The 40965-nt window shown below is 64.0% G+C and carries 49 protein-coding genes, 1 tRNA gene and 1 pseudogene (1 of these 51 running past the window's edge); 27 read left to right on the plus strand and 24 right to left on the minus strand.

All coding sequences use genetic code 11. The annotated features are described in order from the left end of the window. Positions 1-30, plus strand: partial view of an acyltransferase family protein gene (locus NKH97_RS26385; protein ID WP_352799078.1) — the final stretch only. Its footprint begins 813 nt before the window's first position; 30 of the gene's 843 nt are visible here — the last part of the coding sequence; its start codon lies beyond the left edge, outside the window; the stop codon is at positions 28-30. On the opposite strand, the gene NKH97_RS26390 is transcribed toward NKH97_RS26385, so the two are convergent. The 5 genes from NKH97_RS26390 to NKH97_RS26410 all read right to left on the minus strand — a co-directional run bounded on the left by NKH97_RS26390 (position 17) and on the right by NKH97_RS26410 (position 6346). Further along, positions 17-1996, minus strand: coding sequence for a glycoside hydrolase family 127 protein (locus NKH97_RS26390; protein ID WP_352799079.1), 1980 nt, complete (start codon positions 1994-1996; stop codon positions 17-19). The genes NKH97_RS26385 and NKH97_RS26390 overlap by 14 nt on opposite strands. Positions 1997-2010: 14 nt before the next feature. Next, entirely contained in the window at positions 2011-2868 is an 858-nt protein-coding gene (locus NKH97_RS26395) for a carbohydrate ABC transporter permease (RefSeq protein WP_352799080.1), read from the minus strand. Then, the gene (locus NKH97_RS26400) at positions 2868-3794 is read right to left on the minus strand and encodes a carbohydrate ABC transporter permease (RefSeq protein ID WP_352773576.1); all 927 of its coding nucleotides are present in this window, start codon (positions 3792-3794) and stop codon (positions 2868-2870) included. Before NKH97_RS26400 ends, NKH97_RS26395 begins: the two co-directional genes overlap by 1 nt. Before the next feature lie 198 nt (positions 3795-3992). After that, positions 3993-5240 carry an ABC transporter substrate-binding protein gene (locus tag NKH97_RS26405; RefSeq protein WP_023809345.1) on the minus strand — a complete coding sequence of 416 codons (1248 nt, stop codon included), beginning with the start codon at positions 5238-5240 and terminating at the stop codon, positions 3993-3995. A 62-nt stretch (positions 5241-5302) separates the two neighbouring features. After that, positions 5303-6346: a LacI family DNA-binding transcriptional regulator gene (locus tag NKH97_RS26410; RefSeq protein ID WP_352773570.1), complete on the minus strand. Its 1044-nt coding sequence runs from the start codon at positions 6344-6346 to the stop codon at positions 5303-5305. Between the two features lie 423 nt (positions 6347-6769). On the opposite strand from NKH97_RS26410, the gene NKH97_RS26415 reads away from it, so the two are divergent. From NKH97_RS26415 to NKH97_RS26425, 3 genes are all read left to right on the plus strand, one after another. After that, a tRNA-Cys gene (locus NKH97_RS26415) sits at positions 6770-6845 on the plus strand. A 190-nt stretch (positions 6846-7035) separates the two neighbouring features. Further along, on the plus strand, positions 7036-7239 hold the full coding sequence (locus tag NKH97_RS26420; protein WP_023809343.1) for a hypothetical protein: 204 nt from the start codon (positions 7036-7038) through the stop codon (positions 7237-7239). A 5-nt stretch (positions 7240-7244) separates the two neighbouring features. Further along, the gene (locus NKH97_RS26425) at positions 7245-7436 is read left to right on the plus strand and encodes a hypothetical protein (protein ID WP_023809342.1); all 192 of its coding nucleotides are present in this window, start codon (positions 7245-7247) and stop codon (positions 7434-7436) included. A 28-nt stretch (positions 7437-7464) separates the two neighbouring features. Here NKH97_RS26425 and NKH97_RS26430 read toward each other — a convergent pair whose 3' ends face one another. Both NKH97_RS26430 and NKH97_RS26435 read right to left on the minus strand, forming a co-directional pair. Further along, positions 7465-7731 (minus strand): DUF1488 family protein, encoded by a 267-nt coding sequence (locus NKH97_RS26430; RefSeq protein WP_023809341.1) that lies wholly within the window; start codon positions 7729-7731, stop codon positions 7465-7467. Further along, positions 7728-7976, minus strand: coding sequence for a hypothetical protein (locus NKH97_RS26435; protein WP_352799081.1), 249 nt, complete (start codon positions 7974-7976; stop codon positions 7728-7730). Before NKH97_RS26435 ends, NKH97_RS26430 begins: the two co-directional genes overlap by 4 nt. A gap of 250 nt (positions 7977-8226) precedes the next feature. Between NKH97_RS26435 and NKH97_RS26440 the strand changes: the two genes are divergently transcribed. From NKH97_RS26440 to msrC, 3 genes are all read left to right on the plus strand, one after another. Next, on the plus strand, positions 8227-8589 hold the full coding sequence (locus NKH97_RS26440) for a co-chaperone GroES (protein WP_023809340.1): 363 nt from the start codon (positions 8227-8229) through the stop codon (positions 8587-8589). 33 nt (positions 8590-8622) lie between these two features. Then, complete coding sequence (groL, locus tag NKH97_RS26445) at positions 8623-10251, plus strand: chaperonin GroEL (protein WP_128305588.1); 1629 nt, start codon at positions 8623-8625, stop codon at positions 10249-10251. A gap of 259 nt (positions 10252-10510) precedes the next feature. Beyond that, complete coding sequence (gene msrC / locus NKH97_RS26450) at positions 10511-11008, plus strand: free L-methionine (R)-S-oxide reductase MsrC (RefSeq protein WP_127271638.1); 498 nt, start codon at positions 10511-10513, stop codon at positions 11006-11008. Positions 11009-11020: 12 nt separating this feature from the next. Here the strand turns inward: msrC and NKH97_RS26455 are convergent, their stop codons facing one another. From NKH97_RS26455 to NKH97_RS26465, 3 genes and pseudogenes are all read right to left on the minus strand, one after another. Beyond that, positions 11021-12076 (minus strand): YeiH family protein, encoded by a 1056-nt coding sequence (locus NKH97_RS26455; protein ID WP_128305589.1) that lies wholly within the window; start codon positions 12074-12076, stop codon positions 11021-11023. A gap of 139 nt (positions 12077-12215) precedes the next feature. Next, positions 12216-12593, minus strand: coding sequence for an ester cyclase (locus NKH97_RS26460; protein WP_352610836.1), 378 nt, complete (start codon positions 12591-12593; stop codon positions 12216-12218). Between the two features lie 394 nt (positions 12594-12987). After that, positions 12988-13104: pseudogene (locus tag NKH97_RS26465) on the minus strand (cation transporter); the annotation flags it as partial. Between the two features lie 312 nt (positions 13105-13416). On the opposite strand from NKH97_RS26465, the gene NKH97_RS26470 reads away from it, so the two are divergent. The 12 genes from NKH97_RS26470 to NKH97_RS26525 all read left to right on the plus strand — a co-directional run bounded on the left by NKH97_RS26470 (position 13417) and on the right by NKH97_RS26525 (position 23079). Beyond that, a complete protein-coding gene (locus NKH97_RS26470; RefSeq protein ID WP_352610835.1) occupies positions 13417-13896 on the plus strand; it encodes a GNAT family N-acetyltransferase in 480 nt (159 codons plus the stop codon). A 15-nt stretch (positions 13897-13911) separates the two neighbouring features. Then, on the plus strand, positions 13912-14295 hold the full coding sequence (locus NKH97_RS26475; protein WP_023809332.1) for an ACT domain-containing protein: 384 nt from the start codon (positions 13912-13914) through the stop codon (positions 14293-14295). Positions 14296-14454: 159 nt separating this feature from the next. Continuing rightward, positions 14455-15888 (plus strand): aldehyde dehydrogenase family protein, encoded by a 1434-nt coding sequence (locus NKH97_RS26480; RefSeq protein WP_352610834.1) that lies wholly within the window; start codon positions 14455-14457, stop codon positions 15886-15888. 300 nt (positions 15889-16188) lie between these two features. Beyond that, the gene (locus NKH97_RS26485) at positions 16189-16611 is read left to right on the plus strand and encodes an antitoxin Xre/MbcA/ParS toxin-binding domain-containing protein (RefSeq protein ID WP_352610833.1); all 423 of its coding nucleotides are present in this window, start codon (positions 16189-16191) and stop codon (positions 16609-16611) included. Next, the gene (locus NKH97_RS26490) at positions 16605-17303 is read left to right on the plus strand and encodes an RES family NAD+ phosphorylase (protein WP_352610832.1); all 699 of its coding nucleotides are present in this window, start codon (positions 16605-16607) and stop codon (positions 17301-17303) included. The genes NKH97_RS26485 and NKH97_RS26490 overlap by 7 nt, the downstream gene beginning before the upstream one ends. A 71-nt stretch (positions 17304-17374) precedes the next feature. After that, positions 17375-17707, plus strand: a complete 333-nt coding sequence (locus NKH97_RS26495) for an ArsR/SmtB family transcription factor (protein ID WP_352610831.1) — start codon at positions 17375-17377, stop codon at positions 17705-17707. Between the two features lie 48 nt (positions 17708-17755). After that, the gene (gene arsB / locus NKH97_RS26500) at positions 17756-18865 is read left to right on the plus strand and encodes an ACR3 family arsenite efflux transporter (protein ID WP_502895837.1); all 1110 of its coding nucleotides are present in this window, start codon (positions 17756-17758) and stop codon (positions 18863-18865) included. Continuing rightward, positions 18862-19284, plus strand: a complete 423-nt coding sequence (gene arsC, locus NKH97_RS26505) for an arsenate reductase (glutaredoxin) (RefSeq protein ID WP_023809326.1) — start codon at positions 18862-18864, stop codon at positions 19282-19284. The genes arsB and arsC overlap by 4 nt, the downstream gene beginning before the upstream one ends. A gap of 63 nt (positions 19285-19347) precedes the next feature. Continuing rightward, positions 19348-19668 carry an ArsR/SmtB family transcription factor gene (locus NKH97_RS26510; RefSeq protein WP_127294920.1) on the plus strand — a complete coding sequence of 107 codons (321 nt, stop codon included), beginning with the start codon at positions 19348-19350 and terminating at the stop codon, positions 19666-19668. A 50-nt stretch (positions 19669-19718) separates the two neighbouring features. Further along, positions 19719-21140: an NAD(P)-binding domain-containing protein gene (locus NKH97_RS26515; RefSeq protein WP_502897094.1), complete on the plus strand. Its 1422-nt coding sequence runs from the start codon at positions 19719-19721 to the stop codon at positions 21138-21140. Then, entirely contained in the window at positions 21133-22362 is a 1230-nt protein-coding gene (arsK, locus tag NKH97_RS26520; RefSeq protein ID WP_128305597.1) for an arsenite efflux MFS transporter ArsK, read from the plus strand. The genes NKH97_RS26515 and arsK overlap by 8 nt, the downstream gene beginning before the upstream one ends. A 204-nt stretch (positions 22363-22566) precedes the next feature. Then, positions 22567-23079 (plus strand): hypothetical protein, encoded by a 513-nt coding sequence (locus tag NKH97_RS26525; protein WP_352551425.1) that lies wholly within the window; start codon positions 22567-22569, stop codon positions 23077-23079. A 9-nt stretch (positions 23080-23088) separates the two neighbouring features. Here the strand turns inward: NKH97_RS26525 and NKH97_RS26530 are convergent, their stop codons facing one another. The 7 genes from NKH97_RS26530 to NKH97_RS26560 all read right to left on the minus strand — a co-directional run bounded on the left by NKH97_RS26530 (position 23089) and on the right by NKH97_RS26560 (position 28876). Beyond that, positions 23089-23847: an amino acid ABC transporter ATP-binding protein gene (locus tag NKH97_RS26530; protein ID WP_023813258.1), complete on the minus strand. Its 759-nt coding sequence runs from the start codon at positions 23845-23847 to the stop codon at positions 23089-23091. A 26-nt stretch (positions 23848-23873) separates the two neighbouring features. After that, entirely contained in the window at positions 23874-24548 is a 675-nt protein-coding gene (locus NKH97_RS26535; RefSeq protein ID WP_023813259.1) for an amino acid ABC transporter permease, read from the minus strand. Further along, a complete protein-coding gene (locus NKH97_RS26540) occupies positions 24545-25216 on the minus strand; it encodes an amino acid ABC transporter permease (RefSeq protein WP_023813260.1) in 672 nt (223 codons plus the stop codon). The genes NKH97_RS26535 and NKH97_RS26540 overlap by 4 nt, the downstream gene beginning before the upstream one ends. 105 nt (positions 25217-25321) lie before the next feature. Further along, entirely contained in the window at positions 25322-26110 is a 789-nt protein-coding gene (locus tag NKH97_RS26545) for an ABC transporter substrate-binding protein (protein WP_352799083.1), read from the minus strand. A gap of 109 nt (positions 26111-26219) precedes the next feature. Next, positions 26220-27383: a saccharopine dehydrogenase family protein gene (locus tag NKH97_RS26550; protein ID WP_352610828.1), complete on the minus strand. Its 1164-nt coding sequence runs from the start codon at positions 27381-27383 to the stop codon at positions 26220-26222. Beyond that, positions 27380-27880: an Lrp/AsnC family transcriptional regulator gene (locus NKH97_RS26555; protein WP_023813263.1), complete on the minus strand. Its 501-nt coding sequence runs from the start codon at positions 27878-27880 to the stop codon at positions 27380-27382. Before NKH97_RS26555 ends, NKH97_RS26550 begins: the two co-directional genes overlap by 4 nt. Before the next feature lie 132 nt (positions 27881-28012). Beyond that, a complete protein-coding gene (locus NKH97_RS26560; protein WP_352551420.1) occupies positions 28013-28876 on the minus strand; it encodes a LysR substrate-binding domain-containing protein in 864 nt (287 codons plus the stop codon). 138 nt (positions 28877-29014) lie between these two features. Here NKH97_RS26560 and NKH97_RS26565 point away from each other — a divergent pair, with 138 nt between their 5' ends. Both NKH97_RS26565 and NKH97_RS26570 read left to right on the plus strand, forming a co-directional pair. Continuing rightward, the gene (locus NKH97_RS26565) at positions 29015-29221 is read left to right on the plus strand and encodes a hypothetical protein (RefSeq protein WP_023813266.1); all 207 of its coding nucleotides are present in this window, start codon (positions 29015-29017) and stop codon (positions 29219-29221) included. Positions 29222-29242: 21 nt separating this feature from the next. Beyond that, complete coding sequence (locus NKH97_RS26570) at positions 29243-29992, plus strand: sulfite exporter TauE/SafE family protein (RefSeq protein ID WP_352799084.1); 750 nt, start codon at positions 29243-29245, stop codon at positions 29990-29992. A 43-nt stretch (positions 29993-30035) separates the two neighbouring features. Here the strand turns inward: NKH97_RS26570 and NKH97_RS26575 are convergent, their stop codons facing one another. The 3 genes from NKH97_RS26575 to NKH97_RS26585 all read right to left on the minus strand — a co-directional run bounded on the left by NKH97_RS26575 (position 30036) and on the right by NKH97_RS26585 (position 31358). Next, positions 30036-30530, minus strand: a complete 495-nt coding sequence (locus tag NKH97_RS26575; RefSeq protein ID WP_352799085.1) for a GNAT family N-acetyltransferase — start codon at positions 30528-30530, stop codon at positions 30036-30038. Then, entirely contained in the window at positions 30527-30817 is a 291-nt protein-coding gene (locus NKH97_RS26580) for a type II toxin-antitoxin system TacA family antitoxin (RefSeq protein WP_352799086.1), read from the minus strand. Before NKH97_RS26580 ends, NKH97_RS26575 begins: the two co-directional genes overlap by 4 nt. Positions 30818-30908: 91 nt before the next feature. Continuing rightward, positions 30909-31358 (minus strand): universal stress protein, encoded by a 450-nt coding sequence (locus NKH97_RS26585; RefSeq protein WP_352799087.1) that lies wholly within the window; start codon positions 31356-31358, stop codon positions 30909-30911. Between the two features lie 208 nt (positions 31359-31566). Between NKH97_RS26585 and NKH97_RS26590 the strand changes: the two genes are divergently transcribed. Next, positions 31567-32148 (plus strand): histidine phosphatase family protein, encoded by a 582-nt coding sequence (locus NKH97_RS26590; protein WP_352799088.1) that lies wholly within the window; start codon positions 31567-31569, stop codon positions 32146-32148. A 30-nt stretch (positions 32149-32178) separates the two neighbouring features. Here NKH97_RS26590 and NKH97_RS26595 read toward each other — a convergent pair whose 3' ends face one another. After that, the gene (locus tag NKH97_RS26595; RefSeq protein ID WP_352799089.1) at positions 32179-32580 is read right to left on the minus strand and encodes a VOC family protein; all 402 of its coding nucleotides are present in this window, start codon (positions 32578-32580) and stop codon (positions 32179-32181) included. 127 nt (positions 32581-32707) lie between these two features. Beyond that, positions 32708-33460, minus strand: coding sequence for a pseudouridine synthase (locus tag NKH97_RS26600; protein WP_352799090.1), 753 nt, complete (start codon positions 33458-33460; stop codon positions 32708-32710). Positions 33461-33621: 161 nt separating this feature from the next. On the opposite strand from NKH97_RS26600, the gene NKH97_RS26605 reads away from it, so the two are divergent. After that, a complete protein-coding gene (locus NKH97_RS26605) occupies positions 33622-34074 on the plus strand; it encodes an SRPBCC family protein (protein WP_352799091.1) in 453 nt (150 codons plus the stop codon). Between the two features lie 41 nt (positions 34075-34115). Here the strand turns inward: NKH97_RS26605 and NKH97_RS26610 are convergent, their stop codons facing one another. After that, a complete protein-coding gene (locus tag NKH97_RS26610) occupies positions 34116-34949 on the minus strand; it encodes a helix-turn-helix transcriptional regulator (RefSeq protein ID WP_352799092.1) in 834 nt (277 codons plus the stop codon). A gap of 92 nt (positions 34950-35041) precedes the next feature. On the opposite strand from NKH97_RS26610, the gene NKH97_RS26615 reads away from it, so the two are divergent. Beyond that, entirely contained in the window at positions 35042-35932 is an 891-nt protein-coding gene (locus tag NKH97_RS26615) for an SDR family oxidoreductase (RefSeq protein ID WP_352799093.1), read from the plus strand. Between the two features lie 90 nt (positions 35933-36022). Here the strand turns inward: NKH97_RS26615 and NKH97_RS26620 are convergent, their stop codons facing one another. Further along, positions 36023-36721, minus strand: a complete 699-nt coding sequence (locus tag NKH97_RS26620) for a RibD family protein (protein WP_352799094.1) — start codon at positions 36719-36721, stop codon at positions 36023-36025. 344 nt (positions 36722-37065) lie between these two features. On the opposite strand from NKH97_RS26620, the gene NKH97_RS26625 reads away from it, so the two are divergent. The 3 genes from NKH97_RS26625 (at position 37066) to NKH97_RS26635 (ending at position 40700) form a co-directional block, all read left to right on the plus strand. Continuing rightward, the gene (locus NKH97_RS26625) at positions 37066-38013 is read left to right on the plus strand and encodes a substrate-binding domain-containing protein (protein ID WP_013530574.1); all 948 of its coding nucleotides are present in this window, start codon (positions 37066-37068) and stop codon (positions 38011-38013) included. Positions 38014-38121: 108 nt separating this feature from the next. Continuing rightward, positions 38122-39687: a sugar ABC transporter ATP-binding protein gene (locus tag NKH97_RS26630; RefSeq protein WP_352799095.1), complete on the plus strand. Its 1566-nt coding sequence runs from the start codon at positions 38122-38124 to the stop codon at positions 39685-39687. Beyond that, positions 39684-40700, plus strand: a complete 1017-nt coding sequence (locus NKH97_RS26635) for an ABC transporter permease (protein WP_352443288.1) — start codon at positions 39684-39686, stop codon at positions 40698-40700. The genes NKH97_RS26630 and NKH97_RS26635 overlap by 4 nt, the downstream gene beginning before the upstream one ends. Positions 40701-40965 lie beyond the last annotated feature (265 nt).

The following is a 40965-nucleotide window of genomic DNA, read 5'->3' on the forward strand; positions in this document are numbered from 1 at the left end:
CATAGACCGACCTCGTTCAGCCGTCCCTGAGCCACACCAGCATTTCGCCGGGCTCGCGGTTGTCCCAGGCGAAATAGGGAATGGCGGTCAGGCGCGTCTCGGTGGTGGTCGGCGGCTCGGGCCTGTAGAGCCCGTCCTGCCAGCCGTCGGGGACATCGGCAAGTGCCGCGGTCGACAGCGTCACCACGCCGCCGAGAAGTTCCGGCCGCTGCTGCGCTTCGATGGTGGCCGTCCGCGGCAGCGTCAGGCGATGCGGCTGGCTGTCATTGTCTGATGCCTCGACGCAATAGATCAGCGGGCCGCGTGACAGCGCGACGCGGCCGGCATCCTGGCGCACCTGCGGGTTGGCATAGAGCCGCTCGATCGGCATTTCGAGATCGAGCCGGACATCATCGCCCTTCGTCCATGTTCGCTTGATCGCGGCGTAGCCGTCGCTGGTGATCTCAGCCGGCTTGATGGCCTCGCCGTTCACCTTCAACTGGGCACTGGCGCTCCAGGCGGGAATGCGCAGGTGCAAGGTAAATTCGACCGGCGCCTGCGGCTCGAGCGTGATCTCGACGGCGCCGTCCCAGGGATAGCGGCTTGCCTGCGTCAAGCTCACCGGTGTGCCTGATATGTCGAAGCGAGCTGTCGAGTCGCCATAGAGGTGGATGGCCAACGCATCGTCGGCCAGGCTGTAGAAATAGCTGCCGATCGAGGCGACCATGCGCCCGATATTGGGTGGGCAGCACGGGCAGCGGTGCCATTTCCACCTGTTGTGCTTGCCCCGGCTTTCCAATGGATTCTCGTAGAAAAACAGCGAGCCGTCGAGCGACAGGCCCGAGATCGAACCGTTGTAGAGGGCGCGTTCCATCATGTCGGCGTAGCGCGCGTTCGGCCCCATGCCGAGCATGCGGCTGGCCCAGAACACCAGGCCCACCGCTGCACAGGTCTCGGCATAGGCGCTCTCGTTGGGCAGGTCGTAGTCGCTGGTGAACCCCTCATTGTGCGCCGATGGTCCCAGTCCGCCGGTGATATAGAGGCTCTTGGTGGTGAGATCGTCCCACAGAAGGTCGAGTGCCGACCGCAGCGTGTCGTCGCCATATTCAGTGGCGATGTCGGCCATGCCCGAATAGAGGTACATCGCTCTGACCGCATGGCCGACGACCTTGTGCTGTTCGCGCACCGGGATGTGCGACTGGCTGTATTCATAGGTCTTGAAATGATAGGCCTTCGGGTCGCCGCCGCGGGCGCGGGCCTCCTCGTCGAAATAATGTGGCTGCTGCCCGCGCTGGTCGATGAAGTATTTGGCCAGCTCCATGTATTTCCGCTCGCCGGTCACCCGCGCCAGCTTGACCAGTGCCAGCTCGATCTCCTCATGACCGCAATAGCCCTTCTTCTTGCCGGGCTCGGGGCCGAGCACCGACGCGATATGGTCGGCATAGCGGCACATGATATCGAGCAGCTTGCGTTTTCCCGTCGCCTGGTAATAGGCGACCGCGCCCTCGATCAGGTGGCCGGCGCAATAGAGCTCGTGGCAGTCGCGCAGATTGGTCCAGCGCTTGCCGGGCTGGATGCGCTGATACCAGCTCGAGAGATAGCCGTCCTCCTGCTGCAGCTTGCCATACATGTCGATGACGGCATCGATCTTCTTCTCCAGTTCGGGGTTTTTGCGCCGGTAAAGCGAATAGGCCGCGGTCTCGATCGTCTTGCCGAGATCGGAATCCCAGAACATCTGCGTGGTCACCGTCGATCCGGTGAATTCCGCGCCCTGGCGATCGGCTTCGTCGGGAGAGGGCGAGTGAAAGGGGATGACTATGCCGGGCGAGGGGCGGTCCGGATCGATCTGCTCCAGCATGCGGGCCTCGACGCAGCGCTCGTAGAGGATGTCGGCGGTGCGTGTGGCGACAGCGTCGGCGCGGTCGCCCCAGAAGCCGTGCACGTCGACCTGCGGCACCGGCAGAGGGCGGAAGGCGAGCTTGGGGTTTCCGGTTTTTGCGGATGGCGATGCGGTCATGAACTCACTCCATTCTATTTGACGGCCCCGGCCATCAGGCCGCGGATGTAGAAGCGCTGCAGCGCCAGGAAGAGGATGAGGCACGGGACCATCATCACGGTGACGCCCGCCTGCACCGCGCCCCAGTCGATGGCGCCGAAGCGGCCCGACTGCAGTGCGGTCATCATCACCGGCAGCGTGAACTTGGATTGGTCGGTCATCAGCACGAGGGCGGCGAGGAATTCGTTCCAGGCGCCGAGGAAGGCAAACAGGGCGATGGTGACGACGCCCGGCCAGACCAGCGGCAGCATCACCTTCAAAAGCATTGTGAGATTGCTGGCACCGTCCATGCGGGCGGCCTCCTCGATTTCGCGCGGCACGGCGTCGAAGGCGTTGCGCATCATGAAGATCGAGAACGGCAGTTGCAGCGTCACATAGACGCCGACCAGGCCGGTCAGGGTGTTGTGCAGGCCAAGCTTGGTCAGCACCAGGAAGATCGGCGTCAGGATCGACTGGAACGGGATCATGATCGTCGACAGGATGAGGATAAAGAACAGGTCCTTGAACGGAAACCGAAACCGCGAAAAGCCGTAGCCGGCCAGCACGCTGACGGCGACCGACAGCACGACCGTCATCACCGAGACATAGATGCTGTTTTGCGCAGAGGCCCACAGCCCGTCGCCGAAGCTGTTGAGCGTGGCATAGTTCTCCAGCGAGAACCCCGACGTCGGCCAGGGCGGCAGCGGCGGCAGGCGTGCTTCGGCCGCCGGCTTGAACGCCGACAGCACCGCCCAGACGATCGGCGCCGCAAACAACACCGAGGCGATGATGCCTGTCGAATGCTCGCCGATGCGGGTCAGGAGCCGGCGGTTGCGGGAGGCGGCCTGCGCCATCAGTCGAGCCCCTCGGGTTTGCGCAGCAGCCACAGCTGGACGAGGCTGAGCGCCACCAGGATAACCAGCAGCACCATGGAAAGTGCCGCGCCATAGCCGAGCTTGAACGACACGAAGGACTGGTTGAAGATCCAGTAGACCGCCGTCAGCGTCTGGTTGCGCGGGCCGCCGCGCAGGATGATGTAGAATTGGTCGAAGGCGAGGATCGAGCCGGCGACTGACAGGATCAGCGCCAGCGCCAGCGTGCGGCGCATCAGCGGCAAGGTGATCGCCCTGAACCTGGCGAAAGGCCCGGCACCGTCGATGACGGCCGCCTCCTGCAGGTCCTGCGGGATCGATTGCAGGCCGGCCATCAGGATGATCATGGTGAAGCCGGCGACCTTCCAGACGACCATGGCGATGATCGACCAGAAGGCCGGCTGGAAGGTGGCCAGAAGGTTGAACTTCCTGTCGATCAGTCCGAGGTCGTAAGCGGCCGGGCTGAACAGGCCGGAATCGACATTCAGCAACCACGACCAGAGCAGGCTGGCCGAGGCGAAACCGACAACCGCCGGCATGAAGAACATGGTGCGGTAGAGATTGGTCAGCGGCCGCGGCCGTTCGACGAACAGCGCCAGCGGAAAGGCCACCACGAAGATCGCGATGGTGACGATCACCGTGTAGAAGGCGGTGAAGCGCAGCGCGTTCCAGAACCTGGTGTCGCGCAGGATGGCGACGTAATTGCCGAGGCCGATAAAGCTGTGCTCGCCCATCAGCGGCCAGTTGTGCAGCGACATCCACGCCGTCATGCCGAGCGGGATCAGGAAGAAGACGACGACCAGCGCGACAGCCGGCGCGACATAGAGCAGGCCGATCCATTGTTGGCGGCTGGCGACCCTGCGGGCGCGGGGCGGGGCAGGGGTTGCTGCGGTTGTGATAGAGCTCATGCCGTGCCTGTTCTTCCGTCGGATACAGTTGGCCGCCCCACCTCCCCCTTGTGGGGAGGTCGGACCGAAGGTCCGGGTGGGGGTACTGGCGCTGCCCCCACCCCGCTGCTTTGCAGCGACCCTCGCCACAAGAGGGAGGGTAAAGAACGCGCCGGCCACCCGCCCAGGGAGACGGGCGGGTGGCCGGGTAGGCCGCCGCTATTTTTGCGGCGCCTGGTCGATGATCGACTGCATCGTCTCCTGCGCATTGGCGATGGCGCCATCGACATCGTCGCCGAAGAAGACCTCGTTGATCATCTGCGTCCACGGCCCGTTGGCGGAGTTGATCAGGTCGTTGAACACCACCGAATAGGGCGTCTTGCCCTTGGCCATGGCCTCGGCGGCGATCTGATAGCGTGGATCGAGGTCCTTCAGTGCCTCCTTGGCGATGTCGCCGCGCACCGGCAGGCTGCCGTATTTGGCGAGGATGGTCTGGCCCTCGAGCGAATAGGCGAAATCGAGGAACTCCTTCACCACGGGCAGTTTCGTGGTGCCCTTGGTGACGACGAAATTGTCGCCGCCGGCAAAGGACGACCAGCCGCTGTCCTTGCCCGGCAGGAAGGTGACGCCGTAGTCGACATCGGGATACTGGGTGTTGAGCGCGCCGATGGCGAAGGCGCCGGACGGCGAGATGCCGATATTGCCGGCGGCGAAGGCGGCAAAGAAGTTGGCGCCGGTGTCGGTCTGCGCACCTGCCGGGACCAGGTCTTTCTTGACCATCGAGCGGTAGAGATCGATGGCGCCGCGCAGCTGCGGGCTGTCCAGCGTCGCTTTCGAGCCGTCCTCCGAGAGGATGTCGCCACCCGACGCCCAGATCAGCGGCGTGAAGGTGAAGATGTTGCAGCCGCCGCAATTGCCGGAGAAGTAGAAGCCCTTGATGTTGCCGCCGAGCGCGTTGACTTTCTCGGCGTCGGTCGCGATCTCGGCCCAGTTGGCAGGGCCTTTTTCAGGGTCGAGGCCAGCCTGCTTGAACAGTTTCTTGTTCCAGATCAGCACCGAGGCGTCGGCGGAGAACGGCAGCCCGTAAATGTGGTCCTTGTAGGTGCCGGTCTTCACATGCGCAGGCGACAGGCTCGAGAAATAGGGCAGGGACTTGGCCCAGTCGGTGATGTCCTCCAGCTGGCCGGCGGCGGCGAAGGAGGGCGTGTAGATCAGGTCGAGCGACAGCGCGTCGGGCGCGGTGCCGCCGGCCGCGGAGGCACCATATTTCGGGATGATCTCGGCATTGGGGATGATGTCGAGCTTGACCTGGTTGGTGTGCGCTTTGTTGTAGGCGTCGACGATCCTCGGCATGAAATTCGAGCCGTCGGCGCGCACCCAGATGTTGGCCGTCTCGGCGGCCGCGGCACCGATGCCGCCACCCAGAACGGCAGCGGCCAGGGCCAGTTTGGCAATAAGGTTCCTCATGTTCTCCTCCTCCAGGGTTGGCCGCGCTCCGCGGCTTGGCGCCGATTGCGCGGCGCTTGGTTTCAGCCATCCAGCGGATGGCCGCATGACTGCCGCACCACCAGCCGGCACGGCAGTTTTCGAATGCCCGGCGCGGCGGGCTTGCCGCCGACCAGCGAAAGCAGGGTCAGCCCGGCCTCGCGCCCGAGAGCAACCAGGTTCATGTCGATGGAGGTCAGCGGCGGACGCGTCGCCTCGGCCACGATCTCCCAATTGTCGAAACCGATGACGCCGACATCGCCGGGTACGTCGAGGCCGCGTTCGCGCAGAGCATCAATGACGCCGCGCGCGATCTGGTCGTTGCCGCAGAAGACCGCGTCCGGCCTTTCGCTTTTGCCGTCGAACAGTTGCGCAACCGCCTGGTGACCCCAGGCTTCCGACCAGGAGCCGAGCAGCGGCTCGCTGACCGTCAGGCCGTTTTCGACGAGCACGTCGCGGTAAGCCTGGACGCGCGCGTGCACCACGGCAAAGCTCGCCGGCCCGGTGACGTGAGCGATGCGCTTGCGGCCCAGCCGGCAGAAATGCTCGACGGCCAGCCGGGCGCCGCCAACATCGTCCGAGACGAAGGCGACGGCGTCGGGATCTGGCTGCGTGAAGGCATAGATCACCGGGACGCGCAGATTGGAGAGGTCGACGGGGAGATGGCGATCGATGCGCTTGCCGGTGGCGATGATGCCGTCCACGCGCTTGTCGAGCATGGCGTCGACATGCATCTGGCCCAGCCGCGGATCCTCCTCGACATTGCACAGGAACACCGAGACGCCATTGTCGACCAGCGCGTCCGAAATGCCCGACATCAGCGGCAGCGAGAAGCGGCCATAGGTATCGTTGGTGAGCAGGCCGACGGTGAAGCTACGGCGCCGGAGCAGGCTTTGCGCCAGGCTGTTGGGCCGGAAGCCAAGCCGCCGGGCGGTCTCGCGAATGCGTTCGCGCGTCTCGGCTGTCATTCGGCCCTGGCTGTTGAGCGCCTTGGATGCGGTGGCGACGCTGACTCCGGCCTGCGCGGCCACGTCACGCAAGGTGACTGGCTTGGAAAAGACCGGAACAGGCAGATCGTCCGATGGCATCGCGCCGAGATCCTTGGTTGGGAAAAGGTTTTCTCTTACCGAGCCGGATAAGGCCCGGCAGGTGGCCGAGCCCGACGACGATTGTTTGAGAAAACCTTTTCTCAGATGAAGCTAAGCCAGATCGAATCGCTGTTCAAGGGGAAAAGTTGGTTGGCCTCCGCTCCTCTCCTCCGAAATGCAACGCGGGGTAAAAGCAGCCTCGGAAGCGCGTAGCTCAGGGGAAGAACGTCAGTCGCAGTGCTGGAGGCCCTCGGTCGAGACGGGGCGGGCTGCCGCTTGGGGCGTGAAGGATCTCAACTCTGCGCCGGAAGCGAGACCCGGCAAGGTTGGCTGGCGAACGCTCTGAAACTCGACCCCGAAAATTCTGAACAATCCCTCGGGATTAACCTTTCCGTAAATATTTGGCCGCTACTTCACAGCCATGGCCTCGTGGCGGAGCGGCTACGCTGGAGACGGCAAATCTCTGAAGCCTCGGTTCGATCCCGAGGCGAGGCCTCCAAAATTTGGCGTCCCAATCTGCCCCGGGCGCAGTCAATTCCCACGAATAGATTGTGTGTTGCGAAGGCAGTACGGACTGGCCGTCAAAGCAGTCCTGTCTTGAATTTGGCATGCAGGCGCTCGCGAAAAGAGTGCTATGGAAGGGGTGCGAGCGTAATTGCTTCGCTTTTCCCTGACATTCGAGGCCTTTCGTGCGTGAACCGTCGCTGCTGCCCGTCTTTGGAAAACTTGGCCTCAAGGCCCCTGTCGCCTTGGCGGCGGCACCGGTCTCGTCGGCAGGTGTGCCGCACCTGCGGAAGCTTCTGGCCGTGCATGGCGGCATGGTGCTGAAACTGTCGGTCGTCGCCTGGACGGTGCTGATCCTGGGCGCCGTGTTTTTCACGATGCAAGGCTGACCGCCATGGCCAACCGCTACACGCTGCGCATGGAGCTTCCCCAGAGCTGGAGCATCATCGATGTCTTCACCGGCCAGCCTGCGGTTGTCCGGCAAAAGGTGATGGTCGGGATGGGGCCGCGCGAGGCCGAGGACATGGTCGTGCAGATGAATGTCCGCGACGTCAGACGCCGCGAAAGGGCCGAGCGCAAGACCTGATCGCGGTCAGCGCCAACTCGCCGCCATTTCAGCCGAAATCGGCCGCCGTCAGCACATACATGCTCTTGCGGGTGCGGTCATAGGCCTTCGACGCCACCTCGCGGATGGCGCTGCTCTCGGTGTCGAATGTCTGGAGATAACCGGCTTCGTCGGCAGCTGTGCCCGGCCGCATCTTGGCCATGGCGTCGGCAGCGACGGAAAACGAGATCTGGAACATGCCGTCATGGCCAACGAAACGAATGCGCTGGCCCGCTTCGTCATAGCTGCGGCTGCGGTTGGGAAAGGTGAGGCTCATGTCTTGGCCTCCGTGGCTTTCTTGGTCACCCGCTTCTTCTTCGGCGTCGGATTGAGGGCCTCGGCGACACGATCGGCCTCTTCCTTGGCCAGCCGAAGCTCCCTCAGCCTTGCCGTCTTGATTTCCCTGGCTCTTGCCTCGGACATATATTCGGCGGTCGCCTTGTTTTTCTCCGCTGTCTTCTTCTGCTTGTCGACAAAGCGGGCTTCAGCTTTTTCCATGATCGTCTGATTGCTTTCGGCCATCGAAGAAATCTCCCTTGTGCCTGAAATCGTGAAAGTGAACTTGTCCGATAAATAGGCACTCGATCGGCAAAATTCAATCTTTTGAATTATTTGACATTCTGCGGATATCACGAAACGGCCAGCTGAAATAATACTTTTAAATATTTAATATGGTCCGCGAATAATTTTTGGCACTCCTATCTATCGAGTGCCAGCGCGTCTATAGAGGAGGGGCGTGGCCGCCTGTGCCGGCCCCAGAAAGAAAGTTCCCATGAAATTTCGGCCACTCCACGACCGCGTCGTCATTCGTCGCGCCGAAGGCGATATCAAATCCAAGGGCGGGATCATCATCCCCGACACTGCCAAGGAAAAGCCGCAGGAGGGCGAAGTCATCGCCGTCGGGCCTGGCGCACGCGACGAAAACGGCGCGCTTGTTCCGCTCGACGTCAAAGCCGGCGACTTCATCCTGTTCGGCAAATGGTCGGGCACCGAGGTCAAGATCGACGGCGAGGACCTTCTGATCATGAAGGAAGCCGACATCATGGGCGTCATCGACAAGAGCGAGACCGGGATCATCGACAAGGGCGAGACGGCTGCAACCGACAAGACCGTGGCCGCCAAGAAAGCTGCCTGACCTCATTTTCTCCGAACGAACTGGATAAAAATCATGTCTGCCAAGGAAATCAAATTCTCCACCGATGCGCGCGACCGCATGCTACGCGGCGTCGAGATCCTCACCAATGCGGTGAAGGTCACGCTCGGCCCCAAGGGCCGCAACGTCATCATCGACAAGGCCTATGGCGCGCCGCGCATCACCAAGGACGGCGTCACCGTCGCCAAGGAAATCGAGCTTGCCGACAAGTTCGAGAACATGGGCGCCCAGATGGTGCGCGAAGTGGCCTCGAAGACCAACGACCTCGCCGGTGACGGCACCACCACCGCCACGGTGCTGGCCGCCTCGATCCTGCGCGAAGGCGCCAAGCTGGTCGCCGCCGGCATGAACCCCATGGATTTGAAGCGCGGCATCGACCAGGCGGTTTCCGCCGTGGTCAAGGAAATCCAGGCGCGCGCCAAGAAGGTCAAGTCGTCGGCCGAGATCGCACAGGTCGGCACCATCGCCGCCAATGGCGATGCCAGCGTCGGCGAGATGATCGCCAAGGCGATGGACAAGGTCGGCAATGACGGCGTCATCACAGTCGAGGAAGCCAAGACCGCAGAGACCGAACTCGACGTCGTCGAAGGCATGCAGTTCGACCGCGGCTATCTCTCGCCCTATTTCGTCACCAATGCCGACAAGATGCGCGTCGAGCTGGAAGAGCCCTACATCCTCATCCACGAGAAGAAGCTCGGCAATCTGCAGGCGATGCTGCCGATCCTCGAAGCGGTGGTGCAGAGCGGCAGGCCGCTGCTGATCATCTCCGAGGACGTCGAGGGCGAGGCTCTGGCGACGCTGGTCGTCAACAAGCTGCGCGGCGGCCTCAAGGTCGCGGCCGTCAAGGCGCCGGGCTTCGGCGATCGCCGCAAGGCGATGCTGGAAGACATCGCCGTGCTGACATCAGGCCAGATGATCTCCGAGGACCTCGGCATCAAGCTTGAAAACGTCACCATCGAGATGCTCGGCCGCGCCAAGCGTGTGCTGATCGAGAAAGACACCACCACGATCATCGACGGTGCCGGCACCAAGGCGACGATCCAGGCGCGCGTCGCCCAGATCAAGGGCCAGATCGAGGAGACGACCTCCGACTACGACAAGGAGAAGCTGCAGGAGCGGCTGGCCAAGCTCGCCGGCGGCGTAGCCGTCATCCGCGTCGGCGGCGTCACCGAGTCGGAAGTCAAGGAAAAGAAGGACCGCATCGACGATGCGCTGAACGCCACCCGCGCGGCGGTCGAGGAAGGCATCGTGCCCGGCGGCGGCGTGGCTCTGCTGCGTGCCCGCTCGGTACTTGGCGGCCTGACCGGCGCCAATGCCGATGTCACGGCCGGCATCACGATCGTGCTGCGGGCGCTCGAAGCGCCGATCCGCCAGATCGCCGAGAATTCCGGCGTCGAGGGCTCGATCGTCGTCGGCAAGCTCACCGACAGCAAGGACCACAATCAGGGTTTTGACGCCCAGAACGAGGTCTATGTCGACATGATCAAGGCAGGCATCGTCGATCCGGCGAAAGTGGTGCGCACCGCACTGCAGGATGCCGGTTCGATCGCGGCCCTTCTGATCACCGCCGAAGCGATGATCACCGACGTTCCGCCGAAAGACGCTGCCCCGGCGGGCGGCGGTGGCGGTATGGGCGGCTACTAAAACCCGGGACTTGTCCGATCTGTTTGAGAGGTGAATGACGGCCCCGATCGGGGCCGTCATGATTCTCAAGATGATCGCAAAGTTTACGCATAGCTGCCTTGCCGTCCGGCTCAGCGCCGGGAGGCACCCCTGATCTTGCGGCTTTCGGAGGGGACGCAATCCACGCTAGACTGTGCAGGCGGCCGTCCTGGTTGCGGAGCTCGCCGGGACTTTGTGAAGCGATCGGACGAACCGCTATCCTCGATACGGAGACACGTTCATGTTTGCGGCCAAGGCCATCGATACCTCAGACAAGGCCGCGTTCTACCGCGACCTCGCCACTCAGCTTAAGGCGCTGCTCGACGGCGAGCGCGATTCGATCGCCAACGCCGCCAACACCGCAGCACTCATCTTCCAGATGGTGCCGGACCTCAACTGGGCCGGGTTCTATTTCCTGCAGTCGGACGAGGAAATGGTGCTCGGGCCGTTCCAGGGCAAGCCGGCCTGTGTGCGCATCGCCGTCGGCAAGGGCGTGTGCGGAACGGCGGTCGAACTCGGCACCTCGATGCTGATCAAGGACGTGCATGATTTTCCCGGCCACATCGCCTGCGATGCCGACTCGCGCTCGGAACTGGTGGTGCTGCTCGAGGACGATGAAGGCGTCTTCGGCGTGCTCGATCTCGACAGTCCGCTGCCCGGCCGCTTCGACAAGGCCGACCAGGCCGGCATCGAGACGCTGGCGGCGATCTATGCCGCGTCGAGTTCGTTCGAGGACTAGGCCCGGTTTAGACTAGGCGAATTTCACCAGCAGCAGGCTGAAGCAGCCGATGAACAGGAAGGCCGAGAAGGCGAGCGCCAAGGGGCGCAGGCCGCGTGAGCGCAACTGCGAGATGTCGGCCTGCAGGCCCATGGCGGCCAGCCCCATGGTCAGCATGATGGTGGTGGCGAGCGCCATTGCCGATTTCACCTCGGCCGGCACGGTGACGAGGCTGTTCAGCGCCACGATGGCGACGAAGGCGGCGACGAACCACGGCATGGGCGGCCGCGCCGCCACCTCACTGCTGCTCCTGCGGCGCGCCATCAGGCCGAGCGCGACGACCATCGGCGCCAGCATGGCGACGCGGGTCAGCTTGGCGACGGTGGCGATCTCGCCGGACTGGGTGCCGTTCTGGAAGCCGGCGCCGATGACTTGCGCCACTTCATGGATCGAGGCGCCGGCCCACAGGCCGAAAGCGTGCTGGTCGAGGCCGAGCATGGGCGCCATGAGCGGGAAGCCGAGCATGGCGACGGTGCCGAACAAGGTGATCGAGGCGACGGCGTAGGTGACGTCCTCGTCGCGCGCATCGGTGACGATGTTGGTGGCGACGATAGCCGAGGCGCCGCAGATCGAGGTGCCGGCGGCGATCAGCTGCGCCAGCTTGGCGTCGACGCCGATCAGCCGACCGAGCGTGATGGTGAAAACGAAGGTGGCACCAAGCGTGGCCGCGACAATGCCGACGCCGCCGGCGCCGATCGAGACGACTTGGCCGAGCGTCAGCTGGAAGCCGAGCAGCACGATGGCGAAGCGCAACAGGCGCCTTTGCGAGAATGCGATACCGGCTTTGGCGTGCACCGGTGTGCCCAGCACGTTGGAGTAGATCATGCCGGCAACGACGGCCAGGATCATCGGGCTGAACAAGGCGAAGCCGGAGACATTGCGGGCCGAGAAGGCGACCGCAGTGATCATCGTGACCAAGACGATGCCGGGGACGATGCCATTCCAGTTGAGGGATTTCCGTCCTGGTGTCAGATCGGCAGGAAAAGCGCTTTTCGGAATATCGTTCGCGAAGTGGGAAATGGAAGACAATGCAATGCTCCGGACGGGTGTGCCGGAGGAATGCCATTCCTCAAATAATCTTTCCAACGAATTATTTTCGTCATAATGATCGGTTTTTACGAACGATCGGTCGGGCATTGGCTGTGCGTCATCTTCTGGCCGACCTGGATTAAAGCTGCGCTTCGATCGCCGCCTTGTCGATCACCGACCAGACGTTCCTGATTGTGTCGTCGCGGAATTCATAGAAGACGTTCTCACTGAAGGAGATCTTCCGGCCGTTGATGGGCAGGCCGAAGAAGGTTCCCTTCGGCGTGCAGTTGAACTGGAGCCGGCTGGCTATGAACGGCGGTTCGGCGATTTGCAGTTGGATGTCGAAATAGAGGTCTGGGATCTCCCGAAAATCGCGCTCCAGCATTTCGCGGTACCCCGCCAGCCTGACGCGGTCGCCATTGTAGTGGACCTCGTCATGGACGAAGCGATGCAGATTTTGCCAATCCTGATTGTTGAGGCAGGCGATGTAGCCTCGATAGAGGTCGGTAACGGTCACGGCGATGGCTCCGGTGCTTGGTCTGGGTCGAGCAAAAAGATAGAACGACTGCGGGTGCAGTCCAGATGCGACATCGCCTGCCGGCGCGCCGCCTAGAACATGCCGCGGTCGTTGCTCCGCTGGTCGTCGTCCACCAGATGCGGCTGATAGATTCCCGTCCGCGCCGTCCGCCGCCAAGGCCGGGCCGGGTCCGCCGGATTTGTGTGGATATCGGCGACGGCGATGGAGGGTGTTCCATCGGCCGGGCATTGCGCCGCCCACCGGCCGCCGGGGGCAACGATTCCCGAAGGCGCGGTCAGGCTGTGTTGCGCGGGGAGGGAGAAACCGGCCCAGTAATTGTTGCTTGCCGCGTCCCTGCATCTCGACGGCGAAAGCCGGGCCGTCGGCGGCGGTGATTGTCGGATGCGTCCTCCAGAAAATCGATGCTGTCCGCGAACAGCGATGCCGATCCGATCCAGACGGCTACGGCAAACTCGATCCCGAAATAGGCCAGGTTCAGGATGGCAACCATCCGCACCCTTGTTCAGCGTTCCGGTCCTATTTTGTCCATCGATCAATTGCCGTTTATCGCAAGGCCCGCAGCGATTCATGACATGAGACATTACCGATCGAGCAGCCGCCTTGACAGCGCCACGCATCATGTTCCAGCTTGGCGCCATGTTCGTCCTCGCGCCCGCCAACACCAAGCGACGCCGCACCTGCACAGGGCGGAGCGGCAGACTGATTGCGCGACGACAAAGACCGGCAGGATAGATCCGGTTCGTTCGTTTCCAGCCCCGCCCGCGACACCGCCGGCGGGGTTTTTCATATCTGGAGCACTTTGATGACCAACAATTCTTCTATCCGGCTTCGGCCCGCCGAGCCCGCTGACGCCATCGCGATCCGGGATATCGTTCGTGCCGCCTATGTCAAATGGGTGCCGGTGATCGGCCGCGAGCCGCTGCCTATGCGCGCCGACTACGACAAGGCTGTTGCCGAGCATCCGTTCGATCTCGCCGTCGAGGATGGCGGCATTGTCGGGATGATCGAAACCATCCTGGCCGCAGATCACCTCTGGATCGAGAATGTCTGCGTGGCACCGGATGCGCAGGGGAGAGGGATTGGCCGGCTGTTGCTGGAGCTGGCCGAGCGCAAGGCAATCGAAGCAGGACGTGCCGAGCTTCGCCTGCTGACCAATGGCGCCTTCGAGGCGAATGTGTCGCTCTACAAGAGGCAGGGCTATGTCATCGATCGGGAAGAGCCGTTCATGGGCGGCATGACGGTCTATATGAGCAAGAGGCTCGCGGGATTACCGGCAATCTGACGAAGGAGTTCGATAATGGCTGCCAGGGTCAGGCTTAAGCAACTTCTAGGGCTTTACGCGGTTTCCCGGCTGGAGGCGGGCGAGATCATTCCCGGTTGGGCGGACGGGCCAGGCTTCGTCAGCATCACAAGGACTGACGACGAGCTTTCGATCGTTTGCTTGCAGGACCGCGTGCCGCATGCCGTCAAGCAGGATATCGACTGGGTGGCCTTCAAACTCGAGGGCCCGTTTGCCTTCGATGAAACCGGTATCGTGCTGTCGGTTATCAGGCCGTTGTCGGAAAACGGGTTGGGCATCTTCCTGGTGTCCACTTTCGATGGTGACCATCTGTTGGTGAAAGCGACGGATCAGGCCGCCGCGAGGCGGTTTCTGGTCGAGGCCGGGCATATCTTGCTGTAGTCCATCCTCACCACTACTCGCTGGCCCAACCGCTCTGGCTCAATCACTGCCGCACTGGCTCAACGACTTCGGGGGTTGCGTTTGACAGCGGCGTTTGTGCATCGTTATCTCCAGCCAGATATGACGGCCCGGCGCGGCCATGCGGCCAAGGAGAAAACCATGTCACACAATCTGCAATTCTATATCGATGGCGCGTGGGTCGATCCTGTTGTGCCCAACACATTGGACGTCATAGATCCCTCGAATGAGGACGCCTTTGCGCAGATTTCGCTAGGCTCCAAGGCCGATGTCGACAAGGCGGTGGCTGCCGCCAAGCGCGCCTTCAACAGCTTTGGTTTTACAGAGGTTGGTGAGCGGCTCGACCTGCTGAACCGCATCATCGCGGTCTACAAGAAGCGCAGTGGCGATCTTGCCGTCGCTGTGTCCCGCGAGATGGGTGCGCCGCGCCAGATGGCGTTGGACAGCCAGGTCGGCATCGGTCTTGCGCATCTGCAGAAGATGGCCGACGTGCTGAAGAGTTTCGAATTCCGCAACGTCAAGGGCAACCATCTGGTGGTCAAGGAGCCGATCGGCGTCGTCGGGCTGATCACGCCGTGGAACTGGCCGCTCAACCAGATCACCTGCAAGGTCGGTCCGGCGCTTGCTGCTGGCTGCACCATGGTGCTGAAGCCCTCCGAGATCGCGCCGCTCGACGCCATCATCTTCGCCGAAATCCTGGACGAGGCCGGCGTGCCGAAGGGCGTCTTCAACCTCGTCAATGGCGACGGTCCCGGCGTCGGCCAGGCGCTGTCCAGCCATCCCGACATCGACATGATGTCATTCACCGGCTCGACCCGCGCCGGCATCCTGGTGGCCAAGGCCGCCGCCGATACGGTCAAGCGCGTGCACCAGGAGCTTGGCGGCAAGTCGGCCAACATCCTGTTCGGGGATGTCGACCTCGCAAGCGCCGTCAGCAAGGGCGTCGCCGGCTGCTTCAGCAACAGCGGCCAGTCCTGCAATGCGCCGACGCGCATGTTCGTGCCGCGCGACCGCCATGAAGAGGCGGCCGGCTATGCCAAGGCCGCGGCGGAAAAGTTCACCGTCGGCCCCGCTGACGCCGCCGGCACCAAGCTTGGCCCGGTCGTCAGCCAGGTTCAGTTCGACAAGATCCAGGACCTGATCCAGGCCGGCATCGATGAAGGTGCGACGCTGGTGGCGGGCGGCCCAGGCCGGCCGGCCGAGCTTAACCGCGGCTACTATGTCAGGCCGACGGTGTTCGCCGACGTCACCCACGACATGCGCATCGCGCGCGAGGAGATCTTTGGGCCGGTGCTGGCGATCATGCCCTACGACAGCGTCGACGAGGTGGTCGAGACCGCCAACGACACCGTCTATGGCCTTGCCTCCTACATCCAGGCCAAGGACATGAAGAAGGCGCGCGAAGTCGCGGCGCGCATGCGCACCGGCAATGTCTACATCAACTATCCCCAATGGGACGCCGGCCTGCCGTTCGGCGGCTACAAGCAGTCGGGCAATGGCCGCGAGTATGCCGAATACGGGCTCGAGGATTTCCTCGAGATCAAGGGCATCGCAGGGTATGAGGCGGCAGAGTAGGCGGGGTACTGGCGGCGACTTTCAGGACTTGGGTTCCTCGCCCTCGCAAAGCGGGGGAGAGGTGGCCGCGAAGCGGTCGGAGAGGGGGCTGCGACGCTGGCAAGTTCCCTCTAAATCACCTAAGGCCGCGCCGCCCCCGCTCCGTCTCGGCTTCGCCGAGCCACCTCTCCCCCACTTCCGTGGGGGCGAGGAACCCAAGCCCTGCCTCGTCCCGCCATCCTCTTCCCATCAAGATGCGGTTGGACTTATCTTGCCAATTGGCAAATACATGCTATATGTCTGCCAATAGCGAGGCACAAAATGCAGCTTCAGTCCATCGTCACCACGCCGGCCACGGTCGGAGCCGCTATCTCGGATGAAGAAGCTGGCGCGCTGGCGCGCACCACGGTCAACCTGTTCAAGGCCTGGAATCTCACCGACCTGGAGGCCTGCATCCTGCTCGGCGGCATGTCGGCGCGGACCTGGGCGCGTTGGAAGACTGGGGCGAAGGAAGGCGGCGTCGGCAGGATCGACCGCGATCTTCGCACACGCATGGCGCACCTGATGGGCATCCACAAGGGCCTGCGCTATCTGTTCACGGAGCCGGCGCGCGGCTATGCCTGGATACGCAAGCCCAATGCCACCTTCGGCGGCCAGTCGGCCCTCGACCTGATGCTGCGCGGCGAAATTTCCGATCTATCGGCGATGCGCGAATGGCTCGATGCGGAGCGTGGTGCATGGTGAGTGGGCTTGCGGTCCGGCGCGGCGTCCATTGGCACCAGACCTTCCGCATCATCCGCTCCATCCATCCGCCCATCGACCTCTTCGAGGACATTGCCGACCCGCGCGACTGGGAGGCGCTTGCCGCCGTCGAGGCGAAGACAAACCCGCGCATAAGGTTCGAGATCGGCGATCTCGGCAAGGTGTCGGCCGCAAGGCGGGTTTCCGGCCCCGGCGCCAGCTTCGTGATGGCGCCCTTCGTGCACTGCTCGACGCTGAGGCCAGGCCGCTTCTCGGATGGCAGCTACGGCATCTACTATGCGGGCGACAGCGAGGACGTCGCGCTGGCCGAGACCATCCACCACCACCAGAAATTCATGCGTGCCACCAACGAGGGACCGGGCTGGACGGCTGACTTCCGCGTGCTGATCGGCAGCGTCGACCGCGACCTAGATGACGTCAACGCCGTGCCCGGCGTGCTCGACCCGGACGACTATTCCGCCTCGCAGGCGGAAGGGCGGGCGCTGCGGGCAGCAGGCAGCGACGGGCTGGTGTGGAACAGCGTGCGCATGCCGGGCGGCGGCTGCATCGGCATCTTCTGGCCCGATGTCATTACCATTCCAGTCCAGGGCCGCCACTACAGCTACCACTGGGACGGCGCCCGCGTGGACTTCGTGCGCCAGCACGATACGGGAAAGGTGCTGGCCGTCACCTGATGGTGGGCGGACCCTTTACAGATCGTGGGGGAGTCGGTATCACGAATCCATAAATCCAAGGATTCGGATATATGGATAAGAAGGGTACTTTGAACGCGCTGGCCGCACTTGGCCAGGAGACGCGGCTGGATGTCTTCCGGCTGCTCGTGCGTGCCGGTCCGGAAGGCATTCCGGCGGGCGAGATCGCAACGAGGCTGGACACGGTCCAGAACACCATGTCGGCGCATCTGAAGGTGCTCGCCCATGCCGGGCTGATCCGTCCCGAACGCGACGGAAGGACCGTGCGCTATGTCGCCGACATGACCGGCTTGCGCGACCTGCTGGCCTATCTGATGGAAGATTGCTGCAATGGCGCGCCGGAGCTCTGCCGTCCCGTCATCAATGCCGTGACCTGTGACTGCTGAGGGGCTTGTGACTGTCCGCCGCGCGCCGTTCGAACAAGGAAAGCCATCATGACCGATCACGCTCTGAACGCGGGCGAGGCGACGCGGCCCGGCATCGGCTTCGTAGAGAAGTATCTGACGGTGTGGGTGGCATTGTGCATCGTCGCGGGCATCGCACTTGGCCATCTGCTGCCAAGCGTGTTCGGCGCCATCGCGTCGGCCGAGATCGCCAGGGTCAACATTCCTGTCGCCGTGCTGATCTGGCTGATGATCGTGCCGATGCTCTTGCGCGTCGATTTCGCCTCGCTGGCCAGGGTCAGCACCTATTGGCGCGGCATCGGCGTGACGCTGTTCATCAACTGGGCGGTGAAGCCGTTTTCGATGGCGCTGCTGGGCTGGCTCTTTATCGGCTGGCTGTTCCGGCCGTGGCTGCCCGCCGTGCAGATCGATTCCTACATTGCCGGGCTGATCATCCTTGCTGCGGCGCCCTGCACGGCGATGGTTTTCGTCTGGTCGAACCTGACGCGCGGCGAGCCGAATTTCACACTTTCGCAAGTGGCGCTCAACGACTCGATCATGATCGTCGCTTTCGCGCCCATCGTCGGCCTGCTGCTCGGCCTGTCGACGATCACCGTGCCATGGGGCACGCTGATGCTGTCGGTCGCACTCTACATCGTCGCGCCGGTGATCGTCGCGCAGCTGGTTCGGGGCCGGCTGCTGGCAGCGAGGGGACAGGTCGGGCTCGATGCCCTGCTTGCCACGCTGCAGCCCTTGTCGCTGACTGCCTTGCTGGCGACGCTGATACTGCTGTTCGGCTTCCAGGGCGAGCAGATCATTGCGCAGCCGCTGGTGATCGTGCTGCTGGCAGTGCCGATCCTGATCCAGGTCTATTTCAACTCCGGTCTTGCCTATCTGCTCAACCGCCTCAGCGGCGAGCGGCACTGCGTGGCTGGACCATCGGCGCTGATCGGCGCGTCGAACTTCTTCGAGCTGGCGGTGGCCGCCGCGATCGCGCTGTTCGGGCTGAATTCGGGCGCGGCCCTTGCCACCGTGGTCGGGGTGCTCATCGAGGTTCCGGTCATGCTGTCGGTGGTGTGGATCGTGAACCGCAGCAAGGGCTGGTACGAGAAGGGTGGCGCCGTCCGGAATACCATGTCGACTGGGAAGGCCTCGAAATGACCATCACCATCTACCACAACCCCGATTGCGGCACGTCGCGCAACACGCTGGCCATCATCCGGCAGTCGGGCGAGGAGCCGGAGGTGATCGAATATCTGAAGACGCCGCCGTCGCGACAAAGGCTAGTCGAACTGATCGCCGCGATGGGCATCACACCGCGAGACCTGCTGCGCGAGAAGGGCACCCCCTATGCCGAACTCAGCCTTGCCGACCCGAAATGGTCCGACGAGCAGATCGTCGATTTCATGCTGGCACATCCGATCCTTATCAACCGGCCGATCGTGGACAGCCCGCTCGGCGTCGTCCTTGCACGGCCGTCGGAAAAGGTGCTGGACATCCTGCCCAACCCGGAGATCGGTGCGTTCACCAAGGAGGATGGCGAGGTGATCACAGGCGCCTCGGGCAAACGCGCCGGCTGATGTTATTTCCATATTTTTCGAAATTAAGTTGACGGCGCGAAAAGTGCCGCGTAGTTTATTTCCATGAAACTCGAAAAAGCAGCTGCCCAGCTTGAAGCACTCGGCAATCCGACGCGACTTCAGCTCTATCGCATCCTGGTGCGCGCCGGTGACGACGGGCTTGCCGTCGGCAGCGTCCAGGGCAAGCTCGACATTCCGTCATCGACGCTGTCGCATCACCTCAAACGCCTGGTCGACACCGGGCTTGTCACGCAGGAGCGGCAAGCGACGACGCTGATCTGCCGCGCCAACTATCCCGGCATGAATGCGCTGATCGGCTATCTCGCCGACGAGTGCTGCGCTGACGCCGTCTGCGCGCCCGCCGTCGGCAAAGCGCTGGCTTGATTTTTTTGCACTTATAATTCGAACATACCGGAAGGATCGAACCTATGGACATGATGGCAAACCTTCCCGTCGCGATGATCGGCGCCGGCCCGGTCGGGCTGGCAGCCGCGGCGCATCTGGTCGAGCGCGGCATCACTCCGCTCGTCCTGGAGCGCGGCGAAAGCGTGGGTGCGGCGCTGCTCGATTGGGGCCATGTGCGGGTGTTTTCGCCATGGAAATACAACATCGATACGGCGGCGCGGGCGCTGCTCGACCGCTCCGGCTGGACGGCGCCGGACAGCCAGGGCCTGCCGACCGGCGGCGAGATCGTGCGCGATTATCTGGCGCCGCTTGGCCGGCTTCGCGCGATCGCCGCCAATTTGAAGCTCGGCGCCGAGGTCACAGCGATCACCCGTCAGGGACACGACAAGGTCGCCAATGATGGCCGCAAGGACGCGCCCTTCGTCATCCGCTATCGCGATGCCGGCGGCGAACACCGCGTTCTCGCGCGCGCCGTCATCGACGCGTCCGGAACATGGTGGCGGCCAAATCCGATCGGCGTCGACGGGCTGCCGGTTTCCGGCGAAGGCGAGGCGTCGGCACGCATCGCCTATGGCATTCCCGACGTGCTCGGCAAGGCGAGAGAAGACTATGCGGGCAAGCGCATCCTGGTCATCGGCGGCGGGCACTCGGCCATCAACGTCGCGCTGGCGCTGATGGAGCTGCAGGATGCGGCGCCTGGCACCGAAATCTTCTGGGCGCTGCGCCACGCCAGCATCGAGAGATTGCTCGGCGGCGGGCTGAACGACCAGTTGCCGGAACGCGGCGCGCTTGGGCTGGCGGCCAGGCAGGCGATGGCGGATGGCAGGCTGAACATGCTGGCGCCCTTCGCCGTCAACGGCATCAAGACGCAGGGCAAGGGGCTTGGTGTCGATGCCAGCCTGGGTGGCAAGCCGTTCAACCTGGCCATCGACCGCATCGTCGTCACCACCGGCTTCAGGCCAGACCTGTCGTTCCTGAGCGAAATCCGCATCGCGCTTGATCCCGCCGTCGAGGCGCCGCCGGCACTGGCGCCGCTGATCGATCCAAACTTCCACTCATGCGGCACGGTTCCCGCGCATGGCATTGCAGAGCTCGCCCATCCCGAACCGGGCTTCACCATCGTCGGCTCGAAATCCTACGGCCGTGCCCCGACCTTCCTGATGGCGACCGGCTACGAGCAAGTCCGCTCGGTGGTCGCCGACATTGCCGGAGACCATGCCGCGGCCCGCGAGGTCCGGCTGGTGCTGCCGGAGACCGGCGTGTGCAGCGCCGTCGGTGTCGCGACGGTAGCGGCAAGCGCCGGCTGCTGTGGCGGGCCCGCGCCGGCCGCTGTCGATGCCTGCTGCGTCAGGGATGCGGACGCCAAGGCAACCGGCGCATCGGGTTGCGGCTGCGCAACCGCGCCGGCCACCGAGACGCGAGAGGATATGGCGGTCGGCGCCGATGCCTGAACGATCCGTCCTGCGCAAGGCGATCTGGGCGCTTGGGCTGACCCAGATCATTGGCTACGGCACGCTCTACTACAGCTTCTCGATCCTGGCGCCGGCAATGGCTGGGGAGTTCGGGCTCACGGAAGGCTGGGTGTTCGGCGCGCTGTCGGCCTCGCTGTTTGCCGGCAGCCTGTTCGCGCCGACTGCCGGGCGGTGGGCCGACCGCTTCGGCGCCGGCCGCATCATGACCGTCGGCTCGGTGGCGGCAGCCGTGGCGCTGGCGCTGTGCGCCGTCGCGCCCGACCGCGTGAGCTTCGTTGTGGCCTTGCTGGCGATGGAACTGGCCTCCAGCTTCGTTCTCTACAGCGCCGCCTTCGTTGCGATCGTGCAGATCGGGGTTCCCCGACCGCAGCGCAGCATCACCCATCTGACGCTTATCGCCGGGTTCGCCTCGACCCTGTTCTGGCCGCTGACTTCGGCGCTGCATGCGCATCTGACATGGCGCGAGGTCTATCTTTTGTTCGCCGCTCTCAATCTCGGCCTATGCCTGCCGATCCACGCGTGGCTGATGCGCCTGTCGCGCCGCCATGCAGCAGTCATGCCGCAAGAGCGCGGGTCCGCCCCCGATGAAGCGGGCACGCGGCTCGATGCGCGGCGCGGCCGGACCGCCTTCCTGCTCATGCTGGCGGGGTTCGCCACCGAGGGCTTCGTGCTGTCGGCGATCCTCATCCACATGGTGCCGCTGACGGCGGCGCTGGGGCTCGGAACCGCAGGCCTCTTCGTCTCGACCCTGTTCGGGCCGGCGCAGGTCGCCAGCCGGTTGATCAACATGCTGTTTGGCGGGCGGCTGCAGCAGACGCACCTCGCCGTCATCGCCGCATCGCTGATCACAGCAGGGCTGTGCGCACTGCTCCTGACGACGCCATGGCTGCCAGGCGCTTTCCTGTTCGTGTTGCTGTTCGGCCTTGGTTCCGGCCTCACCAGCATCGTCGGCGGCACCTTGCCGCTCGAACTCTTCGGCCGCGAGGGCTATGGTGCGCGGCTCGGATGGGCGAGCGCTGCCCGTCAGTTCACCTCGGCCTTCGCGCCGTTCGCGCTCGCCTTCATGATGGCGCGGACATCCGTCGCCAATTCGCTGTGGGTGCTGGTGGTCGTCGCCGCGAGCGGCGTGATCGCCTTCCTCGCCATCGTGCTGCTCAGACGGCGGGGCGGCCTGCCAGCGTTCGTGACCCATCTCGCGTGACTTGGCACCTGGCGCCGATCATGATGGTCTGCAAAAGGGTCCGGAACGCTGAGAGTGGGGATCGACCGCAATCCCTTTTGCATCTACCGCAGTGTACTGCCGACGGAAACCTGGCTCTTAAGGAGCGCCGGGAAGACCGGCTCAACATCCAATGCGTCGCGGGGTTCCCGCTACCCGCGGTCACAGTGAACCAGGTGGAATCTTATGCAGAATGATTTTGTATTCAAGACCGGGTCAGCAAAACGAACGTTGGGATGGTTGGTCTGTCTGGGTGCCGCGGGCGCATTGGCAGCCATGATCTATGGTATTTTCACGCATCCCGAAGCGCAGACCCCGGCCGAGCTTTGGTCCGGAGTGGTCATCGGTGTTTTCCTTGTCGGTCTCATGGTGGCCGGGATTGCTGTCCAATACGCACGTTGGAGCATCGAAGGCGAAAACATCATCTACCGTCGTCTCTTCAGAAACAAAACGATCCCACTCTCCGAGTTGGCAGGCTTTGGACAAGTCATTGTCGTTGTCGTCGTCATTCCTTTCGTCCATGTGGATCTTTACGATCGCGAACTGAAGCTCATCGCGCGGCTTCCGGTAAGTCTCAAGGATTGGCCTGAAGCGGAAGCACGGCTTGCAGCGCGTTTGCGCTATGTCGTCAATGACGGAAGCCCCGCATTGCCCAAACGGAGGTTCGTCGATACACCGAAAAAGAAGCATGTCTTATAAGGCGTGACATCAATGCCTGAGAATCTTGCTCAGGAAAGCGCGGCTGCGGTCGGTCTTGGGGTGTGAAAAGAACTCGTCCGGCGTACCGCTTTCGACGATGGCGCCGGCGTCCATGAACACCACGCGCTGGGCGACCTTGCGGGCAAAGCCCATCTCGTGCGTCACCACCATCATGGTCATGCCTTCCTCGGCGACCGCCACCATGACGTCGAGCACTTCGGAAATCATCTCGGGATCGAGCGCCGAGGTCGGCTCGTCGAACAGCATGATCTTGGGCCGCATGCCGAGGCAACGCGCGATCGCCACGCGCTGCTGCTGGCCGCCGGAGAGCTGTGCGGGATAGGCATTGACCTTGTCGGCGAGGCCAACCTTGGCCAACAATTCACGGCCTGCTTTTTCAGCCTCGGCACGCGGGATCTTGCGGACATGGATGGGGGCTAGCGTGACGTTCTCGAGTGCCGTCTTATGCGGGTAGAGGTTGAACGACTGGAAGACGAAGCCGATCTCGGTGCGCAGCTGCGTCATGTTGGTGGCGGGGTCGCCCAGGCGTTGGCCGTCGACGACGAGGTCGCCGTTCTTGATCGCCTCCAGGCCGTTGACGCAGCGGATCAGAGTGCTTTTGCCCGAGCCGCTCGGGCCGCAGACGACGACCACTTCGCGCGGCTCGACGCTGAGCGTGATGTCCTTGAGCACGTTGAGCGAGCCGAACCATTTGTTGACGCCGCGAAAGTCGATCATACCGGTCTTGGCAAGGCCCGTTGTGGTCATGTTTTCTGGACCTTTGGGGTTGGAAGTCACAACTGCACCTCGCCATGTGCCGCGCCCATGCGCTGCTCCAGCCGACGGGCCAGCATGATCAGCGGATAGCATACGATGAAATAGCCGACGCCGACGAGGAAGAAGACCAAGAGGCCGTTGGGCACACGCTGCACCACCAGCCAGCCGACGCGGGTGAGGTCGGTGAGACCGATGGCGGAGACGACCGAAGAATCCTTGATCAGCAGCACATATTGCCCGACCAGCGGCGGCAGCACGATGCGCATCGCCTGCGGCAGCACCACCTGGCGCATGCGCTGCCAGCGCGACAGGCCGGACGCCAGCGCCGCCTCGACCTGGCCGGTCGGCACCGAGCGGATGCCGGCGACGACGATCTCGCAGATGAAGCAGGCGGCCAGATTGGTCAGCGCGATGATGCCGGCGGTGAAGGCGTCAAGCTCGATGCCGAACTCCGGCAGGATGAAGAAGATCAGGAAGATCTGCACGAGGAACGGCGTGCCGCGGATCAGGTCGACCCAGGCCCCGATCAAGCCCGAGATCAGCTGGTTGCCGCCGGTGCGCAGGATGCCGAGGCCGAAGCCGAGCAAGGTGCCGAGCACAAGGCTGATCAGCGACAGCATCACGGTCATGCCGAGGCCGCGCAGGGCCAGCGGATAGGAGCCGGCGAGGCTTTGCAGTTGTTGCCAGATCATGTCCGCGCCCCCGCCGTGCCGAGCCAGCGGCTGGAGACGCCAGCCAGTCCCTTCAGTCCGTAATAGAGCAGCAGATAGAAGGCGGCGATGGTGAGGAAACCTTCGGCCGGCATGAAGCGGTCGGAGGCGAGCAACTGGCCGGCGCGCGTCAGTTCGGCAACCGAGATCAGCGACAGAAGGGCGGAATCCTTGACCAGCACGATGGCTTGGCCAAGCAGAGGCGGGATCGTCACCTTGAAGGCTTGCGGCAGGACGACAAGGCGCATGCGCTGGACATAGGTCATGCCCGAGGCGACGCTGGCCTCGACCTGGCCGCGCGGGATCGACAAGATACCGGCGCGAATGATTTCAGCGATATAGGCACCGCTGTTCAACGACAGCGCGAGGATGCCGACGACGAGTTCCGGCAGGACGAAGCCGAGCCGGGGCAGGCCGAAATAGAGAAAATAGAGCTGCGCCAGCAAGGGCGTGGCGCGCACCGCATCGATATAGGCCTTGGCCGGCACACGAAACAGCCAGCCGCGCTGCAGATTCATGGCGCACAGCACGATGCCGACGATGAGCGCCCCTACAAAGGACAGCGCCGACAGCCAGACGGTCGTGATCAGGCCCTGTCCGAACAGCGGCAGGTATTCGACGATGGTGCGGAAACTGAAATTTTCGAGCATCGTTGGGTGCAATCCCCAGAGTGCAGGAAACGACGGATGAAGCGAAATTCCAGGCGGTTCGCGGCGCTTGAGACGCGCGCGAAACCGCCTGGGTTTTATCGCTGCTTAGTGGTCTTTCTTCCAGGCGTCGGAATTGACCCAGTAGTCGAGGTTCTTCTGCAGGCGACCGTCGATGGTGACCTGGTTGAGGAACAGGTTCATCCAGACCAGCAGGTCCGGCTCGTCATAGCGGGTGGCGAAGGCAAGCGGCTCCTTCGACAGAAGGTCCGGCATGATGGTGAAGCTGCCGGCCGGATAGGCGGTCGACTGGCCCTTGACCGCCGAGACGTCGTTGACGCCGCAATCGGCCTGGCCGTTGTTGACGGCGTCGAGCAGCAGCGGACCGCCGCCCTTGTAGCTCTTGATGTCGGCGTCGGGGAAGGCTTTCTTGGCTTCCTTCTCGCCGGTGGCGCCGAGCAGCACGGCGACCTTGGTGCCCTTGGCCTTGCAGTCTTCGGTGGTCTTGAACTTGCTGTCGGCCTTGGTGAAGACGGTGCTGCCGGTGTACATGTAAGGCGTGGTGAAGGCGACCTTCATGCCGCGCGCCAGCGTCGGTGTCATGTCAGCGACCAGAAGGTCGGCCTTGCCTGACAGCAGCGCCGGGATCAGACCATCCCAGTCGAAATCGAGGAAGGTGATTTTCACACCCATTTCCTTGGCCATCAGTTCGGCCAGTTCAACCGAACTGCCGGTGCGTTCGCCATTGGCGCCAACCAGCGAGAAAGGGGGTCCCTGGGTCTGCACGGCGACACGCAGTTCGCCGCGCTTGGTGATGTCGTCCAGTGTTCCGGCTGAGGCAGCAGTGGTAAGGCCGGCGAGCGCAAGTCCGGCGATGAAAAGCTTGGCAATCTTCATTTGGTAGTCCTCCTTGTTTTATTGTTCCATGTCTTCGTTGTTTTTCACCCTTTGGGGTGCTTTTTGAGCGGCAGCGCCGTTGCCGGCGGCAGCCACCGTTCGAAAATCCTCAGTCCCAGGCCACCGTCTCGGTGACCTTGATGCCGCGTCTGGCAAGCTCGTCGAAGAAGGGTTCGTCGGGCACGTCCAGCAGCGGGTTGAGCAGGCCGGGTTTGGTGATCTCGCCACGCGCCAGCATCTGCGCCACGATGCTGGCGGGATAGCCGACGCCGAGGCTCATGCCGAACAGGCCCGAAGCCAGGTCCCGCTCGATGATCAGGTCCGACGTCACCGTCTTGGCGCGGCCGCCTTCGAGGCCGGAAAAGACATTGCGCATCACGCACAGGTCCTTCTCGCCGGGACCATATTGCAGTTGCGGGCCGAGCAGCCGGCCGAGGAATTCGCGCGGGCTGTTGGAGGTGCCGGGCACCTTGTCCTCAGAGAGGAAACCGAGCTCCTTTAGCGGCGCCCAGAAGGCCGACCATCCCGGCCAGCGCAGCGTGTAGCGGCCGGAACGGCGCAGACCCTTGGCTGCCTCCAGCATCTCGACATAATGCAGCGCATCGCCATTTGGGAACGCTTCCAGCCTGCCCAGGCCCGCGACCTCGATCTCATGGATGAAAGGGTTTTCGTGCTGCTGGCCGGCCGGCACCGCGACGCGCTTTCCGCCCTCGATCATGACGCTGTCGCGGTTCTGGCTGACCAGGACCATGTCGAAATTCCAGCTCACCTTGTAGCACAGCGGCTTGGCCATCGCCTTCGGCTCGGGGATGCCGCCGCAATAGGAATCGATCGCGGTGATCGAAGAGAACTGCCTGGCGGCGCGCGCGTAGAGTACGAGGTCGATGCCGGGGTCGAGCCCGCATTCGGTCATGATCGAGACGCCGGCTTGTTCGGCGGCCGGCGCCAGATCGGCGATCGACTTGGCGTAGTTGGTGGTGACCAGCGGCGTGCGCGTGGCGATCGCGGCCTGCACCGCCTCGCGCATCAATGGCTGCGGCAACAGGTCGATGACGGCGTCGACATCATCAAGCACATTGGCCAGCGCCGGGCCGATCGCGCCTTCAGGCACGACGAAGCGCACACGGGCAAGATCGGTCAGGCCGGCAAGCCGGGCCGGGCCATCCGCTGCGGTGTCGACGCAGACGATTTCCTCGACGCCGTCGCTGGCAACAAGGTCGGCGATTGCCGCCCGGCCTTGCAGGCCGAGGCCGCCGAGTACCGCGATCTTCATGCCGGCTCCTTGCGGTCGTCCGACCAGCAGCCTTCCGGCAGGCTGACCCATTTGTTGCAGGACGCCATGACGACGAAGGTTTCGCTGCGCACGACTTCGCCGGGCTCGCCGGCACCCGGGATCAGTTCGCTAGTGACGCGGTAGAGGTCGGCGACGTCACCCGCCACGGTTACGTCGACGATGATGTCGAAGCGCCCGGTGACGACCGAGGCCGAGTTGACGAAGGGCAGTTCGGCAATGCGCTGCGCCAGTTCGCGGGCCCGGCCGCGCCCTTGGGCATTGATGCCGACAATGGCCGAGATCAGCTCGGGACGCTCGGTCAGATTCAGCAGGCCGACGATCTTGAGCAGGTTGCGGTCGAGCAGGTTGCGCAACCGCGTGCGCACCGTCGGCACCGAAATCGCCAATATCTCCGCGATGCGGTTGATGCCCGGCTGTGCATCCTGCGACAGCTGTTTGACCAGCCGCCGATCGGTCAGATCGAGATGTTCTCGCAAAGTCCCCGTCTTTCACAAAAGGAAAAAACTTTGGCGATTTTTTTGCCAATGTGCAAACAAGCTACGTCACGGATATTGGAAAAGCAAGGCAATGATTCAGCGCTACTGGTGATAGGTGGTCGCTGTCAGGGCTCAGACCAGCGCTGCCGCCAACAGTTTTGCCTGTGGCGTCAGCTCTTCGAAGCGGCGGGCGCAGAGGTTGAGCTGGCGCGTCGCCCAGTCGTCGGTCAGCCGCAGTGTGCGCACGGAACGACCCGCCGCACTTTCCGGCACGATGGCGATGCCGGCGCCTTGCGCGACCAGCCGGCAGACATTGTCGAGGCCAGGCACGCGGATGCGGACATGCAGATGGCCGCCAAGGCGGGCCGCCTGGCGCGTGATGTGCTCCTGCAGCGCATGGCCGGTGCTGAGGCCGACGAAAGATTCGCCGAGAACCTCAGTGAGGTTGACGGTGCGGCCTTCAAGGCCGGGCCGGTTCCGCGCGGCGATCACCACCAGCCGGTCGGTGAAGAACGGTTTCTGTTCGAGATGCGACAGGCCGGCCCAGGTTGCGGCGATGCCGAGATCGGCCGCACCATTGGCCACGGCTTGCGCGATCTCATGGCTGGGGCGCTCGTCGAGATCGATGTCGATCTGGGGATGGGCGACAAGGAAAGCCGGCAGGATGTCGCGCAGCAACTCGGCTGTAGCGGCGGTGTTGGCCAGCAGCCGGACGCGGGCGCGCAGGCCGGTGGCATAGGCGGCCAGATCGCCGGTCATGGCCTCGATCTGGTTCTGCACGGCGCGCGCATGATGCAGCAGCGCCTGTCCCGCCGGCGTTGGCACCACACCACGGCGGCGGCGCTCCAGGAGCGGCGCGCCGAGCCGCTCCTCCATGCCCTTGATGCGGGCGCTGGCCGACGCCAGGGCCAGGCCGGCAAGCTCGGCGCCATGGGTGATGCTGCCGCGTTCGGCCACCAGCAGGAACAGGCGGAGATCGACCAGATCGAAGCGCATTCTTTTGCTCCTGCGAATATTCAGCGCCCGGGAAGGCGATCGGCCCTCCAGCCTTCGTCCTGGCCGAAGGTTGGCAGCACAACTTCCACATTGTGATCGGCCGGGATCTTCGTCAAACAGTTTCGAAGGAGAATTGTGATGAACAAACGAACGTCAGGCCGGCTCGGCATTCTCGAAAGCACGGCGATCGTGCTGGCCATTGCCGTGGCTGGCCTTGCCATGGCGCCAGCGGGATCAGGCCTGCGGGGATGCGCGGCGACGGTCGTATCCACCAGCCGCGATGCGGCGCCGGCAAAGGCCGCCAGCCTGGATGCCGACGCAACCGATATGCTGCTGCATGACTGATCCCGCCTTGAAGATACGACCATGCTGAGCGCCGGCGTCCTCGCCTGGATCGGCGCCGTGTTCCTCGCCGCCGGCTTCGTCAAGGGCGTCGTCGGCATGGGGCTGCCGACCGTTGCGATGGGCCTGCTGGCGGTGACGATGCCGCCTGCGCAGGCCGCGGCGCTGCTGCTGATCCCGTCGTTGGTCACCAATCTCTGGCAATTGCTGACCGGCCCGTCCTTCGGCGGCCTGTGTAAGCGGCTATGGACGATGATGGCCGGCGTGATGCTCGGCACCGTTGCCGGTGCCGGGCTGCTGACCGGCACGCATACGGGCGCGGCTTCGGCCGGGCTGGGCGCCGCACTTGTGCTCTATGCGATCCTCGGCCTCGCCAAGGCCGGCTTCACCACGCCGGTGCGCCACGAAGCCTTGATGTCACCGCTGGTCGGGGTGGCGACCGGGCTGGTCACCGGCGCCACCGGCGTCTTCGTCATCCCGGCAGTGCCCTATCTGCAATCGCCGCGGCTGGAGAAAGAAGACCTGATCCAGGCGCTCGGCCTATCCTTCACCGTGTCGACGGCGGCGCTCGCCATCGGGCTGTTCAGGACCGGTGCCCTGGCGTCGCCGAGCGCGCAACTGGCGGGATCGGTCGCAGCCCTTGCGCCGGCGCTGGCCGGCATGTTCGCCGGCCAGGCATTGCGCCGGACGATGAGCGTCGAGACCTTCCGCACGGTATTCTTCGTCGGATTGCTGGCGCTGGGGGGCTATCTCGTGCTGGAGGCGATACACTAGGAGCATGCACGGTCGCCGACGAGTTTTTGTCGCGCGGCAATCGTCAGCCGAGACTGGCGCGGAGATCGGCGAGCGTGACCATGAGCGTCAACGGCTCGATCGGCGAAGGCTCAAATCCGACGGCCATATAAAAGGCCAACGCGTCCTCGGATATCGCATGGACCAGCATGCCTCGGATCCCCAGGATTTCAGAGGCCTTGAGAATTCGTAGACCGGCATCCCTTACCAGCGCACGACCGATGCCTCGACCGTGATAGGCTTGGTCTACGGCCAACCTGCCTAGCACTGCGACGGGGATCGGATCGGGCATGTTGCGCCGGAAGCGACCAGGAGCTTCGACCATCTTCACGCCGGCGCTGGCAATGGCGTAATACCCAATCGCACGGTTGCCGTCGCAGGTCACATAGGTACGCGACGCACCGCCCGCCTGGTTGGTGCGGGCACGTTTCTTCAGCCAATCGTCGAGCGAGGACATGCCCGATGAGAATTCGCCGAGTTCGTGATGATCGGCGAGCGGTACCGGAGCCGACAGGCTCACGCGGCGTCCCAGGGTGCCTTCGTTGTCATGGTGCGGCGCAATCGATCGTTTGGTTGCGGCGTCGCGTCGAGGCGTGCCAGAAACGCGGCGTAGACGTCCGGCTCTACGGTGAACACCAGGCGGTTGAGCAATGCTTCCTCGGCGGCGCGTTGCGACGCTTCGAGCATGAAGTCGGTGCGATTCTTGCCGAGCAATTCGGCTGCGCGGTCGATCAGATTGCGAAGTTCCGGCTTGACGCGGATGTTGAGCGGGACACTCTTCGGCAACCGACGGTGTGACGTTGGCATGGTAGCTCCTTCTCTGTGCATATTTAGCACACCGTAACGACATTGTCATTACGGTGTGCGGCTCGAAGGAGCATGCGATCCGCAGCAGACGCTATCGCACCACCAGAACCGGGATTTCCGTGTAGGACAGCACTTCCGCCGTCTGGCTGCCGAGAAGCAGCTTGCCCAGTCCGCGGCGGCCATGCGAGGCCATGACGATCAGGTCGCAGCGCAGGGCCTGCGACAGTTCCAGGATGGCTTCGGCGGGCCGCTTGTCCTCGACATGGACCACCTCCGCGGCCACGCCAACGGCGTCCGCCGACGCCTTGCATTTGGCGAGCACTTCCTTGGCATAGCGGCCTGCCTCTTCCTTGTAGGCGACGAGCTCATCGCCGGCGGCATAGCCGGCCATGGCGCCGCCCCAGGCGAAGATCGGGAATGGTTCCGAGACGGTAACGAAGGTGACGGAGGCGCCGAGGTCCTTGGCCAATGTCAGGCCGTGGGCAACGCCCTTGTCGGCCAGTTCCGATCCGTCCGTGGCGATGAGCAGATGTTTGTACATGATGATCTCGACTTGTTGTGCAAGGGCCCGTGCCCTTGTGGTGGCGGGAGCCTTGTAGAGGCTGGCCTTGATATAGTTGCGGCACCAGGATGATCACAGGGCCGGCCCGCCGCGGATCAAGGCCAGGCGACCACGCAGTTTTGTACCAAGCGGATTCCCCTTTGCCGCATCGTCGCTTAAGGTGCCGGACCACATCGAAAGGCATCTCATGAGCAGCGTGTATCCCCAAATCCACCTGGTCCGGCATGGTGAGACGGCATGGAGCCTTTCGGGGCAGCATACCGGCCGCACCGACATGCCGTTGACCCCGGTTGGCGAGGCCGCCGCGCGGGGCGTCGCGGATAGGCTCAAGGGCCTGTCCTTTTCGGCCGTATGGTCGAGCCCGTCGCAGCGCGCCTACAACACCAGCGTACTGGCCGGCTTCGGCGCGCAGAGCGTCAAGAAGGACGATCTGCAGGAGTGGGACTATGGCGCCTATGAGGGGCTGACGACAAAACAGATCCTGGCCGAGCGCCCCGGCTGGAATGTGTTTCGCGATGGTTGTCCAAAGGGCGAGATGGCGGCCGATGTGGGCGCGCGGGCCGACAGGATTATCGCCGGGCTGCGCGGGGCCAATGCCGGCATATTGGTGTTTTCCAGCGCGCATTTCTTGCGCGTGCTGGCGGCCCGTTGGATCGGCTTGCCGCCGGAGGGCGGCGCGCTGTTCGTGCTCGATACGGCCAGCATCAGCGTGCTCGGCTACGAGCATGATCTGACCGAGCCGGTCATCCGGAAATGGAACCAGAAGTAGAGCGGCTTCGGCCGGCGGTACCGCTCCGCCCTATCTGTCGAATTTCTTGATCGCCTCGGCGGTTACCGGCGTGAAGAAATTCACCAGATTGCCATCGGGGTCGCGAAACAGCAGCGAGCGATTACCCCAGGGCATTGTGGTCGGCTTTTGCACCGTTACATCCCTGAGTAGGTCCGAGAGCCTGGCGAATTCCGCATCGACGTCGCCGACGCGGAATTCGAGGATGGCCGTGTGGTTGTCGGCGGGGCGGGCGATGTCGCCGCCGAACAGCATCAAGGTGCGCGTGCTGCCGATTGCCAACGTGCAGGCAGGTGTCGCGAGTTCGGCGAAGTCTTCTGTGTACATAGTCACGGGCATGCCGGTGATCTCGCCATAGAAGCGCACGAGACGCTGGACATCCGACGTGATGATGCGGACAGAGACGAAATTCATTGTTTTGCTCCTGGATTGCTGGAGCCGCGGCCCGGCCCATGAGTCACCTATAGGCCAGGCCTCCTGACAGCTTCCTGTCAGGAGGTGGCGCGGATGCAAGGCCGCCGACATCGACGATACGCGGGGCTCACCCCGCCAGCAGCTCCAGTTCCTCCGGCGTCAAATGCCGTGCCGTACCCTTGGCGAGGTCGCCGAGCGGCAGGCGGCCGATAGCGATGCGGATGAGGCGCAGAACCTCGACGCCGTGCGCGGCGAGCAGGCGACGGATGTGGCGGTTACGGCCTTCGTCGAGGACGATCTCCAGCCAGGCGGTGCGGCCGCCGCTGCGCAAGAGTTCGATCGAACTGGCGCTCAGGGTCTCGCCATCGACGGTCACGCCGGCGCGGAATTTGTCCAGCATCGCTGCGTCCGGCACGATGCCGATCTGCACGTGATAGGTCTTGGGCAAATGCGAGGCCGGATCCATCAGCCGGTTGGCAAACCGGGTGTCGTTGGTCATCAACAGCAGGCCTTCGCTCGCCTTGTCGAGGCGACCGACCGGGGAGACGAAGGGCAGGTCGAGCCCTTCCAGGCAGGCATAGACGGTGTCGCGCTGTTGCGGGTCGTCGCGGGTGGTGACCAGCCCGCGCGGCTTGTTGAGGACGAGATAGACCTTGCACTCGGCAACCACCGGCCTGTCGTCGACAACGATGCGGTCGCGGTCGAGGTCGACGCGCAGGGCTGCATCGCGCACGACCTTGCCGCCGACACGCACGCGGCCTTCGGCGATCAGCACCTCGGCCTGCGTGCGAGAGCACAGGCCGAGCTTCGACAGCGCCCGGTTCAGGCTGACGCCGGGCGCCGCCTGCCTGCCGCTTTGTCGTGTCTGCCGTGGTGTCATGCTGCCGTCTGTGCTGGTGGAGCCGACAAATGCCACGGGCTGCAATGGCTTCGCAAGACGCGCTGCTGCAATCGTGCGCAAAGCAAGGGGGCAGTGGCGGCATCCGCGGTTCTTGGACCGGCGATATTGTCGCCGCCGCATCCGCGATAAACTTGCTTCGCATGAGTGAGTCTCTCGACATCTCGCCGATCACCAAGACCGTCGTCATCAGTGCCGAGCCGGCCAAGGTCTGGCGGATACTGACGATGCCAGAAATGATCCCGCAATGGATGTCCGACGAGGAGTTGACTGTCAGCCTGCAAGGGCATGCCGGCGGCGCGATCGTGATGCGCGGACTGCTGCACGGAATGCCGTTCGAGAACCATGGCACCATCCGCGCTTTTGAGCCTGAAAAGAGCTTCGCGTATGGCTACTGGAGCACGCTGTCGGCCTCGCGGCTGGCGGACGTGCCCGAAAACCACACCGTGGTCAGCTTCGATCTGACGCCGATGGGTGGGGGAACGACGCTGACGCTGACGCTCAGCGACTTCGCCGAACCGGCGATCCGTCCGCATGCCAATCTCTACTGGGGTCCGACCTTGCAAATCCTGAAGGCGGTCTGCGAGCGCGCTTGAAGGAGGGCGGGCGTCATCCCCGCGGACGGGTCGTCCGGCCCTTACTCTTTGGGGTGTCGGGCGAGAGCCAGCGCGCGGATGCGGTCGGCGGCGGCGCCGTCGACCGGGTTGTAGACGGTCAGGCTCAAATCCGGCCGGCCGTCGACCGCGAAGCCCGAATATTCCAGCTCGATATCGCCGAGTTCCGGGTGTTTCAGGCGCTTTGTCCCGTCGCCGTGGCTGAGCACGTCGTTTTCCCGCCACAGCGCGTCGAATTCCGGGCTGGCGCTGCAGAGCTCGTCGACGAGCTCGCGCACCTCGGAGACAGCGCCGGCGCGTGCCGCATCGGCACGGAACGAAGCGACCACAAAACGGGCCAGGTTTTTCCAATCGTGCTGCTTGGCGCGGATGACGGGGCGCAGGAACATGAAACGCAGGATGTTGCGCTCGCCTTCGGGCAGGGCGCTGTAGTCGGTCAGCACGACCCGCGCGGCGCGGTTCCAGGCAACGACGTCCCAGGTGGCGGTCCTGACTATGGCGGGGCTGGCATCGAGCGTGTCGATGAGGCGCTGCAGCCGGGGGCTGACGCCCTCGTCGCCTCTGTAGCGGACCTCGGGCGGGCGCCCCAGCCCGAGCATGAAAAGATGTTCGCGTTCCGCCTCGGTCAGCAGCAGCCCCTTGGCGATGCGATTGAGGACATCGGCCGAGGGTGCGCCGCCGCGGCCCTGCTCCAGCCATGTGTACCAGGTCGGGCTTATGTTGGCGCGCTGGGCGACCTCTTCCCGGCGCAGTCCCGGCGTGCGTCGGCGGCCCGAAAAGCCGAAGGAAGCCGGATCGAGCCGCGTGCGCCGGTCTTTGAGGAACGCTGCCAGCGAGCCGGCGGGATTGGAGGGCATCCTGTTAGTCATTATACCATGATAAGGTCACTACTTTAATAGGATATATAGACCAGCAATATTACGCAGGCAACTAGTGCAGGAGATTTTGCATGCGTATCTTTCTCACCGGCGCGACCGGTTTCATCGGTTCGGCGCTGGTTCCCGAACTCATCCAGGCGGGCCACCAGGTGGTCGGCGTGACCCGCTCCGACGCCGGCGCCGAGGCGCTGGCTGCCGCTGGTGCCGAGGTGCACCGGGGGACCCTCGAAGATCCCGAGGGGCTGCGCGACGGCGCGGCCAAGGCGGAGGCTGTGATCCACACGGCGTTCGACCACGATTTTTCGCGGTTTGCCGAAAATTGCGAAAAGGACAAGCGCGTCATCGCCGCACTCGGCGCCGCCCTGGCCGGCTCCGACCGGCCGCTGGTGATCACCTCCGGGGTCGGCATGGGCAGCCCCGGGCATGGCGAACTGGCGATCGAGGACGTCTTCAATCCCGACCACCCCAATCCGCGCATCGCCTCGGAGCTGGCCGGCAATGCCTTGCTGGGCGCCGGCATCAATGTGTCGGTGGTGCGGCTGCCGCAGGTCCACAATCCGGTCAAGCAGGGGCTTATCACGCCGCTCATCGAAATCGCGCGTGAAAAAGGCGTCTCGGCCTATGTCGGCGAAGGCCGCAACCGCTTCTCCGCGGGCCATCTCCTCGACGCCGCGCGGCTTTACCGGCTGGCCGTGGAAAAGCGGCAGCCGGGCGCGCGCTATCACGCGGTCGGTGAGGAAGGCGTCGAGGTGCGGGCCATCGCCGAGGCGCTTGGCCGGGGCCTGAAATTGCCGGTCGTTTCCATCGCGCCTGAAAGAGCGGCGGAGCATTTCGGCTGGATGGCGATGTTCGCGCCGATGGATCTGCCGGCCTCCAGCGCGCTGACCCAGCTACGGCTTGGCTGGCATCCGACCGGCCCGACGCTGATCGCCGATCTCGACGCCATGCGATACGCTGCTTGATCGACTGAAGCATCGGCGCTGAAGCTGACGATACAGGGGCCGGTAATCTTCAGTCAGATTGCCGGCCCTTCTGTACGAGGCGGTCAGCCCTCATCCAGGAGTAACTGCGTAACGCAGATGGACAAGTCCATGCGCCAGCGCTTCGCAGCTCTTCAGGGACAACTGCATCTTGCCCGGCAGGCCACTGTCGCCGAACTCGACGAAGGCCTGGTTCCCGGCGCGCCCGTCGAGCGCGGGCGCGACGAGAAGGCTCAGCTCATCGACGAGCCCGGCCGCAAGGAAGGAACCGTTGATGCCGGCACCGCCCTCGAGCAGCAGCCGGCGGATGCCGAGTTCGCTGCCGAGCACCTCGAGCATCGCCGCGAGATTGATGTCCGCCGCTTCCGACACGATATAGGATACGCCGTCGGCGGCGAGCTCGGCCAGGTGGCTGTCGGCGACATCATGCCCAAGCAGCACCACGACATGGTCGCCGCCGATGTCGGGTTTGGAAAAATGAAGCTTGCCCGAGACATCGAGCGCCACGGCATAACTGCCCGCATCCCTTTGCGCGAAATGATAGGGCCGGTCGACCTTGCCGGCATTGGCCGGCGGATGCGCGCCGGCCTTGCTCATCTCGGCCATGGTGACGCGGCCGACGATCCAGGCGTCAGCCGCGAGATCATTGTGGATATGCTCGTAGAGGCTCGACCACTCCGCCCGGGTCCCGTCCGGACTTGTCGTGTAGCGGCTTGGATGAAGGCTGCCGTCGAGTGATGCGAGCATATGGCAGATGATTTGCGGCTTCATACGGGTTCTCCAGATCACAAAAGCTTCGCGGGTCAATCCAAGGTAGTGCCGGGTCGAGGGAATGGAAGCCAGACGCCTCAGTGAGATGTCAGCCCGCAATCCAAAAATCCGACAATTCCGATAAATTGCCCGGCACCTCTGTTATATCGATGTTGCACAAACGGTTGGCGCTGGGTAGCATCCCTGCGCAGGCGTCGGTGGGAGGCTCTTTTTACAGCGGCGGCCAGCTGGAGCGGCATGCGTTTTCGGGCGCAGGGAGGATGCTCCACACTTTTAACCGACGCATGATCCTTCCTGAAACCGATCCGGTTTTCGGGTCGTGCGTTCTTGTGGAGGAGGATCCCATGAACAGACGTGAATTCCTGCTGTCGTCCGCGGCTTTCGGCGCCATGATGGTTGCCGCGCCCTCGGTGTTTGCGCAGGACAAGCTCACCATCCTTGGCTCGGTGCCCAGTCTCGGCTTTCCGTTCTTCGTGCACATGCTGAACGAGATCAAGGCGGAAGCCGCCACGCAAGGCGTCAATCTGACCGAAAGCGACGGCCAGAACTCGGCCACCAAGCAGACCGCCGACATCGAGGCCGCCCTGGTGCAGAAGGTCAACGCCATCGTCATCTCGCCGCTCGACGTCAATGCGCTGGCGCCGGCCATCGAGGAAGCGGTCAAGGCCGGCGTTCCCGTAGTGACGATCGACCGCCGCGTCGACGGCGTCGAGGGCATCCTCGCGCATGTCGGCGCCGACAATGTGAAGGGCGGCGAGGCGGAAGCCAACGCCGTGGTGGCGGCGTTCCCGAACGGCGCCAAGCTGTTCCATCTGCAGGGCCAGCCCGGTGCCGGCCCGGCGATCGACCGCAACAAGGGCGTGCACAATGTGCTCGATCCCTTGAAGGACAAGTATCAGATCGTCTTCGAGCAGACCGCCAACTTCGCCCGCGCCGAGGCGCTGTCGGTGACCGAGGCCGGCCTTGCCGCCAATGGCAAGCCCGACGCCATCGTCTGCGCCAATGACGACATGGCGCTGGGCGCCATGGAGGCCTGCGCCGCTCGCAACTTCACCGACGTCAAGATCTACGGCTTCGATGCACTGCCGGAAGCGCTGGTCGCGGTGCGCGACGGCAAGCTTGCGGGCACCGTCGAGCAGTTTCCCGGCGAGCAGTCGCGCACCGCGGTGCGCATCGCGGTGGCCTTTGCCAAGGACAAGACCGAGCCGAAGGAGAAGCTGGTGCTTTTGACGCCGATCGTCATCGGCAAGGACAATCTCGACAAGGCGGAGAGGATTGGCGAGACGAAGTAGGGCGATTTGGCAAGGCTGGCGGGACAGCGCCCCCCTCTGTCCTGCCGGACAGAGGGGGGCGTTCAAGCGCTGATGGAGCCGTGATGAACTGCAATCCGGGAGCAACCATTGTCGCCAGCTGAAGCCGCATCGCCCGAGCCCATCCTGCTTGCCGTCGAGGGCATCACCAAGCATTTCGCCGGCGTCACCGCGCTGAGCGATGTCTCGCTCGACATCCGCCCCGGCGAAATCCTCGGCCTGCTGGGCGAAAACGGCGCCGGCAAGTCGACGCTCTTGAAAATCCTCTCGGGCGTCATGCCGCCGTCGGGCGGCCGCATCACTTTCGACGGTGCCGATTATCATCCATCCAGCCCGCAGGATGCCAAGCGGCTCGGCATCGTCACCATCTACCAGGAACTGAGCCTGATCCCGACGCTGACTGTGGCGGAGAATATCTTTATCGGCCGCGCGCCGCTCGGTCCGCTCGGGCTGGTGAGTTGGAGGCGCATGGAGCAAGAGTCGCGCTCGATCATCGCCCGCGTCGGCCTCTCCATCGATCCGATGACGCCGGTGTCGGCGCTGTCGGTGGCCGAACAGCAGCTGGTCGAGATCGCCCGCGCCCTGTCGCTGAAAAGCCGGCTGATCATCATGGACGAGCCGACCTCGGCGCTGACCGAGACCGAGGTGCAGCGGCTGCTGTCGATCATGGGTCGGCTGCGCAAGGACAAGGTCGCCATCATGTTCGTCACCCACCGGCTGGAGGAAGCGTCCGCCATATGCGATCGCATGACGGTGCTGCGCGACGGGCGGCTGGCCGGGCATCTTAACCGCGAGGGCGGACCGATCGCGCTGCCCAAAATCATCGAGAAGATGGTCGGCCGCGCGGCGTCCGAGCTCTACGCCCGGCCGGCGCAGCGCGCGGTTGCCGGCGATGTCGTGCTGTCGGTGCGCGGCCTACGCACCGTGCGCGACCCCGAGGCGCCCCACGCCATCGTGCTCGACGGCGTCGACATCGACCTCAAGGCCGGTGAAATCCTCGGCGTTGCCGGGCTTGTGGGGTCCGGCCGCACGGAACTGGCGCGCGCCATCTTCGGCGCCGACCGCATCGCGGCCGGCACCATCACGCTCGACGGGAAGCCGATCGCCCCGGCATCACCCGCGGACGCCATTGCGCTCGGCATCGGCCTGCTACCGGAGGACCGCAAGCACCAGGCGATCTTTGCCGCGCTGGGCATCCTGCCGAATTTCTCCATCGCTTCGCTGGGCAGCTTCAGCAACGGTTTCGGCTTCATGGCCGAGCGGCGCGAGCGCGATGCGCTGTCCGGGTTTCGCAAGATGCTGTCGATCCGCATGGCTTCGGCCGAGCAGGCGATCGAAGGCCTGTCGGGCGGCAACCAGCAGAAGGTGATCCTGGCGCGCTGGCTGGCGCGCGATCCGAAAGTGCTGATCGTCGACGAGCCGACTCGCGGCGTCGATGTCGGCGCCAAGACAGAGGTGCACCAGATCCTGGTGCAGCTTGCGGCGCGCGGCATTGCGGTGATGATGATTTCGTCCGAGCTGCCCGAGGTGCTTGCGGTGTCGGACCGCATCGTCACCATGCGCCGGGGACGCATCACCGGCCAGATGCCGGGCGTCGAGGCAAACGAGGAAAGACTGATGGAACTGATGGCACTCGACCGCAAGGAGATACTATGAGCGTGGCGGGGGAACAGGATCAGCGCGGCGGTATCAACTTCGCGCGGCTTTTGATGAGCTTCGGGCCGCTGCTGTTCTTGGTGGCGCTGATCATCGTCTTCACGGTGCTGAAGCCGAGCTTCATGGACCCGATCAATTTGTTCAACATCACAAGGCAGATCTCGATCACCGGGCTGATTGCGCTCGGCATGACCTTCGTCATCCTCACCGCCGGCATCGACCTGTCGGTCGGTTCGCTGCTCGCCTTCTGCGGTATGGTCGCCGCCGTGGTCGCCAAGGGCGGCTCCGCCAACACGCTGTCGCTGTCGACGAGCGGCACGCAAGGGTTCGGCTGGTTCGCAGCACTCTTGGCCGCCGTCGTTGTGGGCGCTGCTGCCGGCGGGGTGCAAGGGCTTGTCATCACCCGGCTAAAAGTGCCGCCCTTCGTCGTCACGCTGGGCGGGCTGACGGTGTTTCGCGGGCTGACGCTGACCATCTCAAACGGCGGCCCGATCTCGGGCTTCGACGCCTCGATGCGCTGGTTCGGAACCGGGCTGATCGGCCCCGTGCCGGTGCCGGCGCTGATCTTCGCCGCGGCCGCCATCCTGTGCCACATCGTGCTGCGCTACACGCGCTACGGCCGAGCCGTCTATGCCGTCGGCGGCAATGCCGAGGCGGCAAGGCTGTCGGGCCTGCGCGTCGACCGCATCCTGATCTCGGTCTATGTCATCGTCGGCTTTTTTGCCGGGCTTGCCGCCTTCGTGCTGTCGGCGCGGCTGAACTCCTCCGAAGCAGTCGCCGGTATTGGCTACGAGCTGACGGTCATCTCGGCCGTCGTCATCGGCGGCACCTCGCTGTTCGGCGGCATCGGCTCTGTCGGCGGCACGGTGGTGGGCGCCGCGCTCATCGGCGTGCTGCAAAACGGGCTGCAGTTCAACAACGTCTCGTCCTACACGCAAAGCATCGTCATCGGGCTCATCCTGATCCTGGCGGTGGCGTTCGACCGGTGGCTGAAATCGCGGGTGAGAAGGTGAGGAGCAAAGGGGGAGGAGCGGTTGGCGCCCAGGCACCCCCCTCTGTCCTGCCGGACATCTCCCCCGCAAGGGGGGAGATTGGCAGCTTCGTCCTCGCCGCTTTCTCTTCAACGTTGAAAATTGGCGAAAGCAGTCATGACGTCCAATCTCCCCCCTTGCGGGGGAGATGTCCGGTAGGACAGAGCGACTATCTGGGGTGTCAAGTTGCAATTACGAACTCGTTGCGCGCATCGCGTGCTTTTGCATTGAGGATGACCAGGAGTTT

This window comes from Mesorhizobium sp. M0870 (assembly GCF_040319775.1).
Classification (GTDB): domain Bacteria; phylum Pseudomonadota; class Alphaproteobacteria; order Rhizobiales; family Rhizobiaceae; genus Mesorhizobium.

What these genes read in the sequence shown, in the direction of transcription:
- NKH97_RS26390 (WP_352799079.1), bottom strand. Translation starts at nt 1,996, where the DNA reads ATGACCGCATCGCCATCCGCAAAAACCGGAAACCCCAAGCTCGCCTTC.
- NKH97_RS26395 (WP_352799080.1), bottom strand. Translation starts at nt 2,868, where the DNA reads ATGGCGCAGGCCGCCTCCCGCAACCGCCGGCTCCTGACCCGCATCGGC.
- NKH97_RS26400 (WP_352773576.1), bottom strand. Translation starts at nt 3,794, where the DNA reads ATGAGCTCTATCACAACCGCAGCAACCCCTGCCCCGCCCCGCGCCCGC.
- NKH97_RS26405 (WP_023809345.1), bottom strand. Translation starts at nt 5,240, where the DNA reads ATGAGGAACCTTATTGCCAAACTGGCCCTGGCCGCTGCCGTTCTGGGT.
- NKH97_RS26410 (WP_352773570.1), bottom strand. Translation starts at nt 6,346, where the DNA reads ATGCCATCGGACGATCTGCCTGTTCCGGTCTTTTCCAAGCCAGTCACC.
- NKH97_RS26425 (WP_023809342.1), top strand. Translation starts at nt 7,245, where the DNA reads ATGGCCAACCGCTACACGCTGCGCATGGAGCTTCCCCAGAGCTGGAGC.
- NKH97_RS26430 (WP_023809341.1), bottom strand. Translation starts at nt 7,731, where the DNA reads ATGAGCCTCACCTTTCCCAACCGCAGCCGCAGCTATGACGAAGCGGGC.
- NKH97_RS26435 (WP_352799081.1), bottom strand. Translation starts at nt 7,976, where the DNA reads ATGGCCGAAAGCAATCAGACGATCATGGAAAAAGCTGAAGCCCGCTTT.
- NKH97_RS26440 (WP_023809340.1), top strand. Translation starts at nt 8,227, where the DNA reads ATGAAATTTCGGCCACTCCACGACCGCGTCGTCATTCGTCGCGCCGAA.
- groL (WP_128305588.1), top strand. Translation starts at nt 8,623, where the DNA reads ATGTCTGCCAAGGAAATCAAATTCTCCACCGATGCGCGCGACCGCATG.
- msrC (WP_127271638.1), top strand. Translation starts at nt 10,511, where the DNA reads ATGTTTGCGGCCAAGGCCATCGATACCTCAGACAAGGCCGCGTTCTAC.
- NKH97_RS26470 (WP_352610835.1), top strand. Translation starts at nt 13,417, where the DNA reads ATGACCAACAATTCTTCTATCCGGCTTCGGCCCGCCGAGCCCGCTGAC.
- NKH97_RS26475 (WP_023809332.1), top strand. Translation starts at nt 13,912, where the DNA reads ATGGCTGCCAGGGTCAGGCTTAAGCAACTTCTAGGGCTTTACGCGGTT.
- NKH97_RS26480 (WP_352610834.1), top strand. Translation starts at nt 14,455, where the DNA reads ATGTCACACAATCTGCAATTCTATATCGATGGCGCGTGGGTCGATCCT.
- NKH97_RS26485 (WP_352610833.1), top strand. Translation starts at nt 16,189, where the DNA reads ATGCAGCTTCAGTCCATCGTCACCACGCCGGCCACGGTCGGAGCCGCT.
- NKH97_RS26490 (WP_352610832.1), top strand. Translation starts at nt 16,605, where the DNA reads ATGGTGAGTGGGCTTGCGGTCCGGCGCGGCGTCCATTGGCACCAGACC.
- NKH97_RS26495 (WP_352610831.1), top strand. Translation starts at nt 17,375, where the DNA reads ATGGATAAGAAGGGTACTTTGAACGCGCTGGCCGCACTTGGCCAGGAG.
- arsB (WP_502895837.1), top strand. Translation starts at nt 17,756, where the DNA reads ATGACCGATCACGCTCTGAACGCGGGCGAGGCGACGCGGCCCGGCATC.
- arsC (WP_023809326.1), top strand. Translation starts at nt 18,862, where the DNA reads ATGACCATCACCATCTACCACAACCCCGATTGCGGCACGTCGCGCAAC.
- NKH97_RS26510 (WP_127294920.1), top strand. Translation starts at nt 19,348, where the DNA reads ATGAAACTCGAAAAAGCAGCTGCCCAGCTTGAAGCACTCGGCAATCCG.
- NKH97_RS26515 (WP_502897094.1), top strand. Translation starts at nt 19,719, where the DNA reads ATGATGGCAAACCTTCCCGTCGCGATGATCGGCGCCGGCCCGGTCGGG.
- arsK (WP_128305597.1), top strand. Translation starts at nt 21,133, where the DNA reads ATGCCTGAACGATCCGTCCTGCGCAAGGCGATCTGGGCGCTTGGGCTG.
- NKH97_RS26525 (WP_352551425.1), top strand. Translation starts at nt 22,567, where the DNA reads ATGCAGAATGATTTTGTATTCAAGACCGGGTCAGCAAAACGAACGTTG.
- NKH97_RS26530 (WP_023813258.1), bottom strand. Translation starts at nt 23,847, where the DNA reads ATGACCACAACGGGCCTTGCCAAGACCGGTATGATCGACTTTCGCGGC.
- NKH97_RS26535 (WP_023813259.1), bottom strand. Translation starts at nt 24,548, where the DNA reads ATGATCTGGCAACAACTGCAAAGCCTCGCCGGCTCCTATCCGCTGGCC.
- NKH97_RS26540 (WP_023813260.1), bottom strand. Translation starts at nt 25,216, where the DNA reads ATGCTCGAAAATTTCAGTTTCCGCACCATCGTCGAATACCTGCCGCTG.
- NKH97_RS26545 (WP_352799083.1), bottom strand. Translation starts at nt 26,110, where the DNA reads ATGAAGATTGCCAAGCTTTTCATCGCCGGACTTGCGCTCGCCGGCCTT.
- NKH97_RS26550 (WP_352610828.1), bottom strand. Translation starts at nt 27,383, where the DNA reads ATGAAGATCGCGGTACTCGGCGGCCTCGGCCTGCAAGGCCGGGCGGCA.
- NKH97_RS26560 (WP_352551420.1), bottom strand. Translation starts at nt 28,876, where the DNA reads ATGCGCTTCGATCTGGTCGATCTCCGCCTGTTCCTGCTGGTGGCCGAA.
- NKH97_RS26565 (WP_023813266.1), top strand. Translation starts at nt 29,015, where the DNA reads ATGAACAAACGAACGTCAGGCCGGCTCGGCATTCTCGAAAGCACGGCG.
- NKH97_RS26570 (WP_352799084.1), top strand. Translation starts at nt 29,243, where the DNA reads ATGCTGAGCGCCGGCGTCCTCGCCTGGATCGGCGCCGTGTTCCTCGCC.
- NKH97_RS26580 (WP_352799086.1), bottom strand. Translation starts at nt 30,817, where the DNA reads ATGCCAACGTCACACCGTCGGTTGCCGAAGAGTGTCCCGCTCAACATC.
- NKH97_RS26585 (WP_352799087.1), bottom strand. Translation starts at nt 31,358, where the DNA reads ATGTACAAACATCTGCTCATCGCCACGGACGGATCGGAACTGGCCGAC.
- NKH97_RS26590 (WP_352799088.1), top strand. Translation starts at nt 31,567, where the DNA reads ATGAGCAGCGTGTATCCCCAAATCCACCTGGTCCGGCATGGTGAGACG.
- NKH97_RS26595 (WP_352799089.1), bottom strand. Translation starts at nt 32,580, where the DNA reads ATGAATTTCGTCTCTGTCCGCATCATCACGTCGGATGTCCAGCGTCTC.
- NKH97_RS26600 (WP_352799090.1), bottom strand. Translation starts at nt 33,460, where the DNA reads ATGACACCACGGCAGACACGACAAAGCGGCAGGCAGGCGGCGCCCGGC.
- NKH97_RS26605 (WP_352799091.1), top strand. Translation starts at nt 33,622, where the DNA reads ATGAGTGAGTCTCTCGACATCTCGCCGATCACCAAGACCGTCGTCATC.
- NKH97_RS26610 (WP_352799092.1), bottom strand. Translation starts at nt 34,949, where the DNA reads ATGCCCTCCAATCCCGCCGGCTCGCTGGCAGCGTTCCTCAAAGACCGG.
- NKH97_RS26615 (WP_352799093.1), top strand. Translation starts at nt 35,042, where the DNA reads ATGCGTATCTTTCTCACCGGCGCGACCGGTTTCATCGGTTCGGCGCTG.
- NKH97_RS26620 (WP_352799094.1), bottom strand. Translation starts at nt 36,721, where the DNA reads ATGAAGCCGCAAATCATCTGCCATATGCTCGCATCACTCGACGGCAGC.
- NKH97_RS26625 (WP_013530574.1), top strand. Translation starts at nt 37,066, where the DNA reads ATGAACAGACGTGAATTCCTGCTGTCGTCCGCGGCTTTCGGCGCCATG.
- NKH97_RS26635 (WP_352443288.1), top strand. Translation starts at nt 39,684, where the DNA reads ATGAGCGTGGCGGGGGAACAGGATCAGCGCGGCGGTATCAACTTCGCG.